Here is a 47,966-nt window from a genome sequence, read left to right as displayed (position 1 = left end):
TAGTAATGCCACGTCAATCACTCCTGCTCCCTACTCATCAAGATAAGTAGGATTGTGTGCTAAACGTGGGTCAATTTTAGATGCAATTTATCCAGCAAAGTGGGTCAATTTTCAGTGCAAATCAACAATATCAAGGCAATGATACAGAAACACAAGTAAGCCGCACACTGGACGGATTAGAAATTTTCGACAGCTTGACGACTCAAGATCTGAGGCACGATCTCGATATCATGCATCCAGCAGGCAGAATTAGGGAATTACGCACTAAAGGTTACGACATAAAAACCGTTTGGGAAAATTGCCCCACAGCCTGCGGGAAAATTCATCGTATGGCCCGCTATGTGTACTTAAGAAAAATGAAAGGAATGGCATGACGGAGCAAAGCTTCACCTTTGAGCTTGAAGCAATTCTGATAGAAGATTTTTTTTCAAATAAACCAATCTGATGCCGCCGGCCTTATTATTATGTTTACCAATATCAGGAAAAATTCCAATGAAATCACTAACCTCTGGCATGGCCAGAGCAGCGACACTGCTACTTATCCTAACCCTGCTATCAGGCTGTACGCTGATCAAAACCGGCGTGGCCTTGATGCATTCTCGCGATGCATTTGTAGCCAGCAAAACCAATCCCGATGTACGCTATCTGGCTGGTACCTCACCAGAGATTGCAGAACAGGTGACGAACCGGGTTGCTGCTGCCGTCAAAGAAGGGCGTGGAACGGTTGAGAAAGCGCATGGCGCGAAGTTTACGCATGCACCGCAGATCTACATTTGCCATGCCGATTGCTTTACCCGCTATGTGCCCGTCACCGTCAATGAGCCGGCGGCGCAGTTTGGAGATAGTATTTTTTTGAATATCGACGCTCTGCTAAAAAGAGAAGCGCGCGGCGCGTTGCCGCTGGAATATATACTCACACATGAACTTACCCATCTCTTGTTATATCAGGTGGCGGGGCCGATTGCCTATGCGCGTGTACCAGCCTGGTTCCGTGAAGGGATTGCCCAGCAGGTGGCACAAGGGGCAGGTGCTTCAGAGTTTGTCACCAAGCCGGAAGCTGCCCGTATGCTATTGGACGGCAAGCATTTTGACCCGGCAGAAGTGGGCAGCATGTTGGTCAACCGGACTGCCTCCAGCTACAAGCTGACCACACCTATGTTCTATCGTCAGGCGCTGATGTTTGTCGATTTTCTCAAGGCCAGCAATCCGGTGGCGTTTGACAAGGCATTGCATGACATTGTCAGTGGCAAGGATTTCCATGACAGTTTCAAGTCAGCTTATGGGGCATCGATTGTGTCATACTGGCCCGCATTTATCGCGTCAATCACATCGCTTACCGTACAACCAAACACTCCATGATTAAAAACAGCCTGCATAAAACCGGGCGCAAGCATGTCTTGCGCGCTTGCGCAACATCTGTCGCCTCTGCCCTGCTTATCAGCATAGGCGTGAGCACAAGCGCCTATGCCAGCGATGTTGCCCAGGCTGTAAATGCCAACAGCAATACCTGCGCAAAAAGCTTGGACACTTATCTGTCGCTTTACTTAAAACCTGGCAATGCTGGTGCCAGCGTCATTGTGACGCGCAATGGCGATACGCTCTTGCGCAAGAGTTATGGCATGGCAGATATACGCCAGGGTCTGCCACTGGAAGTGGACATGCCTTTGCGCGTGGGTTCGATTACCAAGCAATTCACCGCTGCGGCCATCATGCTGCTGGTTGAAGAAGGCAAGCTGGCTGTCACGGACAATATCAATGTTTACCTGCCCGACTACCCGACACAAGGCAAGCAGATCACCATAGAAAACCTGCTGACACATACGTCGGGCATACGCAACTATACGGCGCTGCCACAGTTTTATGGCAAGGCTACCAGCTCGGTCAGCATTACCGAGGCCATCGCTTTTTTTAAAGATGCCACACCAGAATTTGCACCTGGCGAAAAATTCTCATACAGTAATTCAAACTACTTTTTGCTGGGCGCGATTATAGAAAAAGTCTCAGGCTTATCCTACGCTGAATTCATGCAAGCACGTATTTTTACTTCCCTGCATTTGCAACATAGTTTTATCGAGACCGATACCAAAAAACCGGGCCTGCTTGCCAATGGCTACAGCCGCGTTCGTGGTGAAGAGGTCAGCGCCCCACAATACAGCATGAGCTGGCCTTATGCTGCGGGCGCAATGCGTAGCAGTGTGGATGACCTGGCTGCCTGGAACCAGGCTAGCGTGGCAGGCCGCCTGCTGACAGCCGATTCATGGAAGAAAATGCGCACCCCTTATGTGTTTCAAGGCAGCGGCAAGAGTGATGCTAAAAACAGCCCGTATGGCTATGGTTTTTTCATACGCAAGATACATGGCAAAGACGCCATCGAACACGGCGGCGATATCCCCGGCTTCAGCGCCGCTGCCCTACACTTGCCAGACGAGGGCCTGTATGTGGCAGTGCTGGCCAATAGTGACGCCCTGACGATTGCACCGGGCATTCTGGCCGAAACGATAGTAGACAAGGTGGCGCAGTGCAGTTTTTGAAATGTCGAACCGGACGGAGCTAACTCCCTCGCGCTTCCACTGACCACCCTCCCCCCAATGCCCTGACCAGTTGCGCTTGCAGCGCATTGGTTTGAGCGACAATGACGTCGAGGTAGCTGACTGCGCCTTGCTTGTAGCGGATTTCTGCCAGTGTCAGGGCGCGTTGTGCGGCGACTGTGCCCAGGCTTTCTTCTTTGGCGGCTTCGCCGTATTGACTTAACAATGCGAGTTGGTCTTCGACTTGCTGGAATGCGCCTAGTACGGTTGTGCGGTAGCGTTGGCCTGCTTCATCGAGCACGGCTTCTGCGCCTGCGACTTGTGCTTTGCGGCGGCCACCGTCAAACAGGCTGACTGCCAGGGTGGGGCCGATCGCCCAGAACAAATTGAGCATTTCCATGAATTTGGCGAAATCACTGCTTTGAAAGCCACCCTGTGCACCCAGGTTAAGCGAGGGGAAGAAGGCAGTTTGGGCAATGCCAACTTTGGCGCTGGCAGCGGCGACGCGCAATTGGGCAGCAGCGATGTCGGGGCGGCGTTGCAATAATGACGATGGCAAACCCAGTGGTATTACTGGGGTGGTGGCTGGCACAAGCCTGGGTGCGATGCTGAAGCTGGATGCATTGGCACCGACCAGGGCGGCAATAGCATGTTCAGTGATGGCGCGTTGTGCCTGCACTTGCTGCGCTTGCGAATGGGCGGATTGCTTTATAAAGTAACGCCTAACAGGCAGCTCTCGCTCATACTTTGGGACCTAGAGATAGCCCTGATCTTCCAGCACTTCGATTTTTGCTTCTATATCTGTTAAGGAACTTGCCCCAAGCAATACATCTATCACAGGCTTGGCTGCGAGCCCTGGCAATGAGGTGCTACATGCTGGACATGCTGGACATGCTGGACATGCTGGACATGCTGGCAAATTATTTTTTTGGTTGCTGATCAATCAATTTAGTCTTCAAGTGTCTCTTTGAGTTCATTCAATAAGTCCTCGAAGTCAGACTCATTGATAGATTGTAGTTCCTCAGGCAAAAGCCACATATTGCTGGCATCAAGGTGCGCAATAAATGCCGGGAACTCTCCTTCTGCCAATTTCTTTTCTGACCAGGGCATATAGGCGGGTATTTCCATCAGGGCCTAATCACGCCCACGTTTTTGCATATCCATGACGCTGATAGCAATTTCCTTGTCTGTTGTCATGTTCTTTCTGTCCTCCAATATAGCACCCACTCATTTGTCTCTGTATAGGCAAGAGAGAACCTCACACAATATCAGAAACTATTCAAGCTTAAAGACAAGGAAGAATTGCTTATTCATCGGGAGCTAAGCTACAATGAGAATAATTCTCATTAACGTTTAACTGGTGCCCTGCACCAATCTGAATATAGCGCCATGTCAGCCAACGACTTCAGCTTGCGACAGCAAATGCATGTTCTTTACAGCGACCATCATGGCTGGCTAAAGGCGTGGTTGCGTCGCAGGCTGGATGATACATGCGCTGCGGCTGACCTGACTCAGGATACTTTTCTCAGCCTGCTCAAGACTGGGCAGGCTGCGGATATTCTGGAGCCACGACCATTTCTTGCGACAATTGCACGCAGGTTGATGTCACACCGTCACAGGCGACAGTTGCTGGAAACAGCTTACCTGGATGCCCTGGCCGCCATGCCGGAACCAGTTGCAGTTTCACCAGAATTACAATTGTTGGCGCTTGAGGCATTGCAGCAAATCGACATGGCTCTGGATGGCTTGCCGCTGGCTGTGAAAGAAGCTTTCTTGCTGGCCCATCTGGAAGAGCTGAGTTATGCAGAAATTGCCGAGCGCTTGAAAGTCTCCACCAGCTCGGTCAAACAATACCTGAGCCGCGCCAACCGGCAATGCCTGTTTGCGCTGGCAGCCTGATATGGAAATAGCACAGTCACACACGCTGCAAACACTGGACAACGAACCTGCCCACATCATGCTTGGCGGCAAACCACTGGACGCGGGCATTGCCGACGAGGCGGCGGAATGGCTGACGCAACATATGTCAGGAGAGATGACAGATACAGATCGCCAGCGCTGGCAAGCCTGGCGTGAAGCACATACTGAGCATGAGCGTGCATGGAAGCATATTGAAGCTGTCATGGGCCGCTTTGGCAAACTGCAGGCGGGTGCTGCCTACCAGAGTCTGTCACCTTATGCGACTGAGACGATGGGCAGTGACAGCCATGCAAGCCGCCGTAAAGCTTTGAAAATTTTGCTATGGTGTGGCAGTGCCGGTGTGGCGGGCATGCTCACAAGGCAAACCGAAACCTGGCAGCAACTGGCGGCGGATTATCATACGGGCGTAGGTGAAAAGCGTGAAATAGCCTTGAATGACGGCACCCGCATCACGCTGAATACTGCCAGCAGTATAGATGTTCATTTTGATGGCAAACGCAGGCTGGTGCGCTTGCTGGCGGGTGAAATCATGATCGTCACTGGCCATATCGATACCCACACTAGGCCATTTATGGTTGAAACCAGCGACGGCAGCATACGAGCGCTGGGCACGCATTTTACGGTACGTCAATATACGACCCACACTGACGTGGTGGTGCTGGAAGATACAGTGGAGATCAGTCCCGCAGCAGCATCTGGCCCTAAACAACTGATCAAGGCAGGACAAGGATTGTACTTTACCCGGCATGCTACCGGTAGGCTCAGGTCTGCAGATGAACAGGCTGCGGCCTGGGTGCGTGGTCAGATCATTGCTGATGATATGCGTCTGGCGGATTTCCTGATCGAACTGAGCCGCTATCGCAAAGGTGTGCTGAGATGCGACCCTGCGGTGGCAGATTTACGTTTTTCTGCCGTATTCCCCCTGAAAGATGTGGAAGGCATACTCAGCATGCTGCCCAATTCTCTGCCGGTCAAGGTGGTGCCGTTTACCCGTTTTTGGGTGACTATTACGCCTGCCTGAAGTTGCGACTTCATGAGAGCTTCATTAATGTCGTAGGAGCGGCTTTAGCCGCGAACACATCGCCATTGTCGTTTATTTCTGGTTGGATCAAGCATTCGCGGCTGAAGCTGCTCCTACGGGATCTCATGGCTTAGATCAAAAAAAATTTTAATTTTTTTCTGCCCGATTTAATTTCTCGCGGCACCTGACAAGTGAAGGCTTTATTTTTGGCTATTAACTTGAGAGAAAAACATGTCGTTGAGGAAGAATACAAAACGCAAGGCAGCAGCGATTGCTGCAATGACTATCACGTCTGTCACGTCTGTCATTATTACAGCAACACCCGGTGTCGTCATGGCGCAAGCAACTGTCGCCAGGCAGGAGCAAGCGCAGCGACATAGTTACCACATCCCTGCAGGTGCGCTGGCACCGGCATTACGTAATCTCGCCAGTGTGGCAGAAGTGCCGCTCACTTTTACTGCCGACCAGACTGAGGGCAAAACCACCACAGGCATCAATGGCCAATACACTGCGCAAGAAGCTTTTACCCTGCTGTTGCAAGGCACGGGTTTACTGGCTGTGCGCCTGGAAAATGGTGGCTATGTACTTCGCCCTCTAACAACAGCCGCAACAACAGCAGCGGGCGATAACAAGCCTGCCAGTTCTGCCTCAACACTGCCGGATGTACAGGTGACTGCCTCAGCCGATAAGGAAAAAGCCTGGGGCCAGGTTTATGGCTATGTTGCAAAGCGCAGTGCGACTGGCACAAAAACTGATACTGCGCTGATAGAAACGCCGCAATCCATCTCAGTCATCACCAGCGACCAGATACAGGCGCAGGCATCGAAAAACATACGTGATGTCATTGGTTATACGCCTGGCGTGGGTGCGCAAACCAATGGCTACCGCGATACCGATAATCTGATGCTGCGCGGTTTTCAGGTTGATAATTCCAGCATACGTCGTGATGGTTTGCGGTCCCCCAGCAATACCTTCACTGGCACGCAAGAGCCTTATGGACTGGAACGGGTAGAGATCTTGCGTGGTGCGGCGTCCCTGCTCTATGGTGCGACTGAACCTGGCGGCTTGATCAACCTGGTCACCAAGCGGCCATCGGCAGAAAGCTGGCATGAAGCTGGCCTTGAAGTGGGTAGCTATAATCGCGTAGAGGCAACTGCCGATCTTACCGGTAGCCTGAATCAAGAAGGCAGCCTGTCTTACCGCCTGACTATGCTCAATCGCAAGAGTGACAGCTTTATCGATTTTGTTCCTAGTGACAGACTGTATATAGCCCCGGCGCTGAACTGGAAAATTGCGGATTCTACACAACTGACTTTGCTGACCCACTATCAGGAAAGCAAGCTGAACCGCCAATGGGGATTGCCGCCAGAAGGTTCATTGCTACCAAATAAAAATGGCGTGCTGCCCAGGGGCCTGAGCATAGGCGAGCCTATCGATCACAGAAAAGATATACACAAGTCTGCCGCCCTGCTGTTGGAACATCAGCAGGATGGGCAAAACAAAATCAATTTTTCGATACGACGCAACCAGGTGGACCTGGACTGGAACTATGCAGGCAGGGATAGTCTGCGAGATGACCAGCGCACCCTCACTCGCTATTTTGCCAGACGCATGGAAAAAGTCGCAGCCTGGACTTTTGATACCAACCTGCAATCACAGATCAAAACCGGTTTTCTTGACCATCAATTGACACTGGGAGTTGATGGCAGCTCTGCAGATGCGCAACGTACCCGCAGGTATTCATTGATCGCCCCGCTGGACCTGTTCAAACCTGTCTACGGCGCAAAACCGTATGGCGATGACGGCAAGGATGGCTACCGGGAAAACACGCGCTCACTCGGTATTTATCTACAAGACCAGATCAAGATAGACAATCGCTGGGTGCTGTTACTGGGTGCGCGCCATGATAATGTGAAGATAGCCCAGTCAGATTATTTTGAACCTGCATGGAACACAGACAAAACCACTTCCACCATAGGCAGGGCTGGCCTGGTGTACCTGGCTGACAATGGTTTTGCGCCCTTCCTCAGCTTCAGCCAGTCATTCCAGCCTATAGGCGGCAATGACAGGCTGGGCGCACGCTTTAAACCCAGCAAGGGCGAGCAATATGAGTTTGGCCTGCGTTACCAGCCTGGTGGCAGCAATACCCTGCTGTCTGCAGCTGTTTATCAACTGACACAAAGCAATGTCCAGGTGCCTGACCCGCTAGCGCCGGACGACTACTCTATACAAACCGGTGAAATCCGCGCACGCGGTCTGGAACTGGAAGCCAAAACGGACCTGACGCGCAATCTGCGCCTGATTACTGCTTATACGTATACTGACGCCAAGACCACAAAAGCGGGCCCCACCCAGCCCAACGTCGTTGGCCAACGCCAGGCCAATACACCGGCCAATCAATTCTCGGCCTGGGCGGATTATCAGTTTGCTGAGGCCGGCATACCCAAGCTCAGGCTGGGTATGGGTGTGCGTTATGTAGGCCAAACCCTGGCAGCCAATGCCCCTTATCAAGTTCCTGCCTTTCATGTCTTTGATACTGGTCTCAGCTATGACATGGATAAATGGCGTTTCAAACTGAATGTGAAAAACCTGACTGACAAGTCGTATATTGTTGAATGCGGTGATGGTTACTGTAATTATGGCGACCCGCGCCAGGTCACGGTGTCGGCACAATATCGCTGGTAAAACGCGGCAGCATATGCACATGATTGCAATTTTGCGCAAAGGCAAACTGCTGCGCCTGCGGCCCACCATGATTATCTTCCATCGGTGGGCCGGGCTGGTATTGGCTGGCTTCTTGATATTGTCAGGCCTGACTGGCAGCATCCTGGCATGGAATGCTGAACTGGAAGCGCTGCTCAGCCCCGAACTGTTTCTGGCCGAAGCACCGTCACAGCACGCGCCCATGCTGGACCCGCTGAGTTTGCGGGAACAAATGCTGCAGCAATACCCTGCAGCAGATATACCTTATGTGCCCTTGTTTACCGAGACCGGGCATGCAACAGTATTTTTTCTTGCGCCCAAGAGCACAGGCACTGATCCTGAGCTGGAGAACGACCAGGTTTTTGTCCATCCCTACACAGGTCGGATTTTAGGTGAGCGCAAGTTCGGCCTCATTGCGCAGGGCAAGAAAAATCTCATGCCCTTCATTTATCGCTTGCACCGTTCGCTGGCTCTGGGCAAAGTCGGTACTTATGTATTTGGCCTGGTCGCCTTGCTGTGGACGCTGGATTGCTTTTTTGGTGCCTATTTGAGCTTGCCGCCACCTGCACGCCAAACACATGCTAAATCCTGGTTGCGTCGCTGGTATCCCTCCTGGAAATTACGCCGGAATGCAGGGCATTACAAACTCCATTTTGACCTGCACCGGGCCGGTGGCTTGTGGCTATGGGCTATGCTGTTCATCCTGGCCTGGAGCGGCGTAGCCTTTAATCTGCAGCAAGTCTACACGCCGGTCATGCAAACCATGTTCAGGCATCAGCCAGGCGACAACATCATACCGGCACTCAGCAAAGCACAGCATGCACCTGGCATCAGTTGGGTGCAGGCCAGGGATACTGGTCGCCAGCTCATGCGCCAGCAGGCAATAATCAATGGCTTCGATATACGACGGGAAGATTCGCTTTACTATGATGCCGGGAAAGCGGTCTTTCGCTACGATGTGCTCAGCAGTGCAGATATACGCACTCATTCCGGCGGTACCAGTCTCTGGTTTGATGCCAACACTGGCGCATTCCTTGCTCTCAGCTTGCCCACTGGTGGTGCTACCGGCGACACGCTGTCAACCTGGATTACCAGCCTGCACATGGCAGCCTTGTGGGGCTTGCCGTTCAAGTTATTTATTTGCATGATGGGGATGGCAGTCACAGGCCTGAGTGCCACCGGGATTGTCATCTGGGCGAAAAAACGCCGCGCACGATTGTCCAGTCTACAGCAGCGAGCAACTATGCCTTAGGCGCGTAACTGTCTTTATTCTCTTTGATAAAGATATTCAATTGCTTCAGCAAGCCTGTACTGGCATTGCGCGTAATGAAATTGAAGGTCTCACCGGTAGTACCGGCAATATGATGGATATCTGCCAAAGCCAGGCCACCTGCCACATCTTTTTCATAAGCACTGCGCAGGTATTGGTTGCTGACATCACCTTCTGCAAAGGCGTCGGCTTTGTGGTTGGCGATGAGGGTCTTGACGATATAGCCCTGGGCATCAGCCTGTCCTGCGGCAAGCTGATCTACATACTGGATGGTGCAATTGGGGTAACGTGTTTGTGCATCAATGTCAGCCGTGGAACCGCGGGTGACGACGATGATTTTTCCGGCCAGGGTGTCAGGGTGGTCAAATGCTGTCTGGTCAGCAGTGCGCACCAGCAGTGATCTTTTGACCTGGAAGTAGGCATCGCTCCATGCGCCACCCTGACCGACATCACGCTTTTCACGCTGCTGCACGCCAGCAGCAGCGACGTCGCATGTATTATTGTCAGGCGTGGTCCAGATATCGTCGAAGTCATGCTCTATCAAGGCAATCTCCAGGCCCAGGCTATCTGCAAACTTTCTGAGGAAGATCACGTCCAGGCCAGTGAGCTCGCCGTGCTCGTCCTTGTAGCAGACCGGCGCGAATCCACCATAAGTGCAGACCGTCAATTTGCCAGCGACCAGGGTGGTGATTGCTACAGTATCGTTCGTCATTTCATTTCCTTCTTAATCAGTACAAATCATGACTTACAACATCCTGCCGGGTTAGTAAAACCCCACATTTGCTCTATGCATTCTATCGACGAAATTAATAATATGCAAAGATATTTGTTGCCAGTCTTTACCCGGCTCCCGCCAGTCGCTCCTTTTTTATGACTGGTTCTCACGGGATCAGAATTACCTAAAGTGTCTACCGCACATACGAGTCCAATTATTTCGCCGATAATGGCTAACATTGATGAGTGTCTCACTATTTATACCTGAATTTATACCTGAAAGGTGCAAGCCATGTTTACTCTAAGCACAGCCAAATCGCCGACTATGCAGCAATTACTTATTGCCTATGTAACCACCTTACTTGCCGTGCTGGCCCTGGATGCTGTATGGCTGGGTTTATTGATGGGTCCCAGCTACCAGTCTGCGTTGGGCGACTTGATGCTGGCTCAGCCCAGGCTGATACCGGCAGCGCTTTTCTATTTGTTGTATGCACTGGGTCTGCTGGTCCTGGGCATACTGCCTGCCTTGCAAGCGCAAAGCTGGCAACGCGCAGCATGCTTGTGTGGCATGCTGGGTCTGGTTGCATATGGGACCTACGATCTCAGTAATCTGGCGACACTGAAAGCCTGGCCCGCCATGCTGGCGGCGCTGGATATAGGCTGGGGCGTGGCCTTGTCGACTATCGCTGGCACACTGGGATATCTTGCAGGCAGGCGTTTTGCCTGACTTGAAGATTCAAGCCCCACCAAACAGGAACTTTACGGCAGGGCGCTCAGTCGAAACGGACTCATTATCTGCCTTGTCCACTCTTTACCCGCCAATGAACTCACCCTATCAACTCATCATCTTTGACTGCGACGGCGTACTTGTCGACAGCGAACGCATCACCAATGAAGTCTTCGTGAAAATGCTCAATGAACTGGGCTTGCCACTGAAGCTGGAAGACATGTTTGAACAATTTGTCGGCCACTCCATGGAGCAGTGCATGGCCAAAATTGCAGACATGCTGGGCCATCAGCCGCCAGAAAACTTTTTGGCAGAATATCGTGTACGGACCCGCGCGGTGCTGGAGAGCAAGCTAGTGGTAGTGCCGGGCATACCTGAAGCTTTGGCACAATTGAAACTGCCCTATTGTGTCGCCTCCAGTGGCGACCATGAAAAAATGCGCACTACGCTGGGGGTGACTGGCTTATGGCCACAGTTTGAAGGGCGTATATTTAGCGTGAGCGATGTCAAAGCCCCCAAGCCTGCCCCGGATGTATTTTTGCATGCTGCGGCGACCATGGGCTTTGCACCTGAAGATTGTGTCGTGGTAGAAGACACGCCTACAGGCGTACGGGCGGCAGTGGCTGCCGGTATGACGGTGCTGGCTTATGCAGCGCTGACACCCGCGCAGCGCTTGCGCGAAGCAGGCGCGCATATCATTTTCGATAACATGCTGGATTTACCTGTTTTGATTTCAAAAGGCAAACTGCTGACTGCGACTGCCTGAAGTGGGTCGGCATAACTAACGTGTGGCGGCCGGTAAGCTAAAAAAAAACCAGTCATGTTTCGTGACTGGTTTTTTTATGCACGCTGAGGCACGCTGAGGCGGCGTGATTATCGATAAAACTCTCAGGCATGCGCCCTGACTTGGTCACGCAAGACTTTGATGACATCGTGATTGCGCAGTACGCCTTGATATTGGCGCTCCACCACCAGGCGTATGTGGGTAGGCAATTCTTGTTCCAGTGCTTTGCGATATACACGCACGGCTACGTCTTCACCGCGTTCGCACTCATTGAGCACGGTTTCATCATCCTTGCCGACGATGGCAGCACGGATATTGGTCCAGGCGCGGTGCAGGTCACCAGATAAAGTCCCGCTGGTTTCAGGGTCGCCGCCCTGGTTGCGTACCAGTTCCTGCAATTCAAGAGCAGCGCTGGCACATTCACGTCCGCGTTCGGCCAGCATGGCTTTCAGTTCAGGATGACGGCCACTGGCATCTTCTGAGCAGACTTTAAATCCTTTTTCGCCATCTTTGCTGGTTTCAATCAAATCGTTCAGGGTAGAAATGATTTCGTCGTTGTTCATGATGTTTCCTTATGAGTGAATAAACCGGCATGTGTGCTGTGCTTGATGAGCCTACATATAGAGAGAGGCCAGCCAGCTTGCCGGTCGATATACCTGTCACTTAGTATCCATGACAGGGTCTTCGTCAAGAAGGTATCCCTCTTCGACATGGGTAAATATTAAAGCTCTTGCATAAAAGGCAGTATCGGACAGGCGCTTGTCGGCATGTAGGAACTGGCGACAAATGGCAGGCGACTTCTCCAATAAACCTCTGCGATGCCGCAAGATACTGGAATGTATTTCCTGCTTGCAGGCTGCAACGGCTTGCTATGAGTAACAGACGATTTACTTCATCTAGTCCTACAAATGTGGAGGCACGCGTCCTATAGGGTGCCTGTAAGGCCGATGCTAGTATGTATTGGAAGTCTGGCGGAGATAGCAGATGGCTGGCAGATGCAGACTTATTGATCAGCTCAGCACTTCTCAGCACTTACAACCCAGCGCTCACTTGTTTACTGGAGAAATCGAAATGAATACATGCTTGTTCAAAAGCGGCATCTTTTTTTTATGTGGATCCATGCGTCTTGGTTTAGGTCATATGTTTGACAAACCGCAATTGCGTGCCAGTGGTTATCAAATGCTGACTAATGCAAGGTGTCAGGTTGCAATTGGTGATGCACAAAAAGTCATCCAGCAATGTATCAAGCGCCAGCAAAATAGTCTTACTTCTATTTCTAGATCCTAAAATCCTGATCCTAAGATCCCCCGATCACCGGGCAATTAAACCTCATTGGAGAAAAACATGATAGCTAGCAAACACATCCTACTCGTCGCCGGTATTGCCAGTTGGGCATTGATGACCGCTTTTGGCAAAAAAAGATATCACGAAAAACATGCGGCCAAGAAATTGCACAAAACTGAGCTGAGTACCTGGGAAGGTGAAGGCGGCAACCTGCCGCCAAGCACCATGCGTACCAGTGCAGATCATCCTGCCGCCTCTCAATAAATTTACATGAATAGGATGGCAGCAAGCAAGCCACTGATACTGGCCTGCTGCCATAGACCAACAAAAAAGGAGTGACCATGCCTACCAAACAAACCGATACTACGGCAGCAGCCAATGGCAATGTGGCAGAACAGATAGACCATCCTGCCATCCCCTTCCCTACCAGCGACAACCCGCCATCGCTGGCTGAACAGGCTCAGGAGAAGATTGCTGAAGCAGTCAAACCAGTGGCCGAAAAAATCACCGTGCTGAAACAGCAGGCAAGCAGCAAATTAAATTCTGGTGCCAACCAGGCTGCCTGCAAATTGGGAGAGCATAGTGAAAGACTGTATGTTTCGCAGGCAAAGCTGCTGGATACCTGCCGGGTCCAGGTCAGAAAGCAACCCATGACCATGTTGGGCATTGCGGTTGCTACCGTGGTAGCGCTTGGTGTGCTGGTCCACAGACAGACACGATAGCAAGCTTGGGCCGATTACAGTTTTATATCTGGGCCAGGCTACTCTAGCAGTATTGTGCCCTGCAGATGTGCTCAAAATGGGCAAAATGATGCATTGCCTGGCCTTCAAAGAGATTTCGCTCAAGCAAAAATGTAAGTCTTTCAGACATGACGTAGGTCAACATTTTTATATTTGGCCAAGAATTGATATGAGGAATACACCTAATTTGCCTAAGTGCTATGCTATAAGGGTAAACGCTTCATGGTGTGCCAGATATAATCAAGTAAGGGACAAGTTGGCATTACCGATGCCGCCTAGCAAGCAATTGAAGCAATTTCGTGAATTACTATAGCTGAAAGATGACAATGATACGTATAGCAGTCTGTGATGACCATCAAATCGTGCGCGCTGGTTTCAAGCAAATATTTTCAGAAGTCAGCGATTTTGAGGTTGTCGCCGAGGCAACGACAGGTAGAGAAGCGCTTGATATCGCCAGGAAGGAAGCTTGCGATGTCATGCTATTGGACATCAGTATGCCAGATCAGAGTGGCATAGATACTTTGCGTACCATCAAGCAGGGTCAGCCCAATTTACCCATATTGATTTTAAGTGGTTATCCTGCCCAGCAATATGCAGTCAATGTCATGAAAATGGGTGCCAGCGGCTATTTGAACAAGGAATGCGATGCCGATGAGCTTATCAAGGCAGTGCGTATGGTGTCCACCGGCCGCCGCTATGTCAGCGCAGATGTAGGGGAGATTCTGGCCCAGGGTTTTGATCACGATGCAGAAACCGCTTTGCATACAGAATTATCTGACCGTGAATTCCAGGTATTTTTAAGATTGGCCAAAGGCGAATCTGTCTCCGACATTGCTGTGACGCTGTCACTCAGCGTGAAAACCATCAGCACCTACCGTACTCGCGTCATGGAAAAAATGAACCTGCAATCCAATTGCGACCTGACTTATTACGCCATGAAGAATAATTTACTGGAATGAGGAGGCAGGCTGTTTGCGAGCCTGTCTGGTGAGATTGTGATTAAGCTTTGAATCGATATTCAATGGAGAGATTCAGTGAGCCAGTGCCTGGATGTGCTCAACCAGGTTATCCATCTCGCGGGATTTATCAAAAAAACCTGCTGCCCCCAGTGACATGGTGCGGTTTTTCAAGGCATTGCTGGGGTTGCTGGTAAATACCAGGCGGGAACCATACTCTCGTCCATCATTTTTCAACCCTGACAATACAGCCAAGCCACTGCCTTCACGCAAACCTATATCCACGATGGCAACATCCCACTCGATAGAGCGCAATTGTTGCAAGGCTTCTTGTTCACTTTCTGCGAAACCGATGACTTCTATATTGTCCGCCTGCTGCAATACCTCGATCAGCACAGAGCGTATTCTTTGTGCATCTTCGATTAAAAATACTTTTAATTTTTTCTTGTTGTCCATTTTGTTCCAAACTCTTACGAACTGAAACTCGTCGCGATAAGACCATTAACACGCTTCACCGCGGACCTTCATACAAGTCATTTTAAGGAGCTTACAGTTGATTGGCAATAAACTTTCACGCAATCATTTGTAGGCGAAATCCTACTTGCTTCGACCTCAGGGGCTAGAAAAAAAATATCGTGATTTACGACACATAATTTGTCAATTCAGGTATTGTTTTTTCACCAGCCATGAGCAAAAAAATTTTACTGATTTAATGAGAAAAATAATGAAAATCCGCATGCTTGATTTTATTTTCTATGGCAATCAATTAGCAATTTCCAGCATAGCTTGAGGAAGCCTTCATGAAAAAATTCACATCTACCTCTATCCCCTTATACATTACGTTTCTCTTTGTGACCTGCCTCTTCATTTTGATCGGCAATGCCTATTCTGCTTATCAGAACCTGGAAAAACTCAAGGCCAATAATGAATGGCTGGAACATAATTGGCGAGTGAAAGACAAGCTCAAGAATATTAATGTGCTCATCATGGATTCTGAGAGTAGTTTGCGCGGCTATTTTATGTCTGGCAATGAAGTTTACTTGCGTCCCTGGGAAATCGCCAAAAGCAAATTAGACAGTGACTTCAAGGAGCTGGAGAGACTCTTGCAAAACCAGTCTGCGCAAGTCAAGAACCTGGCAGAATTGCGCAGACTATATGACAGCAAGGCCAAATTTTTTGAAGATGGTATTTCCACTTATAGAGAATTTGGCCTGACCGGCGTTATAGAACGCGCTAAAGTGGGTGAAGGTCGGGAAGTCATGGATGAAATCAGGCTGCTCGATCTCATCATGGAAAAAGAAGAAAACGAAGTCCTGGCAGACAGGCGTCAGCGCTTTTATACAGAATACAAGGATGCCTTGTTTTTTGGCACGGCCACCAATAGCATAGCCTTGCTGGTGCTGATTCTGTTTTATCGCCTGATTTACCGCAGTTTCTACAAGCAGCGCGGTATAGAAAATGCACTCAAGACTGCCAATGACAATCTCGAAACCACCGTATTAAAACGTACCGAGCAATTATCGGTATTGTCACATCACTTGCTGAACGTCTCTGAAAAAGAAAAAGCCCAGTTGGCGCGCGAACTGCATGATGAGATGGGTTCCAACCTGACTGCGATCAGCATGGATATCTCGGTTGTTACAGAAAAACTCAAGAACAAAGAACCTGAGCTGGCCAAGCAGTTACAAAGAACCAAACGTGCCCTGCTTGACACCGTGGATTTGAAGCGTCGCATTATCGAGGACTTGCGTCCCAGCATGCTGGATAACCTGGGGCTTTCTGCATCGATACAGCACTACTGCGAAGAAACGACAGCAGTGGCCGGCCTGGATTATGCAACCGATATCACAGAAGATTTTGATACCATAGATCCAGCCTGGTCGATTGCCCTGTTTCGTATCACCCAGGAATCGCTGAATAATGTCATCAAGTATGCACAGGCCACCAAGGTCAAGATCAGCCTGAAACGCACAGACAATGGTTTGTGGCTGCAGGTGCTGGATAATGGCATAGGCATGCAAAAAGATGCCTTCACGAAGCCTAAATCACATGGCATTCTGGGTATGCGGGAACGCGCCTTGCTATTGGGCGGCAGCTTTTCAGTCAAGCCTGGCGAAAATAATATAGGCACTGCCATTGAAGCTTTTATTCCCTTCAAAGCATAAAAAAACGCTGCCATGAAAATGGCAGCGTGATTTTTATTTTTTATATCACCTCTAGTGGGTGATTCCTACATGTGTAGGGTGCACATGGTGCACCCTAAAAAACGCAAGCTCACATCATCCAAGCTTACATGCTGGTGCATAAAATCTGATCAAATTCAAGTTTGGAAACACGATAACATTCGCCAGCATGCGCTTCCAGGCCTTCACGATCCAGCATGGTGATATTGCCGCGCTTGTATTGTATCAAGCCTTCATGCTGCAATTTTCCAGCTGCTTCTGTCACGGTTTCACGACGCACGCCTAACATATTGGCGATCATTTCCTGCGTCACTTTCAATTCATTGGTATGCAACCTATCCAGCCTGTCCAGCAACCAGCGCGACAATTGCTGGTCGACTGAGTAATGGCGTCCACATACGGAATTTTGTGCCATCTGCGCAAATAAGGCCTGGGTATAACGCATCAGGATTTGCTGCAGTTTTCCACCTCTGGCATTGGCCTCTTTCAATACAGAAGTTTTCAGTTTATAGGCGTCACCTGCACATTGCACCATGGCAGTACCCAAAGCACGCTCACCCATCAATGCAGAGATACCGAGCAAGCCTTCATGGCCTGTGACGCTGATTTCCGTGATGTCACCATCTGCCAGCACATACAGCAATGCGACGACAGCGGTAGTAGGAAAATACACATGAGATAATTTTTCGCCGTATTCATACAGCTCTTTATCGAAAGGCAAATGGACTAATTCAAGATGAGGGCGGAGAAAGGCCATTTCATCTTCAGGCAGTGCGGCCAGGATATCGTTTTGCATCATGTCGTCAAGTATGTCGACGCCCATGGGAACGGATACTGCGGGAGTGTAATCAATTGAATATCGACGATGCAGTGCGCCACCAGAAGTGATGGATGGGAGTGCTGTCATGGAAATGTGGGTTTGAGTGCTATTCATTTTCGTTCCTCTTTTAATATATTCAACGCAGTACCTGCAATCGTCACGGGGGCAAATCTTCATTTTTCTGGTCCCGGCATCAACTTATTTAACCAGCTTCGTTGATTTCCTTCGACTGATTACACTTTAGTTTTTTTTCGTGGAAAGAGGCATCAGAAAGCCCGGCGGCAACTTGTCCGCTGATCGCGCTGCAGTTTGTAGGTGTGGTCCTACATGAGGAATTTTCTAAGAACAGAAATGGCTGCTTATGTACTTCATGCGTACTTCATGCGCACTTCTTATGTGCATCTAGCTTACTTTCGAATCGATCTAAACAAGGTGCGTTATCGCACCGACCAGAGTAGATAATGGAATTTATGATTCCTCACATGACCAACAGTGGAGAATGATCATGAATATCTACAGGCAAACCACCCTCGCCGTCAGCCTTGCAGCGGCAGCCCTGTTAAGTGGCTGCGGCAGTAACTCGCCATCGATGACGACAGGCTACCCGGCTTCTCAAGTGGCATACGCGAGCTATGGCGTCATCGAATCTATCCAGGTGGTACAAGTATCCAGTAATAGCAAAGGCCCTGGTGCCGGCGCTATTGTGGGCGGTATTGTCGGTGGCATTTTAGGGAACCAGGTAGGAGGTGGCATCGGCAACGCAGCAGCTACGGCAGCGGGTGTCGTGGGTGGCGCTATCGTCGGGAATAACATAGAAAAAAATAATCGCGACCAACAATCTCAGGAGGCATACCAAATCAGTGTGCGCCTGGACAACGGCGCATATCAGACCATCGTGCAAGATAATATTGTCGACCTGCGTGTTGGCAATCGTGTATACGTCAGGGATAATCGCGTTTTTCGCAGCTAGATTGCTACTTGATACTGAGTTTGGGCGTACCGGCCTTAAATAAAAAAAGTCATTCCCATCATAGGGAATGACTTTTTTTTGCAGGTAAAAGCAGGAGCTAATTCTGCATCTTAACTATTCAAACCTTGCGCCCGCTGATGACACGTACCAGCACCATCACGATGGCAACAACCAGCAAGATATGAATGAAACCACCTATGGTATAAGAGCTGACCAGACCCAGCAGCCACAAGATAAGCAAGACGACAGCAATGGTATATAACATGATGCTTCCTTCCTTTTTGAAGTTGAAAAATCTCAAGTAAAAAAATACGTCAATCGACACTACGACACCAGGCTCAATCAAACAACTTTATTCGTTTCATCCTAAATTATTCACTCAATAGTTCTGCCACGGCCTGCATGCCGTCTATGTGCTCTGAAACCACCTTCACAATGACGATGATAGGCACGCCCAGCAACAAACCCCAGCCGCCCCATAACCATCCCCAAAACAAGAGCGAGATGAACACAGCTGCGGTATTCATGCGGGTAATACGCCCTGTCATCCAGGTAGTGACAACGGTACCCACCAGCATGGCAATGGCAATCGATATGCCTGCAACCAGCAAGGCCATGGAGATAGTGCCAAACTGCACATAGGCAATCAGGCAGGCTGCCATCGCCATCAGCAGTGAGCCAAAGTAAGGAATGACATGCAGGAGGCCACTGGTGACTGCCCAGGCTCCAGCGTTTTCCAGACCTATAAAGTGAAAGGCAATCCAGGTCAGCAGGGCCAACAAGCCATTGGTCATCAAAAGCATGAACATATACTGCTGCACTGAAGTATTGATCTTGCTGAGAATTTGCACAGTGATGCGCTTTTGCGTCAACGAAGGCCCCGTAATCTTGACTAATTTGCGCTTGAATTTGTCGCCAGAAAGCAGGAGAAAGAAAATAAGAAACAGCATCATGATGGCCTGCCCTACCAGATCCATGATCCCCAGTGAACCTGCCAGCAGCAATTCACGCAGCTTGAGTACAGGTGTTTCGCTCACTGCTGTTTTCTTGGCCGCGGGCGCAACACCTGTGGTCGCCTGGCTGGTCGCTTTTTCGATTTCGGTGGCGGCTGTCTGCATTTTTTGCATCAAGCCATTTTGACCATATTGCAACTTGCTCATTTCACTGGACAACTTGCGTGTGGCCACAGGCAACTGATCCAGTATGGAATCAAATTCGGCATGCAATGAGCTGACCTGGGTAGCGATGATCGTCATAATGCTGATCATCACCAGCGTCGCCGCAATCACTCGTGGAATGCGCAGGCGTTGCAAAGTATCAACCAGGGGTGACAGGGTATAGGCGATGAAGATACCGAAGGTCAGGGGAATAAAAAACCGCTGAGCTGTACGCAGTGCAAAGACAAAAGCGACGGTTGCCAAAATCGTTAATGCCAACCCCCTGGCGTTGACATGGACACCTGGCAAGAATTGAGGCTGCGTATCTTCAGCAGGCAGGGTTTCTTTTAACTCTGGCTCAGCAACAGGAATATCGGGTGCTTTGTCACTGTCCTTAATTGCAGCCTTAGTTGGAGCCTTAGTTGCAGCAGGATTATTTGGTAGAGGCATGTCCATCGCTCTGTCCATCCATATAATTTATTTTGATTATTGTTGATATGTGACCGGGCGACATTATTTTTGGGAATCTTCAAGCGCTTGCATCCTCAGCCCTGATGCAAGCTCTCAGCGATCAGGCATTAATGTCTATGAGCACTTTTAAATGCATCCTTGATGTTGCCCAGCGCTTTTTGCATACTGCCTTCTACTTGCATGGCAGCTCCCTTGACCTGTTGTTTCTTGCTGCCTATCAGTTTGCCTGCTTCTGACTGGACTTTACCTGCCACTTTCTTTGCCGTGCCTTTGACTTGATCTGAATTCATCATGAAGCTCCTTTTAACAAATGGTTTTGCATAAAATTGACGTGCCGGATTGATGAGCCTTGTGCTGCGCCATCATTTGCATCATAAAAAAGCAGAGGTTTATCCGAGCAGAAACCTGCTGCCAGATGCTGATATCGACAATAATCGACAATAAAAAAACTCCGCAGTCAGCGAGGTCACTGCATGCGGAGTAGATGACAATCATGTCTGGCTGTCACATGATTGCCGGTAAGTGAGTAAGTGCGGCGCATGCTGCAATTGCCCAGACCAGCGCCAGCTCCACACATTTAACTATTCACTAAACTATTTCACACGTATATCGTTTTTGACCGATTTAACGCCTTTGACATCGCTAGTCACACTGGCAGCCTTGCCAGCGGAGGCTGGATCAGCCACAAAGCCACTCAATTGAACTACGCCTTTATAGGTTTCCACATTGATTTCAGTTGCTTTGAGATTGGGGTCATTGAGGATGGCTGCTTTTACTTTGGTAGTGATGACGCTGTCATCAATATATTCACCGGCACTTTCCTGCTTGGAAGTGGAAGCGCAGCCCATGGTAATCAGAAGGATGCTTGCCAGAAAAATTCCCATGATATTTTTTACGAAGTTATTCATTTTTATACTCCTTGATCAGGTTTCGGTTATCAATATTTCAGTTAAAGGAATTGCTATAGAGATGCTTGAAAATGCGCCACATGAAAATCATGAGCAAGGGAATGGAAACTGGTTACAACAATTTGGAACACGCCAGCAGCTTCTATCCCGACTTGTCTTTTAAGAGCAAGGCATGGAATGTATCGTAGCAGCCACGCTAATAGTGAGATATAGGACACCGGACCGCCGTCTTGTAGGACTAGAAGAAATGCTCAGCGCAAAATGGATAAACATTTACAGGTAAAAAGAGGCCAGGATTAAGAGGCCAGGATTTATAATCCAAGCTAAACACCCCTAATGTCCCACTTTAACGAAGATATAATGATGCTTAAGAAACTGTTCTCCAGATCTGCACCTCCCACGCTGGTCGAGCCTGAACAAATTGCAGCAGTTGCGCGTGTCGGGGCCAATTCCATCCAAAAATTTGGTGATTGGACTTACGAAGAGCACACGACCACTGAAGATATTTTCCACTGCTTTCGCCTCATTTTGGGCCGAGCCCCCAATCCAGAAGAATGGCCAGGTCATAGTGGTCAGGCTGGGCAACCCCTGGATGCGGTGGTTTCTTCCTATTTGAATTCACTGGAATTTGCCCAGCGCCAGGAGAAATTGTCTGTCAAGCGCGACGTTAGCGGCATTCAAAAAGTCGAGGTGAATGGATTACCGATGTTTGTAGACCCGGAAGACCTTGACTTGGGCCAGCCTTTGATACACGGCGAATATGAGCCGCATGTCAGCAAAATTTTTAAGGCGCATGTACAGGCGGGTATGGCAGTACTTGATATTGGTGCCAATATTGGTTACTACAGCATCATGGCTGCCTCCTTGACGGGCAGCACTGGCGTGGTCTATGCCGTTGAGCCGAATACCAATAATGTCAAATTCATAGAGTTGAGCAAAAGGGAAAATGGTTTTGCTCAGATTAAAATTATCAACAGCGCGGCTGGTGAAGATTTTGATATCCTGAGCCTCAATAGTTCCTATAGCAATGGAACGACTGCCCACTTATCAGAAGACCAACACGCCTTGATGAAAAGTACCGTGGTTGCTTGCATGCCATTGGACCATCTCATTCCTGCAGACAAAAAAATTGACCTCATCAAAATTGACATTGAAGGTTTTGAATACAGGGCCTTGCTTGGTGCCAAAACCTTGCTGTCCAAATGGCATCCCACCATCATCAGCGAATTTAGTCCTGATTTCATGCCACTGACAGGCGGCAATGACGGACCCACTTATTTGCGCTTTTTGTTTGATCTGGGGTATACCGCCGCAATCATCCAAAAAACGGGAGACTTGCTTGATGCTGGCAATGATGTGGATAAAATCATGCACTTTTACAAGGATTTTGGCGAAGATCACATTGATCTTTTATTCAGCCACAGCGCACAGAGTTAATTCATGCGGGCAAGGCTGCAGCTTGCCAACTAGCTGCTCCCTGCAGAGAAATTATTGGCCCGCCTTGAGCAAGGCTCCTGCATATCTCTCAAAATAAGAGACGGATGCGTCATGAAATACATACAATATCTGGTCTGGCGCATAGTCATTTAGTAAGATCTGTCTGAACCTGATGCGCTCTTTTTCACTGAGTTGATTGATGTCGTTCACAGAGACATGCCAGACTTCAGCATAGTATTCAGAGAAAAAACCAGCGATGCCATGGCCAAATGAATCCGTAATCATGAGTAGTTTGGGACCTTTTCTGTGCTCATGGCGGTAGCGTGTAACATCCCCTATCTTGCTGGCGGTATCAACAAATTCCGGGAAGCAGGCCACCCCTTCGCATGCGCTGATACCCAGCTTGACATAATCAGGATCATAGGTAGGCACCATCAGCGCTACGCCCGGCAAGAATTGCTGCATATCAGATGCGACATCATGCAATGTCGTCGTCAGTGTTAGCAGCCTGTTGCGATGCAGGTATTTTTCTGCGACCAGTTGCGCTACAGGTTCTGGTCCATTGCCAGTCCAGTGAAAAGTAGTCTTTGGAAATACTGCCGTACTGGCTTTGAGTGCCTGCATTTCTGCCAGTGGATAAATGACCTTGTCTTTTAACTCCGGCAGAGCTTGCAATGCTGTGACTATGCCTGGCAAAGTCGGCGTATATTGCGCGCATTGCTGCTGTAACCAGTCTGGTAATTTATCGGCATACACCACGGGCTTGGTCGGTGCCAGCAATAAATAACTTTCTGCTTTAGTCTGTACCGCCATCTGCATAAAGCCCGAGGCTGTCCTGACAATCTCTGCCCGGTCTTTTTGTGTGACGTTTTTTCCACATAAAAAATCCACCATGGCCAAAGGCGTATTGGCAGCATGTGAGTTAAAGAAGAGATAACCATCTTTACCCGCAGTCAGCTGTACGGCATTGACATCGCCGAGCAGGTAATAGCGCAGTTGGTTATTCCATGCCACCAGCTTACTCCTGAGACCGAAATGATCATTCAGATAGGCATCGACTGCTGCGGGGAACTTCAAAGTATCCGTCAATGTGTGTGGCAATAAGGGCTTGGCAGCAAGTGCGCGGTTTTCTGCACTGGTGCCAGGCATTTTCCCACTGATATGGACCAAAGCCGGAGTAAGCAATATGCCCAAGAAAATAATAATGAAAACAATACGCCCGTAATAGCGTCTTTGTGTGTTGCTTGCCACACTGGCTGCGCTGGAATTTTTCATGCTCATCATCCAGCCTTAGAAACGGAAATAAATAAAGGGGTTATAAGCACCCGTGGCAAGACTGATCGCCGACAACACGAAGAGCATCAGACTGATCGCAGGAGCAAATATCCTGGTTTGTGCCTGTGGCTTGTTGAATGCTTGCAGGATTGGTGTTGATACCAGCAAGCCAGCAATCAGGGCGGTGATTACTGTCCCATTCAAGAAGCGCATGGCTAGGGCAAGCGCATTATCTGCTGGCATGCCACCTGCCATGGCCCACAGATAATGCAGGGCTTGCGTAAAGCTGTCACAGCGAAAGAATACCCAACCCACCATGATGACCAGGATGGTATACACATGCCTGAACAGTCGGGGCAAGGCCAGCAAGGTTTTTTGCAAACCTATGCGTTCCAGTACCAGAAATGTCCCGTGATACAGGCCCCAGGCAACAAAGGTCCAGCTTGCCCCATGCCACAGGCCACACAGGAAAAAGACGATGAACAGGTTACGATAGGTCGCCATGCTGGAACCGCGATTCCCACCCAGGGGTATATACAGATAATCGCGGAACCAGCGTGACAGGCTAAGGTGCCAGCGCTGCCAGAATTCAGTAATTGATTGCGCTATATAAGGATAATTGAAATTGCGCGGAAAGCTAAAACCCGTCACCAGGCCCAAACCTATCGCCATATTTGAATAGCCAAAGAAATCAAAATAGATTTGCAAGCTATAGCAAGTGATGCCCAGCCAGGCTGTGGCCAGGCCCAGTGCTTCTGGTGCAAGTGAAAATATCTGATCCGCGGGCAAGGCCACGCTATTGGCGATCAAGACTTTTTGTGCCAGCCCGAGAATGAAGATCTTGATCCCCAGTTCCACCCGGCGCAGCGTATGCTGACGCTGGTGCAATTGCCTGGCAATGGTGGAATAGCGAATGATAGGCCCGGCTATCAGTTGCGGGAACATGGTGATATACATGGCCAGCGCCAGCAGGCTCTTTTCATGTCTGGTCTTTTTGCGATACACATCCACCAGATAGGAAATTGCATGGAAGGAAAAGAAGGAGATCCCCAGGGGTAAAGTAACGGCCTCCACAGCGGGTATATCGATACCCAGTTTAGCCAGCAAGGCGATGACACTGCTCAGGGCAAAGTTAAAGTATTTAAAGTAAGCCAGCAAGACCAGGTTAAAACCTATGCCGGCGATGAAAACTGCTTTTCCAGTCCCCCCTTTTTCTTGCGCCCTGCCCATGCCCAGTCCGCACACATAATTGAGCAAGATGGAAATCAACAGCAATGGCAAGTTCTTGGGTTCACCCCAGGCGTAAAAAACCAGGCTGGCAACCAGCAAGACCGTATTGCGCAGCATGCGAAATGGCAGCGCAAAGTACAAGACGATAAATAAGGGTAAAAAATAAAATAAAAAAGTGACCGTACTAAAAACCATGTCTTGTACTTTCTGGTAGTCGCACCTGCCTGCGGCAGGGATGGCATAGGCAAATTGTGGGTTTGGTGCGGGATTTTAATGCCAGAAGCAAGAAAAAAGAAGCAGAAACCTGGTTCTCCGGGCAAGCCTGCATTTTACTGCGCCAGAAGTAGCTATAAAAAGAAATCATGAGCGCAAGCTCAAAGCCTGTACTTTTTCAGTTTCAGATTTACAATAGCCCGCATGTCGCCAGAAAACCCTAGTCCTTCGCCACCTGTCACCTCAGCACAAACCTGGTTTGGTGAGGCATTTCAAGATTTGCATCCCCTATTGCAGCAATTGCATATCACGGGTGGCACGCTGGAAGGCGAAATCGAGATCAAACTGGGTAAGGGTCTGGCAGGTTTTATAGGGCGCAGATTGGCGAAAAAATTGGGCGTACCGACCCGACACACGCACTCTGGCTATAAAGTCAGTATCAGCCACCAGGGTGGTAAATTAATCTGGACCAGGCGATTCACTGCAGCAGATGGCCGCTCTGAAGAACTGGTGACCGTGTTTGCACCGCATGGTGTATATCCTCAGGGTTATTGGCAAGAGAGTACGGGGCTCATGCATTTCCGTCTGACAGTCGACATCCTCAATGGCGGCTGGAACTGGCGTGTACTTGCTGCCAGTCTGCACGGCATACCTATCCCTGTGCGACTATTTCCGCAATCACTCGCCTATAAATGCATAGAAGATGGGCGCTACCGCTTTTACGTGGGCTTTGTGATGCCAGGGCTAGGTTTGCTGCTCAGTTATTCAGGCTTGCTCACACTTAAACCGGCAAGGGTTTCTGCATAGCCAGCAAATAACCCACGCCCATAAAACCATATAGTCTAAAGTTTTGCGTCAGCGGGTTGTAGCCCAGGCCACGCTGTTCTTGCAATACCAGACCGGCAGCCCCTGCCATCGCCAGCAACTCAGAGGGTTTGATGAAGCGCGCATATTGGTGCGTGCCTTGCGGTAGTATGCGCATGAGATATTCCATCGCCACGATCGCCAGTGTATAACTGAGGGGATTGCGGTTGATGGTAGAAAAAAATACCCAGCCTCCTGGTTTAAGCATGTCGCTACAAGCCTGAATAACGGCAGAAGGCGACGGCACATGCTCCAGCATTTCCATGCAGGTAATGACATCATAGTGTCCGGCATGTTGCTGCGCCCAGCTTTCTGCACTGCTTTTGACATAAAGCACATCCACGTCCTGGCCTTGCGCATGCCATTGCGCTATTTGCAAAGCTTTGTCGGCCAGGTCTATGCCTGTGACTTGCGCCCCCTTGCGTGCCATGGATTCGGCAAGTATTCCACCACCACAGCCTATATCCAGCACTTGTTTGCCAGCAAGCTGGGCCAGGCTGTCTATCCATTCCAGCCTGTGCGGGTTAATTCTGTGCAGGGGTTTGAATTCTGAAGTTTCATCCCACCAGCGACTCGCCAGACTATTAAAGCGGGCCAACTCTGCGGGGTCTGCATTACTTTCTGTCATCTCTGTGGTGCTCATGCTGTTCTCCATGATGAAATGAGTGTCGTTTAATCTATCTTTAACCGCGCTACCAGTGCCCGCGTCTGCGGTTCCAGCGGTACAGGTATCTGGCGATGAAGTTATACAGGGGGCGGGTCAAAAAACCCAGGCGTAGTGTCAGCCATGCAATGCTGTGCCTGCCATTAGTGTGTGACCAGAGTTCAGCCAGTGCTTGTTCACCTATCAGTATCTCGCCATTCGCCCTGCGCAGGTGCAGGCGTTCACGCACAGCTTCCAGCTCGCTATTGATGTCGCTGACAGCATCTGGTTGCGTATGTATGTCAACCCAGTTGATATTGCATGCCTGCATACGCAGCCGCTGGTCCCGTATGCCTGCATCACAAACGGGACAGGCGCTGTTGTAGTAAACCGTAGTGCTGTCCTTGCTTTTTTCCGATGCCATGATAATTCACCTATCTTCACTGACCTTCACTGATCTTTTTTAAGTAGATGATACAAGCATACACGTTATTTAGCTAAATGTCTAATTACCTAATTAACTTCTCCAGTTAGCTGCAAAATGCTATGATGAATTATTTGCTTCTATCTGCTCTTGTTTGTTTCTTATTTGCTTATCATGGAAAAAGTTTTTGAAGCCCTGGCCTCGACGCCACGCCGGAAAATCCTGGCTTATTTATCCGAGACAGAATTGTCTGCGGGTGACATTGCTGCACGCTTCGAAATGACCAAACCCTCATTGTCCAAGCATTTGCGCATACTGGAATCGGCAGGCTTGATTGCCAGCGACAAGCGTGGACAATTTGTATTCTATCGCTTGCAGGGAGATAATCTGGCCAACACCCTGGCCTCTTTCATGCAGGCAGTGTGCCCGGTATCCAAAGCCTTGAAAAAAGAAAGCAAGGCTTTGGCAGCCAAGAAATTAACAGAGAAATAATACAAACCGGTATCGATTATTCAGTCAATTCCAATTCCGCTTGCGCCTCCTCTGCGGCAGACCTCATTGATTGGTAGATAGCCAGCATCGCCTGATCCGACGGTAAGTCATTTTTGCTTACAAATAATTTTTTGACCAAATACGACATACGGTTTCTCTGGAAGTCGTCGTAGACATTTAATATCCGTTCTACCGTTGCTGCCTGGGCCTGCAACTCCTGCTCCACCATGGGTGAAATCCAGTCTGTGCGCCAGGCGATGTCGCCGCCATCGTTCATGTTCAGCGTACCGAGGACAGGGCTGGTGCCAGAAATTTCACAAGCCAGGGCATGGGCAAAATCTTCGGCATAAAACTTTCTTAAAGTCCCCAGACCAAAATCGATGAGGTATTGTTCATCGACGATGCAAACCGCATGTCCTTCCCTCTGATTGTCATGGACAAGACCCTTATAGCCTATATAGAAAATACCATTGTTTTGACGTATCTCTGCATAGCAGCCTTGTACCCGGGCGGTATAGCCTTTTTCTGAGAGCAATTGCGCCAGCATGGCTGACATGGCAAAGCAGCTGCTGCCGTATTGCTGGAAAAAATCGAGGATTTCAAAATCGTCGGCAATCTGTCTCAAGATATGGGCCAGCTTGCGATCTTTTACTACGTGAAGAAATGCGGTGTTCATTATTGCGAGGGATACAGCACATGGCGATGGCGCCATGCATTACTGATGAAACTGTTTGCGGGGCGCAATAATATAAAACTGGCGATAGCGCATGGGTGAGAATTCGTAATGACTTGTAAGCAGATGTTTCAACTCATTTGCTGCTATCGCGCACCGTGAGTGACACTGTTCAATGCCAGATCAGCGCGGTACTTCTACCAGCATGCCCGTCAAGCGCCTGACTAAAGGCAAGACCACCAGCAAAGTAGGGAAAGCAACCAGCCACGACAAGGCCCAGGAGCCCATCCAGATTTGCACTAAATGATCTGCCAGGCCTACGCTGCGCAAGGTACTGATGAGCGACACGATAAAGGTCATCAATATGGACAAAAAGAAGGGCATGACCAGGGCGGCATAGCGTGCAGGCAATTTACGCATGGGGTAGCAGGCGAGATATTTTCTTGAGTTTTTATCAAAGTCCAAAAAGCCAAGCAGTTACCAGGTAAGCAGCTTTGCTGCGTCGATTGACGTCAACACCGGCAGCAACTTTCATGGCTGGCTTGGAAACCCAGTGTAATTGTCTGACAGGCAAATGTAAACGATGGAATATCAAAAACATAGGCTTGCCAGCAAGCCCTTGTTGCGTGTAAGTTCTTGGCTTTCTATTGCTCTCCATTGCTGCCTCTTCATCATGATTCCCCAAGAAAATCTGCTGCACACTTTTTATCAAGCGACGGCTGCATCTGAACACTACCCCAGTCTGCAAGAGCAAGTTGATTGTGAAGTCTGCATCATAGGCGGCGGTTATGCGGGCCTGGCGACAGCAATGGGCTTGCTGGAACGCGGCGTCAAGAATATCGTCTTGCTGGAAGCAGAACAAATTGGCCATGGTGCATCTGGCCGCAATGGCGGTTTTGTGTTTGGCGGTTTCAGCCTCGACAATGCTGAGCTGATCAAACAGATAGGTCGCGAGCCCGCCCGCCATTTGTATCAGTTGACACTGGATGCCGTCGCCCTGATACGCCGACGGATACAGCAATATGAGATGGATTGCGATATCAATGAGAGCGGTGTAGTGCTGGCCAACTGGTTCGACGATGCAAAAAAATTACAGCAGCAAAGAGAATTCATGCTGCGTGAATTCGAGGTCGACTGGACACCCTGGTCACGCGAGCAAACCCGGGCAGCCTTGCATAGCGAAAGATATTTTGATGCCCTGCATGAAAAAAATGCCTTTCACTTTCATCCGCTTAAATATGCGCAGGCGCTGGCCAGGGTATTGAATTCACAAGCTGTTCGGGTGTTTGAGCAAAGCCGTGTCAGCGCCATTGAAACTATCGCTGCCGAAAAACTGGTGCGTACGGGACATGGCACGGTGAAAGCCAAGCATGTCGTAGTTTGTTGCGGTGGCTATATAGAAAGCCTGTACCCGCAACTGGCGCGCTCCGTCCTGCCTATCGCCACCTATGTCATGGCAACAGAAAAACTCGGCGACAAACTGACAACTGCCATGCAAACCAGCGCTGCCGTGTATGACACCCGCTTTGCCTTCGATTATTACCGGCCATTGGCAGATAGTCGTTTGCTCTGGGGCGGCCGCATCTCCATACAAGAAAAACCACCTGCCACAGTTGCACAATTGCTCTACAAAGACATGCTAAAAGTATATCCACAACTTGCAGGCACGAAAGTCGAATATGCCTGGAGTGGCCTGATGAGTTATGCCCAGCACAAGATGCCACAAATCGGTTGCCTGCCTAATGGGGTCTGGTATGCCATGGGCTTTGGTGGGCATGGTGTGGCACCCACTACGCTGGCGGGTGAGCTCGTGGCACAGGCAATTGCCAACCAGCAGGCCTTGCCGCATGGTCTGGATCAGTATGGCTTGCCCCCCAGCTTTGGCAAACTGGGCTTGATGGCTGCCCAATGCGCGTATTGGTATTATGAATTGCGCGACTGGTTGCGCGAATAAACCATCTGTCGCAATGCGCGTTTACGGTAATATCTGGCCATGAAACCTCATCTCGTCATCTGCTTTGCCTATGATCAACTATGCACCTTTGAATTTGGCTGCACGGTAGAATTATTTGCCTTGCAACGCCCGGAACTGGGGGTAGCCTGGTATGAGTTTGCCGTCTGCGCTGCCGATGCGGGCAAATTGCGTGCAGCAGGCGGTATCACGGTGGAAGTGCCGTACGGCCTTGATATGCTGGACGAGGCAGATACCATCATCATCCCCGGCTGGCGCGATGCGGATGAAATCCCGCCTGAGGCTTTACTCGACAAAATTCGTGCAGCCCATGCGCGTGGAGCACGTATTTGCAGTATTTGCTCAGGCGTGTTCATCCTGGCAGCGGCAGGCATACTGGATGGTAAGACCGTGACCACCCATTGGCGTTATGCCGAAAAATTGCTCAAGCGTTACCCGCAAATTCAAGTGCAGACCAATGCCTTGTATGTGGACCAGGGGCAGATCATGACCTCGGCAGGCTCTGCCGCCGGACTCGATATGTTGCTGCACCTGGTGCGCAAAGACCATGGCGCAAAAGTCGCCAACCTGGTGGCCCAGCGCCTGGTAGTGCCACCACACCGTGAAGGTGGCCAGGCCCAGTTTGTACCACGCCCCATGCCCAGCGATGAGCATGCACGCCTTGCCAAACTGATGGACTGGATCAGGGCCCACCCTGCCCTGCCGCATAACCTGGCATCGATGGCAGAAAAAGCCGCCATGAGCACGCGCACCCTGCAGCGCCATTTCAAGGAAAGCACAGGTATGGCACCCGGCGAATGGCTGATACGCGAACGCGTCGCCATCGCCAAGGAATTACTGGAGTCGCCCAACACCAGCCTGCCACAGATCGCCGAGCTGGCAGGCTTTGGCTCGGAAGAATCACTGCGCCGCCATTTCCGCCGCATCGTGGCGAATAGTCCGGGCAATTATCGTAAGCAGTTTTCTGATTCGACCACCATGCCGCCTTAAGCAAACCTGCTCACGCTCCAGGCTTATCAAAGAAGGAAATTGAAGGTAAACTGCGTGTCGCGTTTGTGTGAGCAGCATAGGTTCACAACGCCCACAGTAACTTAGAAAAGAATTCACTTCCTATGCAATCATGCATGTAATTTCCCTCATCTCCGGCAAGGGTGGCGTAGGCAAGACCACGCTGACCAGCAATCTTGCCATCGCCCTGAGCCAGCGTGACAAACGTGTTCTGGTGATCGATCTTGATCCGCAAAATGCGGTACGTCATCACCTCGGTATGGACCCGAATGATGATGCTGGCCTGGTACGTGAAGGCATATTTCCTGAAGTGATTTTTGAAAGCCCGTTTGGTGTCGACTTCATTCCTTTTGGTCGTGTTACTGAAGAAGAGTTGCTGGAATTTGAAGGTGAACTGGAGGCACGCCCGGCCTGGTTAGCGACGGCAATTTCAGGCTTGCAGGACATAGGCTATGACTACATCCTGCTCGATACACCGCCTGGTGCCACGGTTTATCTGCCACAGGTGTTGCAAGCAGCAGCCCATGCACTGATCGTCGTTCTGGCCGATGCAGCCTCGTATTCCAGCCTGGGTAAAATGTTCAAATTGCTGGCGGAATATGGCAAAGACCCGGCGACCAAGACCTGTGCTACTCATATACTGCTGAACCAGATGCAGGAAAACAGCGAACTGGGGCAGCAAGTCAGGGCCGCCATGATGGATAGCTTTGGCAGCAAGATGGCCCCCATGGTCATCCACAGGGATGCCCTGGTGCCGGAAGCCCTGGCCTATGAAAGATCAGTCTTGCAATATGCCCCTCATGCACAGGCCAGCCGTGATATCCAGCATCTGGCAGACTGGCTGGCAGGCAGGAAATAAGCCTTAATTGAATACTGCCTGATAGGCGTAATTACCCGGCTCCAACACCTCAAACGTGATGGCAGCACGGAAGTCATCTATGCGCTTTACCGTGGCCTTGGGCATGCCTATCTTTAAGCCCAGCACATTTGGCAACTGGGATTTTTGCGGCAGTATCAAGATCAGGCTGGCATTGGCCAGTGGCTTCTTGCCGGTAACGGTGAGATCAAATTCAACACGCTTGCCTGCGACAGTAGAAGATAATTTCAATCTGTCACGCTCATGCCACCAGTTGGCAACCTGTGAAGATGAGGCCAGCCAGATGCTGCTTCTATTCGCCTTCAGGTAATCCAGGTAAGCGGGAAAAGCCTGGGTCAGCAAACTGTTTTCTTCAAAGCTCTGGCTATGTACGCTGAGCAAACCCAATGCACCCATTTGCCTGCTGGTTTCTGCATCGCTGATCAGAGCTTGCCTGGTCTGCTCTACATCGAGTTGTTCCTTGCTCAAATTCAGGTCATCCCGTTGGGTACGTGGCAACAAGACCATGGCATTCTCGTTGCTGACGCCATCGATTTTGACAAACATGGGCAAGCGGCCTTCACTGCTATTGGGGTCGGTCACATGGTGCAGGAAAGCATTTTTCTGCAACAAAGTCTGGGTAGTATTGTCATAGCCTTCCAGCGGCGCACGGAAACCGGTGATGGCTGACAAGTCGGGCAAAATAGATTTGATGTCTTCGCGCATGGCAAGCAGGCGTTTTTCCTGCTCATTCAAGCTCTGGTCTTTAAAGCTGATATGGGTGTCACCGTGATAACCAATATCATAGTCGCGTGCCAGTTGCTTCATCTCATCAGGGAATTGTTTGGCCACAGAGGTCAGCACATAAAAACTGCCGCGATAATTGATACCGCGTATCAGCGTAACAAAGCGCAAGGCATTGGCGAAACCTTGTTCGGTATCCATTTCTATGATTTGTGCTGAATACTTGCCTTCTGGCCAGGCTGCGCGCAACAAGGCAGGCTTTCTTTGCAGCCAGCTCAGGGTATCGTCGACCAGGCTGTAAATGGGGTAAGGCTGTGATTCCCAGGCGGATTCAGCAAAGGCAAATACGGCACTGCGCCCGCTCTCGGCACTGGGCTCCGCATATAACACGGCAGTTTCATTTTTTCGCTCCGGGTCTTGCACCCTGGTCCAGTCCATGATGCTGGCTGCGCCCTTGCCGTTGAAGCGCAGCAGACTCTCTGAGGCATTGCCCAGCCAGATGCGCTGGCCAGCCGCCTGGCTATGGGTCACCGGTGTTTCACCATTCAAGATCAGGTAACGGGCCTTGGATTCGAGCGCGATTTCCCCTTTGGAAGTAGCCCCCATGGCTTCCAGGAATTGCCAGCCTGCCCATTCTCCTTTTTCATTGCGGGTGCCACTGGCCCAGGTCGCCAGGATGGAGCCACCCTGGGTACGATAATTTTGCAGAGCAGCCCGTTCCTGCTCACTGAGTGCCACGGCCGAGGCCAGCACCAGGACACCATCCTTGAGATCGCTTAATGCCTGGGTATCCGTGATTTCCTTGAAACTGACCTGGCGCTGTTTGGCATACGCATGCCAGGGTGCCAGCAAGCGATCATAGTTGCCCCCTATGGAAGAAAAATAGCTGCGGGTATTCGGTGACACATACAGATACAGTCCCCTGGATGCAGGTGTGGAATTATTACTGCCAGCAGAGCGGAAAGGGGTCTGCAAATTGAATTCCGGCATTTGCCAGCCCAGTACCTGCATCGATGACAGGTAGGCAAATACGGATACAGCCATGCCCAGCACAATCAGGGCCAATAAATAGGTGCCTATGCGGCGGTAGGCAGGTCTGTTTTCAAAACCGCCCGGGTCTTCTGTTTGCATGAAAGATAAACTTAATAAAACGATGCTGACGTTGATAGTGATGGGCTACGATGAATGGATTACGATGATTTGTCCGGTGTGCTGGTCGCAATCTGTTTCACTGGCACATAGCGTTTCAGGAAAATCGCCTGTATTTCCCCCTGCTCTTCTGTCGTAGTATCCTTGCGTTTGGGCTTGCGTTTGTCGCGCAGTTTGAAGGCAATATAAGCAGCGACACCCACCACGAGCGTGCCTATGGTGGTGATCAGTATCACGGTTGCCAGTATAGAAATCAGGTCCATATCAAAGCTTGCCTTCTCTTTGTAGCTTGCCCCAGGTCATTGCCGTTCCGCGCCATTCTTCTATGGTGGCAAACACCTTGGAAATATCAATAATCGTAATGTAAAACAGCCTGAACACAACGGCATAAAAAATCAGCGAAGGATCTTCTTCTTCGACGATGACGCAGTAGGTGGCAGCGACGATATCAAGTATCGTCAGTTGCAGCCACCAGTAAAACAGAAAAATCACCACCCCATATTGCAGGCCGACATAGACAAAAAACAGATTGCCCAGCACGGTGGAAAATGGCCACATGATGCCTTCAAACAGCATGTACCATAAAATGAAAAAATTGATACCGGCACGACGGGGATTCCACAGGGCAGAACTGTGCTTGCGGGTGGCCTGTAAGATGCCCCGCGTCCAGCGATAGCGCTGCTTCAGTAAATCCAGCAGGCGGCTGGGGGTTTCTACCCAAGCGACTGCCGTAGGCTCATAAGCAATGTGCCAGCCACGCATGAGCAGTTTCAAGGTCAGGTCGCAGTCTTCGGCAAAGGTATCATGGTCATAGCCACCAGCCTGCTGCAAGACGCTCTTCCTGAACATACCCAGTGGGCCGGGTATGATATTGACTGCGCGCATGAAACTTTGTGCCTTGCGCGCCATGGCCAGGCCCTCTACATATTCCAGCGCCTGCACTCTGGTCAGCAGGTTCTCGCGATTGAGCACCTTGACATTGCCAGCAACCGCGCCAACCCGTGGATCATCAAAATGGCGTATGCAAACCCGCAGGGTATTGCGTGACAGCTTGGTGTCGCCATCCATGTTCAGGATGAACTCGCCACGCGCTGCACTCATGCCGGTATTCAGCGCATCAGCCTTGCCACCGTTTTTCTTGGTGATGACACGCACAGCGACCTGATGATCTTCCCTTGCCACGGCCAGGGCTTTTTCATAAGTGTCGTCGCTGGAACCATCATCGATCACCAGGATTTCATAATTCGGATAATCCAGCAACAATAGTGAACGCAAGGCTGGCTGTATCACTGGCCCCTCATTATAGGCTGGCACCACCAGGGTGATCATAGGCAATGAGGCCTCGTCATGCACGTTGCCCTCAGGTTCCTGGCGGCGCTTCATCATGTATTCCAGGTGTTCCATGAAGGAATACAGGATGAGCATGGCATACCTGAGCACCAGCAAAGCCAGGAAAAATAAAAGATAGGCTGAGACTACGCTGAGAAACAGGTTTTCAAACAAGACACTAAATTTGCCCAGGTCAAATTTCCATATGCCACCCAGGCTGATAACAAACAGATACAGCACCCCGGCAATGGAGGCAGCCGCAATCAGGTAGCGATAGATTTGCCTCAATCCCAAAGTTTCTCCAGATTCAGGGAAAATGATTTTGCGCGATAACGGGCATTATCGCGACGACTGGCCATGGACCAGAGATTGACACCTATGGCCAGGTTTTTATCCAGCCAGAGTTTGCCGCCCATGCCCAGGCTCCAGTTGCTGCCTGCTTCGCCGTACAAACGGGTGCCCGCCTGGCCACTGCCGTACAGGCTCCAGTTTTCATTGGCCAACTCACCCTGCAAACCGACATACGCTGTACCAAATCCATCGACAGGCGACCAGTATTTATTGGAGTAAAAACGTACGTCACGTGTTTCTACACCGACAAAGGGTTTAATACGGTGCCCGAAGGGCCGCCAGTTTGGAATGAAATTGCTGCGGCTGGTCAGTATCACGTTACTGTCGGAGACACGAAAGACATCGACATGCTCGGTGAATTGTCCGGCATCGAAATTCAGATTGGCATCGACACCGACATGGGCCGCATTCAAATCATCTGCCAGGGCATTGGCATTAAAAGCGGCCTTGCCCCAATTGGTCCTGCCGACTTCGACCAGGAAACGTCCTTCATCTATCTTTAGCTTGAGGTTACCAAAAAGATCAGCCTTGGGTTTTGCCTGGGCATCCAGCTCCAGGCGTGGCTCCAGCGGCAGTTTCAGGTTTTGATAGGCAAAGCCGACTTCTCTTTGCTGGGTCGTGGTCAGCGGCAATTGATCACGGGTGCCACTGCTACTCACTTCAAAGATGTGGCTGCCACTATCATCACGCCAGCGATGGCTGATACTCAGTTCACGGCGCCTGGCATCGCCAGAATCTTGTGCCGCACCGGCGCTAATCAGGGTGCGTGGATTCAGTTCACGCATGGCATATAGCAAACCTTCATTGGCACCTGCATGCTGTGGGTCTTCTGCCAGCACCGATTGATAGAGCGGCAGGGCCTGGTCGTCCCGGCCCTTCCAGCGATAGACATTGGCCAGGCCCGTGCGAGCATCCTTGCGCAGCGGCCCATTGGATAATATTTTGTATTGCAGCTCAGCTTTGCGCATGCGCCCTGACCAGGCCAGGCTATTGGCAATGATCAGGCGCAGGCCAGGCTCGGTTTTTTCTTTATCCAGCACTTCCAGACCTTTGCTACCGACAGCCTGATAATCCTGGGCCGCATTCAAATCCAGGATTTGTTGCTGGGCTGGGCTAAGTGGTGCCACTGGTGCATCCGCCGCCATGGACATAGGGCTATGGACCAAGGTTGCAACTGCCAATAATGCAGGCAAGGAGAACATTACTTTCTTGCTCGATAGGTAAATACGCATAGACTCTTAGTGTTGAATATTTGCTGACGAATTCATCAGACGGGTTGCTTCTTGTAAGTGGCACGCGTGGCCCTGGGCGCGGGTTGTTTGCCAAACACCTGGTTGGCTGCCCTGGTAGCACTTCCTGCCACTGGATTAAATTTGAATTGATCCTCTGTATCGCTGGAAAAATCCTGTTCGTCTTCTTCCTCTGCTGTCATGGCAAAGTCGTTCGCTGATTCAGGCTGTTCCTGCTCAGATGGTATGTCAGCTTGCGTGACTGCGGCCATGACACTTGGCACCACTGCCTGCTTCTCAGGTGTATGCGATTTGGGAAGAAAGGGAAAATCCTCCTTGGGCACAATTGACTCTGCTGGCGCTTTTGGCTCTATAGATTCCAGCATTGCCGGAATGGCGCTGGAATAATCAGGGAGTTGTGCATCCTTGGCGGCATATGCCAGGTTTGCCAAAGCCAGGACGATATCCTGCCGGTCTGTCAAATATCTGACTTCATGAAAAGCCGTAGCAGCTGCCGCACCCAGGATACGCTCCAGTGTCAATTGCAATGCTGATTCGGGGCAGGCATTAAAAAACAGATAACATGCCCTGCCATCGCTGGACAAGAGATCACCAGGGCGGGAAATATTGATACGCGCCAGGATCTCTGGAAAGCTGGTGCCATGCACCAGCTCACCTATCACCAGTACACAAGGGATACTCAGGGCTGCACCGCGCTCTATGATGAGGCCTATCTCCCTGGCAAAGCGTGGTGGCAATAAATAGCCACGCAAGCCGGAAGGCAAGACGCTGGCCAGAGCAATTTCAAAATCAATGTCGACATTACGGTCAAAGCTTTGGCCTTTCAGCGATTCCAGCAATAAGGGCAAACGGCTTTCCGGTATGTCGCGATGTATCACCAGGTTAACGCCCAGGCGCAGCAAGAGTGCTTCATTTTGATAACGCAATGAAGCCTGCTTTTCCCGTATCACGATATGGGCTTTTTTACCCAGGCTCATGCGCAGTGTGTGCACAGTCTCGGCCAACTCGCGCAACTCAGTCTGGCGCTGGAAACTGAGCAACACCGTCACTGCCTGCAAACCGCGAGTGGCATGCATCATGCCGACCAGACTGTTGACTTGTTGCCAGTTGCCTGCGGATTCATGGGCAAGACTGGCCAGGTCATCATCCATGTAAAAGAATTTTGCCGGAGCAGCCTGGGCGTATATCTCTGACTGCTCAGGCGATTCCTCAATCGCACGCGCGCCTATCCTGTACATGCCATTATCCAGCGTCAACAAGGGATATTGGCGCGCAGCGACAGTGCCTTCAGGCGACTGCCAGTAATCAAAAGTCAGTTCCAAACCAGGGCGGCCACTGCTTATCCTGACAATGCCGGATAGTTGATCCATCATGGCTTGCAAGGTTTCGGCGCTATGGCCACTCAAACGTGAAAACACCAGCAAGGCCGTGACCCTATGCCTGCCAAACCACAGGCGCAGGGCCTCTACCTGCTCCATGGCCAGGGAAAGATCATGCAGGCTGAACAATTCGTCTGCCTGATCAAAGATCAGATAACTGTCATCCTGGATACCAAAATGATCGAGTTCCTTGGCAAAGCGTTCTGCGCCAAAACGAAACATGTTTTTTGCAAAATTATCCTGACGCAAGAAGATTTGCAGCTTGCCACTTTCCAGTGCCCTGCTGGTATCGTAGACGCCGAGTGCGTCTATGCGCTCCAGAAATGCTTCTGGATGCGAGGGTAGAATGATGGTGCAATTTTGTTGCTTGCTCCAGGCATATTGCAGACTGCTGGCAAGCACGGGAACGCGGGCCGGTGGCATTTCTGCAATCAGCGCATATAAGCCGCCATTCAGCATCTGATCTGTCAGGCTGGGCAAGCCAGGGATACTCAGGCTGGCGTTGGCAAGGACGGGGCTCTCATGCATAATGGCGGGTGCCTTTGTTGAAATGGCAAAACATTTTTGTCATGCAGTTAGTCGATACACTTGAATTGTCACTATCTCATCATCTTATCATGTGCAATTTCCTGTCATGGCTGGAAATACATGAACATTTGTTAATTTATTGCTATCTATCCCAAGTTTGCAAAGGTTGTGCATCAGTATGAAACGCCGATGTGATTTATAGATCAAGGAAAAGTTCATCGTGTCTGTTCTCACTGTTTTCCCAATCGCTGCAGCCTGGCTGGCAAGGCCCAGGTATTGGCCGCTTGTCAGTTTTTGCTTTGTTCTGTTCGTAGCCAGGCCTGTTCTGGCACAATTAACGGGGGTCTTATATGACCCTGAGCCACCCGCAGATGCAGCATATGTACGCATCATCCACCTCACCCCAAATGAACAGCTCGATGTGCTGGTGGATGGAAAGCCCCGCCAGGCAGGTATACGGGAAGGGAAATTTGGCGACTATATGGTACTGCGTGCTGGCCCGCATGAACTGCAGTTGCTATCACAGCCAAAAGCGAAAATCATCGCCACTACCCGCATTGATGTGCGCCCGGCGCAAGTATTGACGCTGGCATATACCATTCCCCAGTCAGCACCACAGATATTTGAAGATAAAACCGGTTTGAACCGCATGAAGGCCAACATTACGGTCTATCATTTAGCCGATAAATCAGGCGAATTCAATATCAGTACCGCTGATGGCAAGACCAGTGTATTTCGTGCGCTCGCACCTTTGAGCAGTCATGCACTCGCAGTCAATCCCATCAAAGTAGAATTACTGGCCTGCCCATTTGCCAACCAGCCCGCAGGCAAAGGGGATTGCAGCAGCCCTGCCGCGCAGCAGGCGAGAGTTGCGCTTGTGCTGGAGCGCGGCGACAATTATAGTTTACTCCTGACTCTGGACGCCCACTCTGTCTTGCAGGTCCGCGTCTCAAAAAATGCAGTTGAAGCACCTGCTCATAAATAATCAGGTCCAGCAAACATCACAAACGCAATAGCAAGGAGCAATATCATACTGCGCGCACCTCTACGTCTTTCCAGCATGGCCTTGTTCTGTCTGACAGCGAGCTGCCTGAGCGCCACAACGGCCTGCGCCGAAGAAGCCGCCGCCATTGCGGGCAAGCACGACTGGCTGTTTTATCGCTATGAATGGGCAAATAGTGCGGATCTGGCCGCCACCAATAGCTCGCTGGATTTGATCAAATCCTTCAGCCAGACCTTGCATGAGAATGGCATTACCCTGGTGGTGGCGATGGTGCCTTTGAAAGCCCGCATTTACCAGGAGCATTTGCCTGAGCAACATAAACTCAACCCCTATATGGCGGGAAATTATCAGCGTATGGCACAGGTTTTGAGTGCCGCAGGGGTGAAAGTCATCGACCTGAACAGCAGTTTTTTGCAAAGCTCTAAAAATCGCCCGGAGAAAAATCTTTATTTTCGCCTGGACAGCCACTGGACACCTGCAGGCGCCCTGCTGGCTGCAGAAACCGTGGCCAGCAGCCTGGAAGCAGATGCTGGCATGAAAGCCCGACTACGCCAGATCCCCGCAGAAAAATACAGCATGCGCTGGTCGGACCAAGCCGTCGCCACTGTCTCGCGTGACCTGGTACAGCAACTCCCGAAAGGCGGCCCCACTTATGCGCCTGAGTATGTGCTGGATGCTGAAATCACTAAAGCGGCATCGGGTGGCAACTTGCTGGGAGATGCAGCAGCACCCATGATCAGCCTGGTGGGCAGCAGCTATTCCAAGCCCTGGACACGCTTTCCTGAGTTTTTGAAGTTTACTTTGCAAAAAGATGTATTGGCGATAGCCGTAGGCGCTGATCAGGGATCCTGGGTAGGCATGGAAAGCTATCTGCGCGATGATGCTTTTCAAAATACGCCACCCAAATTCCTGATTTGGGAAATGCCGGAAAGGGATATGCGCGCCCCGCCTGCCTTCCTGTATCGCGAGGCACGCTATCGCAGTGACAATCAGGAATGGCTGCAGCGCGTCACGGCCATGGTGCAAACGCAATGTCGTGCCAGTGCTGCCAGCGTCAAATTAAGCGGTGCACAAGACGCGCATGGTGCGCAATTTTCCAAGACATCGGCTCCTGATTATGTGAGCCTGCAATTCAGTCAGGCGGCAGATACCCAGGATTACCTGCAAGTCAGCATCGCCAGCAAGACCGCGCAAAGCCTGACTCTGGAAGCCATGAAAGGCGAAATCAGCGCCCGCAAATGGACGATAGCCATTAATGCTGATGGCAGCCCGCATACTCTGAAAATAGCTTTGCCAGCTAATGCTAAAACCTATACAGGACTCAAGATATGGCCAGGTGAGACGCAGGGATTTAGCATCAGCGATGCCAGGCTTTGTCGGCTGCCAGCAACTACAGGCAGGTAAACTTCCTGTTAATGACCGAGGCTGTTGAGAAATTAAGATGGCTAGGCGCCCCCGGCTAGGCGTCGCTGACGCAGACAGTACTTTAGTACCGTGTTTTACATCTTGGAAGCGCAACAACGCCAGGTTAATTTCACAACAGCCTCTAAAGTATTCCTATCTTGCATCCTGAATGATTGATAAAATAATTTAACATACGATAAATAATGTCTATGTCCAGCTAAAAGGGAAGTGGGAAGTGACAATAAAACGCCAGGACGATACCATTGCAGAACCAGACCATTGGCCTGTTTTGCAATCCATCGCAGCCAGACAGGCTGAGCGCCCGGCCCTCTTGTCAACAGCAGAAAAAGAAGCACGTTGGCAAATCCAGTCATCCAGCGCCCCACAGCAACTGCAAAAACCACCCAGCCATATTCCTGAAAAAGCGCATCAAATTGCCAGCCAATTACGGCACTTGGCACCATCAGCAAACAATATGAATCATAAGCAAGCAAGCGCGCAAACTGACCAGCCTGACTCAGTCAGTGCCGTATTTCAACGCCTGGCAAAAGGTGAACACAAGTCCCCGCCACAAGCTGGTGAAAGCCGATTGATAGGGCAAGTACTCAAAAGATGAAAATTATTGCAGTTGTTTCAATGAAAGGTGGCGTCGGCAAAACCAGCGTGACCGCGAATCTGGCCGCAGTTTTAGCCGAAAACGCTGCCCCGGATAGCATAGCCGTGTTGAATCTGGACCCGCAAAATAGCCTGCATTTGCATTTCGGCCTGGGTATCGCGCTGGAAGCAGGCGTTGCATTCCAGACCGAAAAGGACGGTGACTGGAGCGAACTTGCTTTCGCTTCTGACTACAATGTCATCAACCTGCCCTACGGTGAAGTCAATGAAAAACAACGTAAGCGCTTTGAAGCATGCCTGAGCAACCATCCTGACTGGATAGGAAAACGCCTGCACCAGCTAGGCTTGCCGGAAGATGGCATCGTACTCATCGATACGCCACCCGGCCCTTCCGTGTATTTGCGCCAGGCCCTGGATTGCGCCGATATCGTCATCATGGTGGCACTGGCCGATGCCAGCTCTTATGCCACCATCCCCGCCATGGAATCATGGCTGGGCAATATGGAAACGCATGCGACATTAGAGAATTGTGTGCTGCTCTTGAACCAGCTTGAACCCGGCAATAAACTCAATACAGATATCGCAACTGCCCTGGCAAATTCGTATGGCGAACGCATGATACCCTATGGCATACCACGCGATGACGAAGTCAGCATGGCCTTCGCCTTTCAACAACCGCTGAATCACTACTCACCAGATAATCCAGCCCTGGAACAATTCCAGCAAGTGGTTGACTGGCTGCCTTTGGATGAGAGATACACTGCTTAAGTGTCAACTAAGTGTCGACTAAGTGCCGACAAGCAGCCTGGTTTCGGATAAATAAGTCGCCCTTGATTTCGTAGGAGCGGCTTTAGCCGCGAACAGCTTACTGTGCTGGTCATTTCAGGCTATCAATCTACAAAAAAAGAGCTGTGCATCAGCACAGCCCTGTCAAGCGCACTGCAAATTAATTAATTGATGATCTCAGCAAACCAGGCCCCATAGGCTGGCAATTCGACAGTATCAGCCAGATGTTGCCCGCTTAATCCAGCCTCCGGCAATTGCCGCGCGCCCTGCGCCTCCGCCCAGCTAAAGCTGATCGCCTGATTACCCAGATTGAATGCCGCCAGCAGGCTATTGCTACCCGCCAGGTCGCGGCGTATCGCCAATACGGGTTCGGGCGCATCAAAGAAACTGATTTCACCCCTGCTCAGTTGCGGATATTTTTTACGCCAGGCCAGGATATGACGGGCAAAATTCAGGACAGACTGTGCATCGTGATCTTGCGTCGACACGGCATTTCTTGCATGCTCGACAGGAACCGGCAGCCATGGCTTGCCAGAACTAAAACCCGCATTATGCTGCTCCGCCTGCCAGGGCATGGGGGTACGACAACCGTCGCGGCCCTTGAATTCTGGCCAGAAAGTAATGCCATAGGGGTCTTGTATATCTTCATAGGCGATGTCGGCTTCTGTCAATGCCAGCTCATCGCCTTGATACAGGCAGGGTGTACCCTTCAATGCCATTTGCATGGCCAGCAGCATTTTGGCAAATTCTGGTGTCGCCCCTGCCCCACCCCAGCGTGTCATGACACGTATCGAGTCATGATTACCTACCGACCAGGATACCCAGCCGCCCTTGACGCGCGCCTCATATTCTTCCACCTGCTGGCGTATATAGGCGGCAGAGTAAGTCGCCGTCAATAAATTGAAGCTGTAGGCCATATGCAGCTTATTACCATCTGCCGTGTAATCTGCCATCACTGCCAGTGAATCATCTGCACCGACTTCACCGATGGCAATTGCACCATACTCATTCAAGAGATTGCGGATTTTCTCCAGGAAAGCCAGGTTCTCTGGCTGGGTCTTATCATGGATGTGTGCCTGCATGCCATAGGGGTTATTGTCCTGTACCGTCTTGCTATCGCGCACCTGACTCGGCGGATTATCACGCAAAGCCTGGTCATGGAAATGGAAATTGCAGGCATCGAGGCGAAAGCCATCGACACCACGCTCCAGCCAGAAACGCATATTGTCGAGATGCGCCTGCTGCACTTCAGGATGGTGAAAATTCAAGTCCGGCTGGCTGACCAGGAAATTATGCATATAGTATTGTCGGCGGCGTGCATCCCATTGCCAGGCTGAACCACCAAATACAGACAGCCAGTTATTCGGTGGTGAGCCATCAGCCGTGGGATTGGACCAGACATACCAGTCAGCCTTGGGATTATCGCGACTCTTGCGACTTTCCACAAACCAGGGATGCTGCTCCGAACAATGCGACAAGACCTGGTCTATCATGATCTTCAAGCCCAGCTCATGTGCACGCTTGAGCAAGGCATCAAAGTCGCCCAGCGTGCCAAAGATGGGATCGACATCGCAATAGTCGGCCACATCATAGCCAAAGTCTTTCATCGGTGATGTGAAGAAAGGCGAAATCCAGACGATGTCCACGCCCAGGCTGGCGATGTAATCGAGCTTGCCTGTAATGCCAGGCAAATCACCTATGCCATCACCATTGCTGTCAAAAAAACTGCGCGGATAAACCTGGTAAATCACGGCATCACGCCACCAGTCGTTTGTTTGCACTGCCAAGGATGTATTCATGGATATGGAGTTAGATTATTAATCTGAAAATCAAGACCTCTCAACACAGAGACACGGAGACACAGAGAAAGGCAAAGAGGAAACATAAAGGACCGTTTTTATTCACTCTATAAAGTTTTTTCCTCGGTGTTTCCTCTGTGCCTCTGTGGTATATGGTCTTCTCATTCAAATATCAGCGATGTCAGCAATGCTAGATAAAGCCAATCGTTCATTCAAAATAGCAGACACGCCCAAAAATGCAGGATACTCTGCCGTGATCAGATAAGTCGGTATTTGCGCGAGGTAATCGACAAAGCGCCCTTTTGCCTCAAAGCGCTGGCGGAAGGCTGATTGCACGAAAAAATCCCCCAGGCGCGGGACTATACCTCCGCCTATGTACACGCCCCCTGTGGCCCCCAGGGTCATGGCCAGGTTACCGGCGACAGTACCCAGCATGGCACAAAAGTAGCTGACAGTGCGGGAACAGATGGCACAACTGCCATCAAGGGCACGGCCTGTGATGTCAGCTGCATTCATTTCTGCTATCCCCGGCTGATGATCGATTTGCGCCAGGATGCGATACATCAGCTCCAGCCCCATGCCAGAAATCAGTCTTTCGGCAGAGGCATGCGGATATTCTTTCCAGACCTGGCGCAGGATGGCAATTTCTGTTTCATCGCTGGGCGAATAACTGACATGCCCACCTTCACTGGATAAAGGCAGCCAATGCGATCCTGAAGGGATAATGCCGGATACGCCAAGACCAGTGCCCGGGCCTATCAAACCTATGGCGCGATTTGCCTGCGGCTGGCCGCCACCAATTTGCACACGTTCATTGGCGGTCAGATGTGGCAAGGCCATGGCTAAAGCAGTGAAATCATTGACCACAACCAGATGATCAAAACCTGCTGCCAGACGCAAAGACTCTATGGAAAAAGTCCAGTGATGATTGGTCATGCGCACAACATCACCATCCACAGGATTAGCAATGGCGATGGCGGCATTTTTTACTGCATCCGAACACGCAGCAAGCACTTCAGGACTCGATAAGTAAGCTGCAACTGCAGATTGCAGATCGGGATAGGCATTACATGCCAACACGGCTATGGCGACGAATTCATGGCTTGCCACCTCCAAAGCAAAGCGCGCGTTAGTGCCGCCTATATCTGCCAGCAAGCGCGGACTCATACTGTCTGATTTTTTTGGATTATTGCTCAACATCTCACCATTCACATTTTCTATGCCTGAGCCTGACTGGTACATGAAACTAGTCAGCATCTAATTTATGTAACAATACTACATATATCAATGCATGATGTCTAACAAATTTGTGACTTATGGTTTAAAATTTGAAAAAATGTTGGCTTAGACCACAATAAAACTATCAAAACAAAGCAATTTAAAAAATTACTTATGTAGTTGCACTACTTTTTAACTACAACAATTTAAATACCCATACACAAGCAGCTTTGTTTTACACAGGAGATAATAGGCTCGCCCATACAGGCATGGCCGACGTGAATACGGATAACGGGGTCGTTGATATATTTGAATGAGAAGACCATGCACCACGGAGGCACAGAGACACAGAGGAAGCACCGAGGAAAAAACTTCATAGAGTGAATAAAAACCGTCCTTTATGTTTCCTCTTTGCTCTTCTCTGCGTCTCCGTGCCTCTGTGTTGAGAGGTTTTGATTTTCAGATTAACAATCTAACTACACCAGCCTGCAAATTGCCGGTGCTGTGGATGACTTATATAAACCTGTCAGCAATTTTGATAGCTTTGGCGTGAGCATCAACAAGGCCATACCCGATAAAAATATGAGGAATACCCAATTCAGCGCCTGGGTGCCCATGCTGCACCCGGCTTATCGTGCTACAGGTGCGGCAGACCGGCGCATTGCGACCGAGGCAAAATATGATGAAGCTGGTGGCAGATTTAGCATTCCCGCCCTGAGTGCCATCGCTTTGTTGAGAACGAGTAAAGAATTCAACAATGATGGTTGGTTTTAGGGCATAAGCTATATTGGGCGCTGATGATTTTAGTGCAATTGTGGGTGAAATATGGGTGGACTATGGGCGCAAATCTTTTATAAAAGCAATTTTTGCCACAAAACATGGCAACAACATGGTTCAAATATTGCTTATTAAAACAAGGGACTTGTTCGGAAAATGCATAGTATTTGCTTACAAAGCAGGCACTCCATTGATACAAGTGAAGATATATATGTTTACAAATAGCCCTATCAATATGCTTACTACAAAAAATATGAAAAGTTTTCAGCCAAGAAACGCGAATTTTTCACCAACAGCGGTTATTATTACCGCCTTCATATTCTAAGAACGAGGAGACAGCCGGAATGGATTTTTCAAATCGCCAGCAAGAGCCGGGAAAGAAATTTATCGGTTTGGGGCTGGTCATATTATTTCACATACTTGTCGTATGGGCGCTGGTATCAGGCCTGGCACGCAAGGCCATGGAAGTGGTCATCAAACCACTGGAAACCAAGATCGTGGAAGAGGTGAAGCCACCGCCACCGCCACCAGACACGCCACCACCACCGCCACCAAAACTGCTGGCACCGCCACCACCGTTCATTCCGCCACCGGAAGTCCAGGTGCAGCAACCGGCACAACAGCAGCCGACCATTACGGCAGTGTCGAATGTCAAGCCAGACAATCCTGTCTTCACCAAGGCACCGCCAACAACAGCGCCGCCCGTCGAAGCCAAGGCCACTGGCCCAGTGACAGTACCCGGCGTGATCGACTTCAACGTCGGTGGTTGCAAACCAGAATACCCACGCGCCTCGTTGCGTAATGAAGAAACTGGTACCGTCGCCTTGTCTGTATTGATCGGTGCAGACGGCTCGGTAGCCGATGTCAAGATTGACAAATCCAGTGGTTTCCGCGGTCTGGACAATGCAGTTCGTTCCCAATTGATGTCAGGTTCCTGCAAAAACAAACCAGGTACCGTTGATGGCAAGCCACAGCAGACCTGGGCGAAAGTGCAGTACGTCTGGAAGTTGGAATAAACAAGAGCAAGACCTCTCAACACAGAGGCACGGAGACACAGAGGAGCACAGAGAAACCTGAAACAGAAACGGCAGCAAGTATTCACTCAATCGGTTCTGTGCAAAACGAAATTCCTCCTCATGTTTTTCTCTGTGGTGTAGCAGGGACTTCGAGTGGCATGCCACTCGCCTGCGAAACGAAGACTTCTTGCAAGAAGTCTTTCCACCCTCTGTGTCTCTGTGGTAAAGATTTTTGGTCTTAAAGTTTTAAATTAAACAAACCAAGTCGTACATAAAAACAGCAGTAAGCAATACCAACCTTATTTTGTTAAAAGGAAGCACCTCAATGAAAACCCGTTTCTCCGCATTCCTGGCTGCAACACTCCTGGCTTTGAC

Annotated in this window: 52 protein-coding genes; 27 read left to right on the top strand and 25 right to left on the bottom strand. The window is 50.3% G+C overall.

Features of this window, described 5'->3' with window-relative positions:
- The first annotated feature begins 80 nt into the window (after nt 1-80).
- The 3 genes from ACO0LF_RS29395 to ACO0LF_RS29385 all read left to right on the top strand — a co-directional run bounded on the left by ACO0LF_RS29395 (nt 81) and on the right by ACO0LF_RS29385 (nt 2,531).
- Nucleotides 81-374, top strand: coding sequence for a helix-turn-helix domain-containing protein (locus ACO0LF_RS29395; protein WP_423020635.1), 294 nt, complete (start codon nt 81-83; stop codon nt 372-374).
- A 118-nt stretch (nt 375-492) separates the two neighbouring features.
- Nucleotides 493-1,359 (top strand): hypothetical protein, encoded by an 867-nt coding sequence (locus ACO0LF_RS29390; protein ID WP_423020633.1) that lies wholly within the window; start codon nt 493-495, stop codon nt 1,357-1,359.
- The gene (locus ACO0LF_RS29385; RefSeq protein WP_423020631.1) at nt 1,356-2,531 is read left to right on the top strand and encodes a serine hydrolase domain-containing protein; all 1,176 of its coding nucleotides are present in this window, start codon (nt 1,356-1,358) and stop codon (nt 2,529-2,531) included. The genes ACO0LF_RS29390 and ACO0LF_RS29385 overlap by 4 nt, the downstream gene beginning before the upstream one ends.
- A 19-nt stretch (nt 2,532-2,550) precedes the next feature.
- Here the strand turns inward: ACO0LF_RS29385 and ACO0LF_RS29380 are convergent, their stop codons facing one another.
- The 3 genes from ACO0LF_RS29380 to ACO0LF_RS29370 form a co-directional block, all read right to left on the bottom strand.
- Nucleotides 2,551-3,207, bottom strand: coding sequence for a TolC family protein (locus ACO0LF_RS29380; protein WP_423020629.1), 657 nt, complete (start codon nt 3,205-3,207; stop codon nt 2,551-2,553).
- Between the two features lie 75 nt (nt 3,208-3,282).
- Complete coding sequence (locus ACO0LF_RS29375) at nt 3,283-3,390, bottom strand: GrpB family protein (RefSeq protein WP_423020627.1); 108 nt, start codon at nt 3,388-3,390, stop codon at nt 3,283-3,285.
- Nucleotides 3,391-3,476: 86 nt separating this feature from the next.
- On the bottom strand, nt 3,477-3,656 hold the full coding sequence (locus ACO0LF_RS29370) for a hypothetical protein (RefSeq protein ID WP_423020625.1): 180 nt from the start codon (nt 3,654-3,656) through the stop codon (nt 3,477-3,479).
- A 261-nt stretch (nt 3,657-3,917) separates the two neighbouring features.
- Between ACO0LF_RS29370 and ACO0LF_RS29365 the strand changes: the two genes are divergently transcribed.
- From ACO0LF_RS29365 to ACO0LF_RS29350, 4 genes are all read left to right on the top strand, one after another.
- On the top strand, nt 3,918-4,427 hold the full coding sequence (locus ACO0LF_RS29365) for a sigma-70 family RNA polymerase sigma factor (protein ID WP_423020623.1): 510 nt from the start codon (nt 3,918-3,920) through the stop codon (nt 4,425-4,427).
- Nucleotide 4,428: 1 nt separating this feature from the next.
- Complete coding sequence (locus ACO0LF_RS29360) at nt 4,429-5,469, top strand: FecR domain-containing protein (RefSeq protein ID WP_423020621.1); 1,041 nt, start codon at nt 4,429-4,431, stop codon at nt 5,467-5,469.
- A gap of 231 nt (nt 5,470-5,700) precedes the next feature.
- On the top strand, nt 5,701-8,154 hold the full coding sequence (locus ACO0LF_RS29355) for a TonB-dependent siderophore receptor (protein ID WP_423020619.1): 2,454 nt from the start codon (nt 5,701-5,703) through the stop codon (nt 8,152-8,154).
- 19 nt (nt 8,155-8,173) lie between these two features.
- Nucleotides 8,174-9,424 carry a PepSY-associated TM helix domain-containing protein gene (locus tag ACO0LF_RS29350; RefSeq protein WP_423020617.1) on the top strand — a complete coding sequence of 417 codons (1,251 nt, stop codon included), beginning with the start codon at nt 8,174-8,176 and terminating at the stop codon, nt 9,422-9,424.
- Here ACO0LF_RS29350 and ACO0LF_RS29345 read toward each other — a convergent pair.
- Nucleotides 9,414-10,154, bottom strand: coding sequence for a substrate-binding periplasmic protein (locus ACO0LF_RS29345; RefSeq protein ID WP_423020615.1), 741 nt, complete (start codon nt 10,152-10,154; stop codon nt 9,414-9,416). The genes ACO0LF_RS29350 and ACO0LF_RS29345 overlap by 11 nt on opposite strands.
- Nucleotides 10,155-10,448: 294 nt before the next feature.
- Between ACO0LF_RS29345 and ACO0LF_RS29340 the strand changes: the two genes are divergently transcribed.
- Nucleotides 10,449-10,883, top strand: a complete 435-nt coding sequence (locus ACO0LF_RS29340; RefSeq protein WP_423020613.1) for a DUF2177 family protein — start codon at nt 10,449-10,451, stop codon at nt 10,881-10,883.
- 1 nt (nt 10,884) lies between these two features.
- The gene (locus ACO0LF_RS29335; protein ID WP_423020611.1) at nt 10,885-11,649 is read left to right on the top strand and encodes an HAD family hydrolase; all 765 of its coding nucleotides are present in this window, start codon (nt 10,885-10,887) and stop codon (nt 11,647-11,649) included.
- A gap of 122 nt (nt 11,650-11,771) precedes the next feature.
- Here ACO0LF_RS29335 and ACO0LF_RS29330 read toward each other — a convergent pair whose 3' ends face one another.
- Nucleotides 11,772-12,230, bottom strand: a complete 459-nt coding sequence (locus tag ACO0LF_RS29330) for a PA2169 family four-helix-bundle protein (RefSeq protein ID WP_423020609.1) — start codon at nt 12,228-12,230, stop codon at nt 11,772-11,774.
- 421 nt (nt 12,231-12,651) lie between these two features.
- On the opposite strand from ACO0LF_RS29330, the gene ACO0LF_RS29325 reads away from it, so the two are divergent.
- The 4 genes from ACO0LF_RS29325 (at nt 12,652) to ACO0LF_RS29310 (ending at nt 14,650) form a co-directional block, all read left to right on the top strand.
- On the top strand, nt 12,652-12,954 hold the full coding sequence (locus ACO0LF_RS29325; RefSeq protein WP_423020607.1) for a hypothetical protein: 303 nt from the start codon (nt 12,652-12,654) through the stop codon (nt 12,952-12,954).
- Nucleotides 12,955-13,011: 57 nt separating this feature from the next.
- The gene (locus ACO0LF_RS29320; protein WP_423020605.1) at nt 13,012-13,215 is read left to right on the top strand and encodes a hypothetical protein; all 204 of its coding nucleotides are present in this window, start codon (nt 13,012-13,014) and stop codon (nt 13,213-13,215) included.
- A 77-nt stretch (nt 13,216-13,292) separates the two neighbouring features.
- Nucleotides 13,293-13,673, top strand: a complete 381-nt coding sequence (locus ACO0LF_RS29315) for a hypothetical protein (protein ID WP_423020603.1) — start codon at nt 13,293-13,295, stop codon at nt 13,671-13,673.
- Between the two features lie 344 nt (nt 13,674-14,017).
- On the top strand, nt 14,018-14,650 hold the full coding sequence (locus ACO0LF_RS29310) for a response regulator (RefSeq protein ID WP_423020601.1): 633 nt from the start codon (nt 14,018-14,020) through the stop codon (nt 14,648-14,650).
- 72 nt (nt 14,651-14,722) lie between these two features.
- Here the strand turns inward: ACO0LF_RS29310 and ACO0LF_RS29305 are convergent, their stop codons facing one another.
- Nucleotides 14,723-15,103 carry a response regulator gene (locus tag ACO0LF_RS29305; RefSeq protein ID WP_423020599.1) on the bottom strand — a complete coding sequence of 127 codons (381 nt, stop codon included), beginning with the start codon at nt 15,101-15,103 and terminating at the stop codon, nt 14,723-14,725.
- A gap of 344 nt (nt 15,104-15,447) precedes the next feature.
- Here ACO0LF_RS29305 and ACO0LF_RS29300 point away from each other — a divergent pair, with 344 nt between their 5' ends.
- Nucleotides 15,448-16,812 carry a CHASE3 domain-containing protein gene (locus ACO0LF_RS29300; protein WP_423020597.1) on the top strand — a complete coding sequence of 455 codons (1,365 nt, stop codon included), beginning with the start codon at nt 15,448-15,450 and terminating at the stop codon, nt 16,810-16,812.
- 124 nt (nt 16,813-16,936) lie between these two features.
- Here ACO0LF_RS29300 and ACO0LF_RS29295 read toward each other — a convergent pair whose 3' ends face one another.
- Nucleotides 16,937-17,653 (bottom strand): Crp/Fnr family transcriptional regulator, encoded by a 717-nt coding sequence (locus ACO0LF_RS29295; RefSeq protein WP_423020639.1) that lies wholly within the window; start codon nt 17,651-17,653, stop codon nt 16,937-16,939.
- Between the two features lie 502 nt (nt 17,654-18,155).
- Between ACO0LF_RS29295 and ACO0LF_RS29290 the strand changes: the two genes are divergently transcribed.
- Nucleotides 18,156-18,620 carry a glycine zipper 2TM domain-containing protein gene (locus tag ACO0LF_RS29290; RefSeq protein WP_423020595.1) on the top strand — a complete coding sequence of 155 codons (465 nt, stop codon included), beginning with the start codon at nt 18,156-18,158 and terminating at the stop codon, nt 18,618-18,620.
- Nucleotides 18,621-18,738: 118 nt separating this feature from the next.
- Here the strand turns inward: ACO0LF_RS29290 and ACO0LF_RS29285 are convergent, their stop codons facing one another.
- From ACO0LF_RS29285 to ACO0LF_RS29270, 4 genes are all read right to left on the bottom strand, one after another.
- Nucleotides 18,739-18,885 (bottom strand): lmo0937 family membrane protein, encoded by a 147-nt coding sequence (locus tag ACO0LF_RS29285; protein ID WP_423020593.1) that lies wholly within the window; start codon nt 18,883-18,885, stop codon nt 18,739-18,741.
- Nucleotides 18,886-18,991: 106 nt separating this feature from the next.
- Nucleotides 18,992-20,233 carry an AI-2E family transporter gene (locus ACO0LF_RS29280; protein ID WP_423020591.1) on the bottom strand — a complete coding sequence of 414 codons (1,242 nt, stop codon included), beginning with the start codon at nt 20,231-20,233 and terminating at the stop codon, nt 18,992-18,994.
- A gap of 122 nt (nt 20,234-20,355) precedes the next feature.
- Nucleotides 20,356-20,541 carry a CsbD family protein gene (locus ACO0LF_RS29275; RefSeq protein ID WP_423020589.1) on the bottom strand — a complete coding sequence of 62 codons (186 nt, stop codon included), beginning with the start codon at nt 20,539-20,541 and terminating at the stop codon, nt 20,356-20,358.
- Between the two features lie 300 nt (nt 20,542-20,841).
- Complete coding sequence (locus ACO0LF_RS29270) at nt 20,842-21,156, bottom strand: BON domain-containing protein (protein ID WP_423020587.1); 315 nt, start codon at nt 21,154-21,156, stop codon at nt 20,842-20,844.
- Nucleotides 21,157-21,516: 360 nt separating this feature from the next.
- Between ACO0LF_RS29270 and ACO0LF_RS29265 the strand changes: the two genes are divergently transcribed.
- Nucleotides 21,517-22,593, top strand: a complete 1,077-nt coding sequence (locus ACO0LF_RS29265; protein WP_423020585.1) for an FkbM family methyltransferase — start codon at nt 21,517-21,519, stop codon at nt 22,591-22,593.
- Between the two features lie 51 nt (nt 22,594-22,644).
- Here the strand turns inward: ACO0LF_RS29265 and ACO0LF_RS29260 are convergent, their stop codons facing one another.
- Nucleotides 22,645-23,868 carry a hypothetical protein gene (locus tag ACO0LF_RS29260; protein WP_423020583.1) on the bottom strand — a complete coding sequence of 408 codons (1,224 nt, stop codon included), beginning with the start codon at nt 23,866-23,868 and terminating at the stop codon, nt 22,645-22,647.
- Between the two features lie 15 nt (nt 23,869-23,883).
- Nucleotides 23,884-25,293, bottom strand: coding sequence for an MBOAT family O-acyltransferase (locus ACO0LF_RS29255; RefSeq protein ID WP_423020581.1), 1,410 nt, complete (start codon nt 25,291-25,293; stop codon nt 23,884-23,886).
- A gap of 222 nt (nt 25,294-25,515) precedes the next feature.
- Between ACO0LF_RS29255 and ACO0LF_RS29250 the strand changes: the two genes are divergently transcribed.
- The gene (locus ACO0LF_RS29250) at nt 25,516-26,118 is read left to right on the top strand and encodes a DUF4166 domain-containing protein (RefSeq protein WP_423020579.1); all 603 of its coding nucleotides are present in this window, start codon (nt 25,516-25,518) and stop codon (nt 26,116-26,118) included.
- On the opposite strand, the gene ubiG is transcribed toward ACO0LF_RS29250, so the two are convergent.
- Nucleotides 26,093-26,818, bottom strand: coding sequence for a bifunctional 2-polyprenyl-6-hydroxyphenol methylase/3-demethylubiquinol 3-O-methyltransferase UbiG (ubiG, locus tag ACO0LF_RS29245; RefSeq protein WP_423020577.1), 726 nt, complete (start codon nt 26,816-26,818; stop codon nt 26,093-26,095). The genes ACO0LF_RS29250 and ubiG overlap by 26 nt on opposite strands.
- Nucleotides 26,819-26,867: 49 nt before the next feature.
- On the bottom strand, nt 26,868-27,242 hold the full coding sequence (locus tag ACO0LF_RS29240) for a thiol-disulfide oxidoreductase DCC family protein (RefSeq protein WP_423020575.1): 375 nt from the start codon (nt 27,240-27,242) through the stop codon (nt 26,868-26,870).
- Between the two features lie 174 nt (nt 27,243-27,416).
- Here ACO0LF_RS29240 and ACO0LF_RS29235 point away from each other — a divergent pair, with 174 nt between their 5' ends.
- A complete protein-coding gene (locus ACO0LF_RS29235; protein WP_423020573.1) occupies nt 27,417-27,734 on the top strand; it encodes a metalloregulator ArsR/SmtB family transcription factor in 318 nt (105 codons plus the stop codon).
- A gap of 16 nt (nt 27,735-27,750) precedes the next feature.
- On the opposite strand, the gene ACO0LF_RS29230 is transcribed toward ACO0LF_RS29235, so the two are convergent.
- The 3 genes from ACO0LF_RS29230 to ACO0LF_RS29220 all read right to left on the bottom strand — a co-directional run bounded on the left by ACO0LF_RS29230 (nt 27,751) and on the right by ACO0LF_RS29220 (nt 29,092).
- Nucleotides 27,751-28,410 carry a hypothetical protein gene (locus ACO0LF_RS29230; RefSeq protein ID WP_423020571.1) on the bottom strand — a complete coding sequence of 220 codons (660 nt, stop codon included), beginning with the start codon at nt 28,408-28,410 and terminating at the stop codon, nt 27,751-27,753.
- A gap of 180 nt (nt 28,411-28,590) precedes the next feature.
- A complete protein-coding gene (locus ACO0LF_RS29225) occupies nt 28,591-28,827 on the bottom strand; it encodes a DUF2798 domain-containing protein (protein ID WP_423020569.1) in 237 nt (78 codons plus the stop codon).
- A 34-nt stretch (nt 28,828-28,861) separates the two neighbouring features.
- The gene (locus ACO0LF_RS29220; RefSeq protein WP_423020567.1) at nt 28,862-29,092 is read right to left on the bottom strand and encodes a hypothetical protein; all 231 of its coding nucleotides are present in this window, start codon (nt 29,090-29,092) and stop codon (nt 28,862-28,864) included.
- A gap of 9 nt (nt 29,093-29,101) precedes the next feature.
- Between ACO0LF_RS29220 and ACO0LF_RS29215 the strand changes: the two genes are divergently transcribed.
- The 3 genes from ACO0LF_RS29215 (at nt 29,102) to bcsQ (ACO0LF_RS29205) (ending at nt 32,246) form a co-directional block, all read left to right on the top strand.
- A complete protein-coding gene (locus tag ACO0LF_RS29215; RefSeq protein ID WP_423020637.1) occupies nt 29,102-30,361 on the top strand; it encodes an NAD(P)/FAD-dependent oxidoreductase in 1,260 nt (419 codons plus the stop codon).
- A gap of 39 nt (nt 30,362-30,400) precedes the next feature.
- Nucleotides 30,401-31,369, top strand: a complete 969-nt coding sequence (ftrA, locus tag ACO0LF_RS29210) for a transcriptional regulator FtrA (protein ID WP_423020565.1) — start codon at nt 30,401-30,403, stop codon at nt 31,367-31,369.
- Between the two features lie 130 nt (nt 31,370-31,499).
- On the top strand, nt 31,500-32,246 hold the full coding sequence (gene bcsQ / locus ACO0LF_RS29205; RefSeq protein ID WP_423020563.1) for a cellulose biosynthesis protein BcsQ: 747 nt from the start codon (nt 31,500-31,502) through the stop codon (nt 32,244-32,246).
- Nucleotides 32,247-32,249: 3 nt separating this feature from the next.
- On the opposite strand, the gene ACO0LF_RS29200 is transcribed toward bcsQ (ACO0LF_RS29205), so the two are convergent.
- The 5 genes from ACO0LF_RS29200 to ACO0LF_RS29180 form a co-directional block, all read right to left on the bottom strand.
- Complete coding sequence (locus ACO0LF_RS29200) at nt 32,250-34,118, bottom strand: polysaccharide deacetylase family protein (protein ID WP_423020561.1); 1,869 nt, start codon at nt 34,116-34,118, stop codon at nt 32,250-32,252.
- Between the two features lie 59 nt (nt 34,119-34,177).
- Nucleotides 34,178-34,399: a hypothetical protein gene (locus tag ACO0LF_RS29195; protein WP_423020559.1), complete on the bottom strand. Its 222-nt coding sequence runs from the start codon at nt 34,397-34,399 to the stop codon at nt 34,178-34,180.
- 1 nt (nt 34,400) lies between these two features.
- Nucleotides 34,401-35,759: a glycosyltransferase family 2 protein gene (locus tag ACO0LF_RS29190; RefSeq protein ID WP_423009432.1), complete on the bottom strand. Its 1,359-nt coding sequence runs from the start codon at nt 35,757-35,759 to the stop codon at nt 34,401-34,403.
- Nucleotides 35,750-37,018, bottom strand: a complete 1,269-nt coding sequence (locus ACO0LF_RS29185) for a tetratricopeptide repeat protein (protein ID WP_423020557.1) — start codon at nt 37,016-37,018, stop codon at nt 35,750-35,752. Before ACO0LF_RS29185 ends, ACO0LF_RS29190 begins: the two co-directional genes overlap by 10 nt.
- Before the next feature lie 65 nt (nt 37,019-37,083).
- Nucleotides 37,084-38,973, bottom strand: coding sequence for a BcsE family c-di-GMP-binding protein (locus ACO0LF_RS29180; protein ID WP_423020555.1), 1,890 nt, complete (start codon nt 38,971-38,973; stop codon nt 37,084-37,086).
- 220 nt (nt 38,974-39,193) lie between these two features.
- Here ACO0LF_RS29180 and ACO0LF_RS29175 point away from each other — a divergent pair, with 220 nt between their 5' ends.
- The 4 genes from ACO0LF_RS29175 to bcsQ (ACO0LF_RS29160) all read left to right on the top strand — a co-directional run bounded on the left by ACO0LF_RS29175 (nt 39,194) and on the right by bcsQ (ACO0LF_RS29160) (nt 42,763).
- On the top strand, nt 39,194-39,958 hold the full coding sequence (locus tag ACO0LF_RS29175) for a DUF4397 domain-containing protein (protein WP_423020553.1): 765 nt from the start codon (nt 39,194-39,196) through the stop codon (nt 39,956-39,958).
- A gap of 75 nt (nt 39,959-40,033) precedes the next feature.
- On the top strand, nt 40,034-41,380 hold the full coding sequence (locus ACO0LF_RS29170) for an alginate O-acetyltransferase AlgX-related protein (RefSeq protein ID WP_423020551.1): 1,347 nt from the start codon (nt 40,034-40,036) through the stop codon (nt 41,378-41,380).
- A gap of 235 nt (nt 41,381-41,615) precedes the next feature.
- On the top strand, nt 41,616-41,996 hold the full coding sequence (locus ACO0LF_RS29165) for a hypothetical protein (RefSeq protein WP_423020549.1): 381 nt from the start codon (nt 41,616-41,618) through the stop codon (nt 41,994-41,996).
- The gene (gene bcsQ, locus ACO0LF_RS29160; protein WP_423020547.1) at nt 41,993-42,763 is read left to right on the top strand and encodes a cellulose biosynthesis protein BcsQ; all 771 of its coding nucleotides are present in this window, start codon (nt 41,993-41,995) and stop codon (nt 42,761-42,763) included. Before ACO0LF_RS29165 ends, bcsQ (ACO0LF_RS29160) begins: the two co-directional genes overlap by 4 nt.
- Before the next feature lie 182 nt (nt 42,764-42,945).
- Here bcsQ (ACO0LF_RS29160) and ACO0LF_RS29155 read toward each other — a convergent pair whose 3' ends face one another.
- A complete protein-coding gene (locus tag ACO0LF_RS29155; RefSeq protein ID WP_423020545.1) occupies nt 42,946-44,580 on the bottom strand; it encodes an alpha-amylase family glycosyl hydrolase in 1,635 nt (544 codons plus the stop codon).
- Nucleotides 44,581-44,745: 165 nt separating this feature from the next.
- Entirely contained in the window at nt 44,746-45,837 is a 1,092-nt protein-coding gene (locus ACO0LF_RS29150) for a glucokinase (RefSeq protein ID WP_423020543.1), read from the bottom strand.
- Between the two features lie 465 nt (nt 45,838-46,302).
- Here ACO0LF_RS29150 and ACO0LF_RS29145 point away from each other — a divergent pair, with 465 nt between their 5' ends.
- Together ACO0LF_RS29145 and ACO0LF_RS29140 are read left to right on the top strand one after the other, a co-directional pair.
- The gene (locus ACO0LF_RS29145) at nt 46,303-46,572 is read left to right on the top strand and encodes a hypothetical protein (protein ID WP_423020541.1); all 270 of its coding nucleotides are present in this window, start codon (nt 46,303-46,305) and stop codon (nt 46,570-46,572) included.
- Between the two features lie 347 nt (nt 46,573-46,919).
- Entirely contained in the window at nt 46,920-47,591 is a 672-nt protein-coding gene (locus ACO0LF_RS29140; RefSeq protein WP_423020539.1) for an energy transducer TonB, read from the top strand.
- Nucleotides 47,592-47,966 lie beyond the last annotated feature (375 nt).

Origin of the sequence: Undibacterium sp. Di27W (genome assembly GCF_049340345.1) — a bacterium.
Taxonomy (GTDB): Bacteria; Pseudomonadota; Gammaproteobacteria; order Burkholderiales; family Burkholderiaceae_D; genus Undibacterium.
The sequence above is the reverse complement of the archived record's forward strand: the minus strand, read 5'-3'. Positions and strand labels throughout refer to the sequence as shown.

Coding starts and splice junctions, on each gene's coding strand:
- ACO0LF_RS29270 (WP_423020587.1), bottom strand. CDS start 21,156: ATGAATAACTTCGTAAAAAATATCATGGGAATTTTTCTGGCAAGCATC.
- ACO0LF_RS29310 (WP_423020601.1), top strand. CDS start 14,018: ATGATACGTATAGCAGTCTGTGATGACCATCAAATCGTGCGCGCTGGT.
- ACO0LF_RS29360 (WP_423020621.1), top strand. CDS start 4,429: ATGGAAATAGCACAGTCACACACGCTGCAAACACTGGACAACGAACCT.
- ACO0LF_RS29150 (WP_423020543.1), bottom strand. CDS start 45,837: ATGCTGACTAGTTTCATGTACCAGTCAGGCTCAGGCATAGAAAATGTG.
- ACO0LF_RS29170 (WP_423020551.1), top strand. CDS start 40,034: ATGGCCTTGTTCTGTCTGACAGCGAGCTGCCTGAGCGCCACAACGGCC.
- ACO0LF_RS29275 (WP_423020589.1), bottom strand. CDS start 20,541: ATGATGAATTCAGATCAAGTCAAAGGCACGGCAAAGAAAGTGGCAGGT.
- ubiG (WP_423020577.1), bottom strand. CDS start 26,818: ATGAGCACCACAGAGATGACAGAAAGTAATGCAGACCCCGCAGAGTTG.
- ACO0LF_RS29240 (WP_423020575.1), bottom strand. CDS start 27,242: ATGGCATCGGAAAAAAGCAAGGACAGCACTACGGTTTACTACAACAGC.
- ACO0LF_RS29340 (WP_423020613.1), top strand. CDS start 10,449: ATGTTTACTCTAAGCACAGCCAAATCGCCGACTATGCAGCAATTACTT.
- ACO0LF_RS29290 (WP_423020595.1), top strand. CDS start 18,156: ATGAATATCTACAGGCAAACCACCCTCGCCGTCAGCCTTGCAGCGGCA.
- ACO0LF_RS29285 (WP_423020593.1), bottom strand. CDS start 18,885: ATGTTATATACCATTGCTGTCGTCTTGCTTATCTTGTGGCTGCTGGGT.
- ACO0LF_RS29140 (WP_423020539.1), top strand. CDS start 46,920: ATGGATTTTTCAAATCGCCAGCAAGAGCCGGGAAAGAAATTTATCGGT.
- ACO0LF_RS29320 (WP_423020605.1), top strand. CDS start 13,012: ATGATAGCTAGCAAACACATCCTACTCGTCGCCGGTATTGCCAGTTGG.
- ACO0LF_RS29295 (WP_423020639.1), bottom strand. CDS start 17,653: ATGGGCGTCGACATACTTGACGACATGATGCAAAACGATATCCTGGCC.
- ACO0LF_RS29155 (WP_423020545.1), bottom strand. CDS start 44,580: ATGAATACATCCTTGGCAGTGCAAACAAACGACTGGTGGCGTGATGCC.
- ACO0LF_RS29300 (WP_423020597.1), top strand. CDS start 15,448: ATGAAAAAATTCACATCTACCTCTATCCCCTTATACATTACGTTTCTC.
- ACO0LF_RS29255 (WP_423020581.1), bottom strand. CDS start 25,293: ATGGTTTTTAGTACGGTCACTTTTTTATTTTATTTTTTACCCTTATTT.
- ACO0LF_RS29370 (WP_423020625.1), bottom strand. CDS start 3,656: ATGGAAATACCCGCCTATATGCCCTGGTCAGAAAAGAAATTGGCAGAA.
- ACO0LF_RS29265 (WP_423020585.1), top strand. CDS start 21,517: ATGATGCTTAAGAAACTGTTCTCCAGATCTGCACCTCCCACGCTGGTC.
- ACO0LF_RS29305 (WP_423020599.1), bottom strand. CDS start 15,103: ATGGACAACAAGAAAAAATTAAAAGTATTTTTAATCGAAGATGCACAA.
- ACO0LF_RS29315 (WP_423020603.1), top strand. CDS start 13,293: ATGCCTACCAAACAAACCGATACTACGGCAGCAGCCAATGGCAATGTG.
- ftrA (WP_423020565.1), top strand. CDS start 30,401: ATGAAACCTCATCTCGTCATCTGCTTTGCCTATGATCAACTATGCACC.
- ACO0LF_RS29280 (WP_423020591.1), bottom strand. CDS start 20,233: ATGGACATGCCTCTACCAAATAATCCTGCTGCAACTAAGGCTCCAACT.
- ACO0LF_RS29390 (WP_423020633.1), top strand. CDS start 493: ATGAAATCACTAACCTCTGGCATGGCCAGAGCAGCGACACTGCTACTT.
- ACO0LF_RS29395 (WP_423020635.1), top strand. CDS start 81: ATGCAATTTATCCAGCAAAGTGGGTCAATTTTCAGTGCAAATCAACAA.
- ACO0LF_RS29355 (WP_423020619.1), top strand. CDS start 5,701: ATGTCGTTGAGGAAGAATACAAAACGCAAGGCAGCAGCGATTGCTGCA.
- ACO0LF_RS29200 (WP_423020561.1), bottom strand. CDS start 34,118: ATGCAAACAGAAGACCCGGGCGGTTTTGAAAACAGACCTGCCTACCGC.
- ACO0LF_RS29365 (WP_423020623.1), top strand. CDS start 3,918: ATGTCAGCCAACGACTTCAGCTTGCGACAGCAAATGCATGTTCTTTAC.
- ACO0LF_RS29385 (WP_423020631.1), top strand. CDS start 1,356: ATGATTAAAAACAGCCTGCATAAAACCGGGCGCAAGCATGTCTTGCGC.
- ACO0LF_RS29235 (WP_423020573.1), top strand. CDS start 27,417: ATGGAAAAAGTTTTTGAAGCCCTGGCCTCGACGCCACGCCGGAAAATC.
- ACO0LF_RS29250 (WP_423020579.1), top strand. CDS start 25,516: ATGTCGCCAGAAAACCCTAGTCCTTCGCCACCTGTCACCTCAGCACAA.
- ACO0LF_RS29230 (WP_423020571.1), bottom strand. CDS start 28,410: ATGAACACCGCATTTCTTCACGTAGTAAAAGATCGCAAGCTGGCCCAT.
- ACO0LF_RS29350 (WP_423020617.1), top strand. CDS start 8,174: ATGATTGCAATTTTGCGCAAAGGCAAACTGCTGCGCCTGCGGCCCACC.
- ACO0LF_RS29260 (WP_423020583.1), bottom strand. CDS start 23,868: ATGAAAAATTCCAGCGCAGCCAGTGTGGCAAGCAACACACAAAGACGC.
- ACO0LF_RS29325 (WP_423020607.1), top strand. CDS start 12,652: ATGGCTGGCAGATGCAGACTTATTGATCAGCTCAGCACTTCTCAGCAC.
- bcsQ (WP_423020547.1), top strand. CDS start 41,993: ATGAAAATTATTGCAGTTGTTTCAATGAAAGGTGGCGTCGGCAAAACC.
- ACO0LF_RS29195 (WP_423020559.1), bottom strand. CDS start 34,399: ATGGACCTGATTTCTATACTGGCAACCGTGATACTGATCACCACCATA.
- ACO0LF_RS29225 (WP_423020569.1), bottom strand. CDS start 28,827: ATGCGTAAATTGCCTGCACGCTATGCCGCCCTGGTCATGCCCTTCTTT.
- ACO0LF_RS29185 (WP_423020557.1), bottom strand. CDS start 37,018: ATGTTCTCCTTGCCTGCATTATTGGCAGTTGCAACCTTGGTCCATAGC.
- bcsQ (WP_423020563.1), top strand. CDS start 31,500: ATGCATGTAATTTCCCTCATCTCCGGCAAGGGTGGCGTAGGCAAGACC.
- ACO0LF_RS29345 (WP_423020615.1), bottom strand. CDS start 10,154: ATGACGAACGATACTGTAGCAATCACCACCCTGGTCGCTGGCAAATTG.
- ACO0LF_RS29330 (WP_423020609.1), bottom strand. CDS start 12,230: ATGAACAACGACGAAATCATTTCTACCCTGAACGATTTGATTGAAACC.
- ACO0LF_RS29180 (WP_423020555.1), bottom strand. CDS start 38,973: ATGCATGAGAGCCCCGTCCTTGCCAACGCCAGCCTGAGTATCCCTGGC.